This window comes from Pedobacter sp. (assembly GCF_039594775.1).
Taxonomy (GTDB): Bacteria; Bacteroidota; Bacteroidia; order Sphingobacteriales; family Sphingobacteriaceae; genus Pedobacter.
Genome location: NZ_JBCNMT010000003.1, coordinates 461,372 through 504,183 on the forward strand (window position 1 = coordinate 461,372; position 42,812 = coordinate 504,183).

A 42,812-nucleotide genomic window follows, 5' to 3' on the forward strand; every position below is an offset into this window, starting at 1 on the left:
TTTTTCTACGCTTAACAGTTCAGATTTTGAGGAGTTTTTTTGCGACCTATTAAACGCCAAGGAAAAAAATCAACAGAGTAAGTTCACCTATAGAACTTTTAAGGTAAGGATCAAGGAATAGATCTATTATATAGCATATTCCCTATTGGAAAACCAAGATGAAGGTAAAGACCAGACGATAAGGGGACTGGTCGCCCAAAGCTTTTTAATGGAACATAACCAGGCGACACTAAAGGAAGTCGTTATTGCTTTACTTTTCAGCCTAGAGGAGGATTTCAAGTAACAGCTTCTCCTACTATCCGACCGTCAATCTCAAAAGTAGGAAAGAACCCGATCACAGTATTTCGCGTTGATAAATTGAGAGGCTTACTTCTAATCAATCTAACCAATAAATCAATTGTGCCGTTTACCAAACATTCTCGATCTATTTCACACGGCTCTCAATTAATGGAATCTAAGAAGAAATTATCGGCAATCCTAAAATACCCAACAAATAGACCTGAAACTGATCCTCGGGATCGTCGATCATCGCAATTAGCGACTGATAAGTTTCATGCTCAAAGTTAAGAAAGATGTTATCTTTATTCCTGACTGATGCTTTGGGCAGTTTCCCAAATTTACCTACCTCAATTTTGACGTTATTACGAACAGAAATTTCTGGCAACAGCTTCTGTAATCTTTCAGGGAGGACTGACAAATCCATTTTCATATCTACTAAAATATCGGCTGGAACCTGATTAATATCTAACAGCCTGAAGTTGTGGTGGGAAGCAATTTGCATCATCACACCCTGTAGGCTGATTGTTGTTGGGGTATCACGAAAACTTACATTTATACCCCTATTTGCGAAAACCAAGTAGCCTTTGCTCTGTAAATATTGAATGGCAATTGTTTGATAATCTGTTGTGTTATTGTTATTGAAAAAAAACATATGGTTCAAACCTCGCACCTTCATTGAAGAAATAATATCCCTCAGAGGTAAAACCTGACCTTCATGATGAAAATTGGTATAGTCACAACACATATTGATGAGCTCTACCTTAGAATAAAAGTCCGTATAAGAAGCCTGCATCTGAGCATTATTAGCTTCATAAAACTGCAGATAATAATATAAGTAATTCAATACTGCGTTTATGAGTTTTTCTTTCCCCCCTTCAAGGGCCTCCCTTAAAAGTTTTCTCAATGACACAGACATTTCCTTACGAAACATCTGAGCTTTCTTGGTTGGCATTATCTTCGTTCTGGACATATCAAAATCGATTCCCTTCGGAAGAAAGTTGACCTCACCACCAATGATAAACGGGAATTTATGAGGTATGATCTCGGGTAAGTCCACACCTATCTTAAATCCACTATTAGAAGCAATTATTTGTATAGGTTCAGGGCCAATTCCAAGCTTAATTACATGAGAAGAACTTTCTGTTTCGTACCTGTACAGCGATTTTTCCAAATTCCAACTGTTTGGCACATCCATTACGGCATTATCGAGCTTAATTTCCAATCCTTCAATATGTCTGAGGTATGAGATTGCATGTGACAAGGCTTCTCTCGGAGCATATCCAGTTTTCATATAAATACGTATACTCGTTCCAGAATCAGATCGCACATTATCGTAATTTTTAAGGTAGTTAAACCCCTTAAACACATCATTAATTTCAAAAACAATCTGTTCGTCATCATCATTTTTGGTATCAACAACTACCTTTTCGGCAACAATGAAAGTGCTCATGAACCCGATGCCAAACTGAGATATGAGATCAAAATTCCCAGAACTATCGCTAAATTCCTGGCTTATGCTTTTACCAATAACAGAAAAATGGTTTTTGATAATATTTTTAGTCATTCCATCTCCGTTATCCACCACCTCCAGAAAGTTTTCGCGTTGATTAACATTGATGGTAATTCTTGGTACAATAGCAGTATTTTTATCCCTTACCCTATTACAGGCATCAACGGAATTTTGAACCAGTTCTCTAACAAACATATAAGGTTCTGGATAAAGTGATTTTCCGATCAGTAAACCTACAATCTTATGGACATCAGCCGAGTAGCTATTAGGAAGTTTTTTATCTTCGTTGTTAGACTGCTCAGGTTTAGCGAACTCAGTATAGTTGTTCGTATTTGGTAAAATCCCCGTTTCCTTTCCTCCGGTGACAGAATCAGTGTCCATATCAAATTTATAACCAGTTTTTTTAATGAACTTTCGAGCAGTCAAAGCATAATCCCTAGTTTCTATATTAAGATCTAGAATAACGTACCCTGGTTGGTATTGACTGTGTTTTTCATCAGCATTGTCGAATGCACTCCTTCCATTTATGGCATAATACCCACCAGATGTCGATGTCAGTGATTTTGACTCATATTTGTGACTATGACCGAAAAAGACCACGTCAAACGATTGCGACTGCAAAATACTATCTATCTCTTCCCGTTCGTTATCATTAAAAGCAGCAAGCGGATGATGGAAAACCGCAATATTGAATGCCGTGTCTGCACTTTTGAAAGATTTGTTAGCGTTCCAAAGCTGATTGTAGCCCATGAAATGATTCTCCGACTTTAAATCTGAAGAGCATCTCCAAGAATCATTTAAAAGTGCAAAGCCTATATTAGATACAACTGTAGTAGACTCATTGTTCGAATAATTGTAATTGGCACTACTTTCATGGAATTTCTGTTCAAAGCTTTTAAAGTTTTGTATTCTTTGGTTTACACCTCTAAACTCTTTTTGATTAGGTAATAGCTCATCGTTGACACCTTCCTTATCCAAACTAAGGAGAAAACTCTCAGAATATTTATCGATCTTTTCCCTTTCCACATCATGATTTCCAGGAATCAACAATATCTGTTCATTTTTTAACTGTAAAGCAATTCGAATTGGAGCAATAACTTCTTTCTCAAAGATATCATAGCGGTTCTCTGGATTTTTTACGTTTTTATCAATCAAGGATTCTCCCCCCTTATCGACCAGATCTCCAGTAAATAGGATAACATCAATAGGGACAATTTCATGGAATGACTTAAGGTCTTTTATTAGTGCATCCAGATAAAAGTTACGCAAGTCAGTTAGATTAGAAGAAGAAAGATGAATATCGGAAAGTTGTACAATTCTCATTTTAGATATTTGGTAGGTTGCTAGGATTTACGCTATTATAAGCTACTATTAATGCTAAATTAGTTTAATTTTTCCGTGATTATTTCCAGTACTTTTTCAAGTATATAAATGACAGTATTCGCTCTTATTGAATTTCTTTGATCAACCTCGTCTCCTTCAATTTTTTGCTCGAATCGATATAGTTTTCCAGCATAAAGAATACTCAAAAAAACTTGGCCAACAGGGTTAATTATTTTGTAATTATCGTCTACGGGCGTAGATGCTACTCCTGTTATAGCTACATGAATTGAAACTTCGGGGTAAAGTTTCTTCAGCCCCAAACACATCTCATCGGTTGTTTGTCGAGATTCAGCCGTATAACTTCCAAGTGTCAATGGATTAACATCTAAAAGATTCATTTTTAGATTCTCACTATAAGTTACGATACTTCCCTTAAGAACCGCAGAAGCTCCGGAAACGGACGCAATTGTACTAGCTAAAAGTCCAGCTGTAATACTTTCAGCAGCAATTATGGTCAACCCTTTTGATTTAAGTTCATTATTAAATATGGTCGCTTTAGCGATCAATACTTTATCCATATGATATCAGGTTTAAAATCTAGAACTAAAATTATTTCTCCACAAAACTTCCCTTCAACAGCGGTCCCGTCACCAGTTTGGTCGTGCCATCAAAGTACTGGATCTTAAGTGAAGTGATCCTCACCGTTTCTATGATCTTAGAATAGAAGGTAGAATCATAATTATAGGAACCCATCTCACCGTTGGGAATCGGTCCTATCCCCCTGACCGTTTTGGCACTGACCATGTCGCCAACCGCATTATCGGCCCTTACCGTGATGTAGATGTACTTGATCTTCTTGGGAGAGAAATTATAGAAGGAAGCGCGAAAGCCAGTGACGATATCGTCATCGTACTCGCTTAAATTGATCCCAAATTCGGCAATCCCGATCCCGCTCTTCTTGGCGCCGGCAATGTCATAGATTGTCAGCTTGTCTATCGTCGTATACTCGGGATAGGTACTCTTGATGCACTGGATAGAAAAGCCCTTATAGCTCAATATCGTATAGACTTCCTCTCTATCATATTCTTCGTCTGGCTCCCCCAACAGCTTGATGATGTCACTGCGCACAAAGCCCGAATCTACCAAAGCCTCAAAGTCGCTCCTGAAGCGGTAGGACTTCTGGTATTTGGCCTTATTGACCAGCTTCATCGCATTGCGTACCGTCACAGAATCCCTGGCAATGACCAGTACCGGCTCATAGGAGAGCGGCTTATAGAGAAAGATCGTCTTGTCTTTGTCGGGCACATCATCCGTACCCAGGTATTTGTTGCCCGTAGCCTCGCTATACTCCTTCAGCGTCCTGACCTTGGTCGTATCCACCCTAAACAGCGTACCATCCGGCAGATAGACCCTGTTCTGGGCGAAGGTCACGCCAAAAGAGAACAAACCTATCACTACACTAAAAAAGAAAGCTTTCGCAAGTTTGCCTTGCAGATCGGAAAGTTGGAGCATCATTGAATTTTAAATGGTAGGCCAAATATACAAAGAAAGCCTTACAGTCAAAACACAAGCCCATCTGATCTGGCCACCTTCAACGGCCACTGCCATACCGGTCTTCATTCTCAAAGCTCCGCAGGCACTCCTCCCTCATCTCCTCCAAAAAGAGTAGCTTGGAGAACTTCGTCTGCCGCTTGATCTCGCTCAGCCGCTTAGACGGCACCCCCAATGGACACATGCAGCTTGGAATTGCAATTGGAGTTATTACCTTTAGGAAGAGACAGATTTAAGAACAACAAGATTAAATTTGTCAAGACATAGAGAGTATCTGAAGAAACAAAAAACAAGTGCCATAAAGATGAAAAATTCATCAAATCTATAACTCAAATCATAGCAGAAATTGCAATAAGCAGAGACAAAACAGAAAAAAAGTTCTAAGCTAATCCGCTCATGGTATCAGAACTCGATTTATTTTGATAAAAAACAGGCCAAATCTTAATAAATTGACAGTCAAAATAATGCAAAAATCGATAGAAAAAACGTTTAAAATTAACGATTTTTAAATGTTTGAAAATCAAAACATTGAGAAATCAACAAGAAATTATTTTGACAAAAAAAGCTGTAAAACGGCAACCCACAAAACACAAATAGCTAACAATCAAATTGTTAGCTATTTAAAAGTGTACCCCCAATAGGATTCGAACCTATGACCTACGGTTTAGAAAACCGGTGCTCTATCCAGCTGAGCTATGGAGGCCCTTATAATGAAAACGAATTGTTATCCGTTTCCCTTATGGTGGTGCAAAGATATAATTTCTACACAATAATCTAAAAAAAGTTGAAAAATCTTTTTCTAATAATTGCCGGTAACACCTAACTCTAATCCTCGTAATTCTGCCAATCCGCGCAAACGGCCTATGGCTGAGTAACCTGGGTTAGTTACTTTATTCAAATCATCTAACATTTGGTGACCGTGATCAGGTCTAAAAGGAATGGGCTCCGTACGCTTCGCATTTTCGGCCGTTACTACTTTCATCACTTCGTACATGTTTACATCGCCTCCAAGATGGTCGGCTTCGTAAAAGTTACCCTCCTCATCCTTAGCCACATTGCGTAAATGCAGGAAGTAAACACGTTCTTTAACCGCTTCAAAAATCTCTACCAAGTTATTTTTGGTGCCTGCGCCTAAAGAACCCGTACAATAGCAAATGCCATTGAAAGGTTGGTCAACGCTACGCAAAATACTTACTAAATCTTCCTTAGTGCTCGCTACACGAGGTAGGCCTAAAATAGGATATGGAGGGTCATCGGGATGAATGGTCATTTTAATGCCCAACTCGGTACAGGTTTCGGCTATGCCCGATAAAAACCAAGCTAAATTAGCCCTTAACCCATCATGGCCAATAACTTTATATTCATCAATACTCGCACGTAAAGCTTCTAATTCAATTTCCTTCTCATTGGGAATACCCATTAACACATTAGTGCGTAGTTCAGCTAGTTCAGCGGGGCTCATTTGCGCAAATTTAGCTTTTGCCTTTGCTACAATTTGAGGGGTATAATCAGCCTCTGCTCCTTCCCTTTTAAAGATGAACAAATCGAAAATGGCTAGATCCGTCCAGTTAAAGTAAAGGGCTTTTGCGCCGTTTGGCATCTCCAAATCAAGTTGGGTACGCGTCCAATCCAGTACCGGCATAAAATTATAGCAAATGGTTTTCAATCCACATTGTGCCAAATTCCTTAACGATTGGTTGTAGTTCTGTAGATAATGTTCGGCATTTGGTCTACGGGTTTTAATCGCTTCGTGAACGGGTACACTCTCCACTACGCTCCAGGTAAGTCCAGCCGCTTCAATAATGGCTTTGCGTTCTAAAATATCTGCTACAGGCCAAACTTCGCCATGCGGAATGTGGTGTAAAGCACTTACGATGCCACTAGCACCAGCCTGTTTTACATCTTGTAATGAAACTGGATCATTTGGTCCATACCAACGCCAGGTCTGTAATAATTTATGTTTTTGATTGCTCATTCTATCTATATAAGGATAGCCAATATTACATATTTTAAGATACAAGCCCTATAAAATGATGGCAAAATAGTTACGGAAACGTTATCGTAAACGGCAACATCAAGTAAATGACCGTGGAAGGAGCAAAAAGAAAAAGCCTCCTATAGCTAAACAATGAACTACAGAAGGCTTAATTTGCAAAAGCCGCCGTTATTTTAAGGTTTCGGCCACAATTTCGTAAGACCTTAACCTTGCCTGGTGGTCGTAAATATGCGAAGTGACCATCAATTCATCCACTTGAGTATGTTTTAGGAATGATTGAAGCTGTTCTTTCAGTTTCTCGGGGCCAGCAATAAAAGTAAAATCTAACATTTGCTCTACCGCAGCTTCCTCAATATCACTCCAAATGCCATCCATACTATCTACCGGAGGTTGTAACAAACGACGCTTATTGGTCACAATGCCCATGAACAACATCTTTAAAGAGGTCGACAATCGCTCTGCTTCCTGATCAGTATCAGCGGCAACTACGTTTACACAAGAAAGGACGTAAGGCTTTTGTAGCACCTCAGAAGGTCTAAAATTTTGACGATAAATTTGGATGGCCTCAAAAAAATGGGTCGGCGCAAAATGGCTGGCAAAAGCGTAAGGCAAGCCATAAGAAGCTGCTAAATGTGCGCTCTCCGTGCTCGATCCTAAAATCCAAATGGGTACATTGGTGCCTTCACCTGGAATAGCCCTTACCCTGCTGTCGTAATTATCGTCGCCTAAATACTTTTGTAATTTCAATACATCCTGCGGAAAATTTTGTGGTGAGTGAAAACGCTCGCCTCTAATTTCAAAGGCAGTCAATTGATCGGTACCTGGCGCCCTGCCTAAGCCCAAATCTATACGATCGGGATAAAGCGTAGCCAATGTACCAAACTGTTCTGCAATAATTAAGGGCGTGTGGTTAGGTAACATAATTCCGCCAGAACCTACCCTAATGCTTTTGGTATGGCCCGCAATATGGCCAATTAATACCGAAGTTGCCGAACTGGCTACGCTGATCATGTTGTGATGTTCGGCTAACCAATAACGATTGTAACCTAGCTTTTCGGCATGCTGGGCCAAACTTACACTATTTTTAAAGGTGTCGGCAATGGTATGTCCTTCTATAACGCCCGCCAAATCCAGTACTGAATAAGGAAGTTCTGATAATTTTTTTTCGCTCATGTCTTCTTTCTATAAAGTGTCAATCAGGTTGCCTAAAGTAGCAATGGTTGCTTCATTACGTTTGTAATAGGTCCACTGCGCTACCCGAGTAGCGGAAACCAGTCCTACCCGATGCAATGTTGATAGGTACTCGGAAATAGTAGACTGCGTTAAGCCCGATTTCTTTTGGATGTAGCCCACGCAAACGCCAACATCTGTTGATCCGCAAGCAGGTTCGTAATCTGGGAAATGCTCCTCTGGTGACTTTAACCATATTAAAATCTGCAGTCTAGTTTTATTTGCTAATGCTTTAAATAGTTCTACCTGATCCATGGCACAAAGATATATCGACTTTTTCCGATATTCCAATGATGGATAGCAGAGATGACATAAGGGAGATAAATTTAGGTACTAGTGGCTAGGGGTTAGGAGCTAGTAGTTAGATACGTAGGCTCAAAATTCTCCTCTTTAGAGGGGTGTCCAACGAGCGGGGTGTTTTTTTGATTAGGCACTAGTAGTTAGAGGCTATCGTCCCGACACTTCGAGATTCATTAGTTCACTTGTTCATAGGCTCACTCGTTTATTAGTTTATTTCGTTAACACGTCATCATCTAGTATTGTCTATTCCCGTACCATCATTTCGACCGTAGTGAAGAAATCTTTGAAGGTCGGCTAATTGATTAGCTAATTGTTTACTACTTTTGGACCAAACCCTAATCTACAAGCACATGTACAAAATTGGATTAGCCGAGGATGACCCGAAGATTGCCTTGCTGATTAAAAGTGGCTTAGAAGAAAATGGCTACCAAGTAAATACGTATCCTGATGGACAAAGTGCACTAAATGCTTTCCAATCTGAAAGTTTTCAGTTACTCATTTTAGATGTCATGATGCCTAAAATTAGCGGCATAGCTATTTGTCAGCAGTTACGTGAGCAGCAAAACCATACGCCAATTTTAATGCTCACCGCATTGGGCACCATAGATGATAAGGTAAACGGGCTGGCAATGGGTGCCGATGACTATCTGGTGAAGCCTTTTCATTTTAGGGAACTATTGGCCAGAATTGAAGCGCTGTTGCGCCGACAAAATCTTTCTGGGAACATTAAGCAATCCAACAGCCAGCTACAGTTTGAAGACTTAGTTCTAGATATCCAAAGTAAAGAAGTTAAAAGAGCTGGAACACTCATTGAGCTCACTGCCAAAGAGTTCCACTTATTAGAATTGTTCCTGAGAAACCCCAACCGCTTGCTCTCCCGTCAATACATTGCCGAGCAAGTATGGGAAGTGAGTTTTGATACTGGAACCAATGTAGTGGACGTTTACATTAACTTTTTACGCAATAAAATAGAAAAGGGATTTGGACGAAAACTCATCCATACCAAAATTGGAATGGGTTATATCCTGAAATAGCTTCTATCCTGCTACAAGCCCCTTAAAACAGGAATACCTATCTTTGTTGCCACAACCGTAAAATGAAAATAAAAGACCGTTTAGCCCTTTACTTTACCTTGATTAGTACTACAGTATTATTGGCGGTGCTATTTACGGTCTATTTTATCTTCATCAAATTTCTGGAAAGCGACTTTTACGATAGGCTTAACGACAGGGCTTTTATCAATGCTAAATTATACCTCGAAGCGGATGAAATTTCCGCCGATTCCCTGAGACGCGTGAAAATTGCCTACTTGGAAACGTTACACGGTGAAGTGGTCCGTATTTATGATAGCAAAAATAGGCCTCGTTTTATTAAAGACCAGCAGCAGTTTTGGACCAGCGACGTGATTAATCAAGTGCGTAAAGTAGGCAAAGTAAGATTTAAGGAAGGCATGCGACAGACCGTCGGTGTTTTCTACAGGGACAACCAGGGCGACTTTGTAATTCTGGCCTCTGCCATTGACCAAAGCACCTATTCGCGGATCGGCAAGTTACGAATCAGCATGATTGCGACCTTTTTTGTAATTGCCATTGGGCTATTGTTATCGTCCAGATGGATAGCCAATCGCATTTTAAAACCATTGAACGTGTTCATCTCCGATGTTAAAAACATTAAATCCAACAATTTGGATTATCGTGTACAGGAAGGGAACAACAAAGATGAAATCAACCTGTTGGCGCAAAACTTCAACCAGTTAATGGACCATTTGGAGCAGGCCTTCATCCTTCAAAAAACCTTTGTGGCTAATGCCTCTCATGAACTAAGAACTCCCATCACCAGCTTACTGATGGAGGCAGAAATTGCCTTAAACCAACCTAGAAGCACAGAAGAATATCAAAAAGCTTTGCGATCGGTGATTGAAGACGTGGATAAAATGAATGCCACCATTAATAGTCTTTTAAGTTTGGCGCAAGCCGATTTGGAACTAGGTAATTTGCAAACAGACACCATCAGGATAGATGAGCTTTTATGGCGGCTGCAAATGGAATGGCAGCGAAGAAATGCGGGAAAAGCTACCTTACACATCCAAATGGAAAACCTACCAACGCAAAGCGAAAAACTGACGATTGTATTCAACCCACCGCTATTGGAAATAGCTTTCAATAACATCATTGCCAATGCTTTTAAGTTTTCTCACCAGCAAGATGTGTACTGCATTTTAAGTGCAAATGAGTTAGGCTTCGAAGTGGCCATTAAAGACCAAGGCGTGGGCATCCATCAAGACGATGCTCTGCAAATCTATCAACCGTTTTATACCTCCAGTAAGGAAAATACACCCAAAGGAAATGGCATGGGTTTGTACATGGCCCATAAAATTATCACACTGGCCAAAGGCGAACTCAGCTTCAAATCTACCGAGCAAGGCACTACCTTTTATATTCGGTTTGCTTATCTATAAAGCTATACACAACTGTTTTTAATCGCTTTTTAATTTCGATTTAATTCGCGTTTAATTCCTTCGGAATAGTTTTGGCGGCAATGAAAATAAAGGTATTTTTTCTATGTTGCTTTTTAGCATGCTCCCGTTTTGCGGCTGCACAGGATACGCTCAAGCTAAGTATCTCTGATGCCGAAAAGCGTTTTCTGGCCAACAACTATCAGCTTTTGCTGGCCAAATATGAAATAGAACAGGCCAAGGCCGATGTGATTACTGCAAAGCTTTTCGACAACCCCGAAATCAGTCACGAAAACCTTTTCTATAACCACGAAACAAAGCGCTTTCTCGAAACTTCCTTCGCTACCGGACAGTTCAACACACAGATTTCGCAGTTATTTAAGTTGGCTGGCAAACGTAACAAGCAAATCAAGCTGGCGCAAACAGCCGTCAAAATGGAAGAGTACGAGTATTATGACCTGATGCGCACGTTACGCTACCAGCTTCGCCATAACTTTTTCAAACTTCACGGCTTGCAGCAATCTGTCAAAACCTATAGCCGACAAATTAAGGCATTGGAGCAATTGCTGCAGGTTTCGAATAAACAATTGGCCTTGGGCAATATCGCCCAAAAAGATATTATCCGGATCAAATCGCTATTGTACAACTTGCAGGTAGAGCGTCAACAAATGCTGACCGAAATTGCTGATTTAGGCACTGAACTAAAGCTTATCACTCAGATCAGTCCAAACATGGTGATAGAAACTATTGTAGAAACCGATCGGCCAAAGCAATCCACGCTCCTTCCCTACGCTACCTTATTAGATTCGGCCATGAACAACAGGGTCGATCTTAAAAACTCACAAATGGCCATTACCTACGCGCAACAGAACTTAAAATTACAAAAAGCCAATGCCGTTCCCGATGTACAGCTTTCCCTAGCTTACGATTTAAAAGGCAATTATCCCGAGAAATACACAGGGATTGGAATCAGCATGCCTATTCCTTTGTTCAACAGAAATCAAGGAGAGATTAAAAAAGCTAAAATTGCCATTGAAGCACAGCAAGCAACACACCAGCAATTAGAAAACACTTTAGCTAACGAAGTTTTTAAAGCCTATCAAAATGCCAATCGCGTAGAGGAGCTTTACGCTAGTATGGATAATAATTTTGGTACCGACTACCAAAAACTCATCGACGAGGTGACCATAAACTTCGGCAAAAGAAATATCAGCTTATTAGAATTCCTAGATTTTTACGAAGCCTACAAGGACCACGTTTTACAATACAACCAACTACTTTTTGAGCGCAACAATGCCAAAGAGGAAATCAACTTTGTTACAGGAACCAGCATATACAAATAACAGCATGTCTAATTTTACATCATCAAAAAAATACTTTTTCATTCTTTCATTGGTAGGTCTAATGGTACAAAGCTGTACGACCAAAAATGCTCCCGCGGGAAAAGAACAGTTCGAAATCACCGACTCCCTGCTCAGTAAGCTTATGATTGATACTGTACAATCGCCCAACAACCGAACCGATTTGAACTTTTCCGCTAAAATTACGGCTAATGAAGACCTACAAGCCTCAGTATATCCCATGGTGAGCGGTATCGTAGGCAACGTGAATGTAAAAATTGGCGACAGGGTTAGCCGTGGACAACTATTGGCCAGTGTAAACAGCGCCGAAATGGTTGGTTTTGACAAAGAAGTAGTAAGTGCCAATGCTGAGTTAAAAAATGCGGAAAGGGTATTGAAACAAGCGGAAGAGCTTTATAAAGGCGGCTTAACTTCTGCTAGAGAAATGGAAGAAGCACAGAACGACTTTGTGATTAAAAAAGCGGAGTTACAAAGGGCCAAAAGCGTGCTAAAGCTAAATGGCGGCAACAGTAAAGGGGCTTATCAAATTACCTCGCCAATTAGCGGTTATGTAGTGGAAAAGAACTTAAATAGCCACATGCAGTTACGTCCCGACCATGAGGGGGTAGTTTTCAAAGTTGCCGATTTATCCAGCGTTTGGGCAGTCATCAATATTTACGAATCGGAACTTGGCATGCTCAAGGAAGGCGATGCCGTAGAAGTATCAGTATTGTCGTACCCAGAGAAAATGTACCATGGTAAAATTGAACGCATTTACCAAACGATAGACAATGAGAGTAAGGTGATTAATGCTCGTGTGAGCATCAGCAATAAGGATTTAAGTTTAAAACCTGGCATGATGGCTACGGTAAAAGTAATGGCAAAGTCAGACATCAACCTACCTTCCGTAAATCCGCAGGTGGTTATTTTCGACGAAAATAAAAACTACGTGCTAGTATTGGACGGCAAACAAAAAGTACGCATCCAAGAAATAGAGATTGGTCGTAAAACCAGTAGTCGCACTTATGTAAGCAAAGGTTTAAATCCGGGCGATAAGGTGATTGCTTCTAAGCAGGTATTCCTTTTTGAAAGTTTGAAGTAGCCTTGTATTGCCCTTGCTAACTGATGCTGACCTGTAGCGAAGTGAAAAGCTACGAAGTAAAACGAGTTCAGCATGTCGAAGCATCAATTTACCGTCACCCTGAACTCGTTTCAGGGTCTGTTTCACAAGTCTATTTTTTAAAAATAATCCAACATGAACAAGTTCATCAAAACCATTATCGGGTTTTCCCTAAAAAATAAATACTTCATTTTCTTTACCACGTTCATCCTCATTTTGGCGGGCTATTTCAGCTTCAAAAAAACCACCATTGAGGCCTTTCCCGACGTTACCAATACCAGTGTCACGATTATTACGCAATGGCCTGGTAGAAGTGCCGAAGAAGTAGAGAAATTCGTAAGCCGTCCGCTGGAAATTGCCATGAACCCAACGGAAAAAAGGACCAGTATCCGCTCCTCTTCCCTTTTTGGCTTATCCATTGTGAAGGTTACCTTTGATGATGAGGTAGATTACGCTTTTGCCCGTGTACAAATCAACAACCATATTGAGGAAGCAGATTTACCCGAAGGCGTACAACCAGAAGTTCAACCTCCTTATGGACCTACTGGCGAAATTTTCAGATACACGCTTACCAGCGATAAAAAAACCATCAGGGAGCTTAAAACCATTCAAGATTGGACTATTCAACGTGAATTGTTGTCCGTTTCAGGCATTGCCGATGTAGTGAGTTTTGGTGGTGAAGTAAAGACCTACCAGATTACCGTTGACCCGCAAAAAGCCATTCAATATAACATCAGTGCAACCGAACTTTTTGAAGCAGTTTCCAAAAGCAACATCAACGTGGGTGGCGATGTGATTGTACAAGGAGGACAAGCCTATGTGGTACGAGGGATTGGGGTACTCAACAATATCGAAGAGATTAAAAACGTAGTGGTAGACAACTACAATGGTACTCCTATTTACGTAAAAACCATTGCAGAAGTGACCGAATCGGCCCTGCCACGCTTAGGACAAGTGGGCAGAGATTACGACCCTGATGTGGTAGAGGGCATTGTGGTAATGCGCAAAGGCGAAAACCCAAGCGAGGTGATTAAAAAGCTGAAAGTAAAAATTGAAGACATTAACAACAACATCCTACCTGATGATGTTAAAATTAAAGCCTTTTATGACCGTGAAGATTTAGTGAATTTTGCTACCCATACCGTAATGGGCAACATGTTCGAAGGAATACTATTTGTAACCGTGATTGTTTTCCTTTTCATGGCCGATTGGCGCACAACATTGATTGTATCGGTAGTCATCCCTTTGGCCCTATTGTTTGCCTTCATCTGTTTAAAACTAAAGGGAATGTCAGCCAATTTACTTTCTATGGGTGCTATCGACTTTGGCATCATCATAGATGGTGCGGTCGTGATGGTGGAAGGCATTTTCGTAGTGCTCGACCATAAGGCCAAGGCTGTTGGCATGGAGAAGTTCAACAAAATCAGCAAGCTAGGCCTCATCAAAAAGGCTTGTTTGGAAAACGGAAAAGGAATTTTCTTTGCCAAACTAATCATCATTACAGGTTTGATGCCCATCTTCACCTTCGAAAAAGTAGAGGGTAAAATGTTCTCACCTTTAGCTTGGACCTTAAGCTTTGCCTTATTGGGAGCCTTGTTACTTACCTTTACTTTAGTACCAGCTATGGCCAGTATGCTCCTTAAAAAGAACGTAAGGGAAAAACATAATTTCTTTCTAGAATTTATCACCAAGCACACCTTAAAAATTTACGATAAATGCTTTAAATTCAAAAAAATAGCATTCATAACCTCAATTGTCATTTTAATTATTGGCGTGACGAGTTTCAAGTTTTTGGGAAGTGAATTTTTACCGAATTTAGATGAAGGTTCCATTTACGTTCGTGCTACCGGTCCACTCAGTATTTCATTAGATGAAACCAAAAAGCTATCCAACGAAATGCGTAAAATCTTCTTGAGTTTCGAAGAAGTAAAGCAGGTACTCTCCCAAACAGGGCGACCTAACGATGGTACTGACGCCACTGGTTTTTACAACATGGAATTCCATGTAGACATTTATCCTAAAAAGGAATGGAAGCGTAAACAAACCAAGGAACAGCTGATTGAACGCATGCAGGAAAAACTCAAAGGATTTCCAGGCATTAGCTTAAACTTCTCCCAACCTATTTCAGATAATGTGGAAGAAGCCGTTTCGGGGGTAAAAGGCTCCATTGTAGTGAAATTGTTCGGTGATAATTTTGAGTTTATTGAACAGGAAGAAGAAAAAATTTACAACATCCTTAAAACCGTTGATGGTATTGAAGACTTGGGAATCTTAAGAAACCTAGGTCAACCAGAGCTACAGATAGACCTTAGCCAACGTAAAATGGGTTTATATGGCGTAAGTACTGCCGATGCCAATGCTGTAGTAGAAATGGCTATTGGAGGTAAAGCTGCCACCCAAATATATGAGGGTGAGAAAAAATTTGATTTGGTTATCCGTTATCCGGAAGATTTTAGGAATGACGAAACAGCCATCGCCAACCTACGCGTGCCTACTATTTCGGGCTCAAAAGTACCATTGGGCGAAATTGCCCGAATCAAAAAAATTACCGGCCCAAGCATGATTTACCGTGACAAACATACCCGATACGGTGCTATTAAATTCTCTATCCGAGGAAGGGATATGGGAAGTGTAATTGCGGAAGCACAACAAAAAGTAAACGCGGCTATTAAGCTGCCAAAGCCATACCGTTTAGAATGGGCAGGAGACTTTGAAAATCAGCAAAGGGCAAGCAAGCAGCTTTCCCAAGCCGTTCCTATTAGTTTATTGCTAATTTTCTTTATCCTGTTCATTTTATTCGGCAATGCAAAAGACTCGCTACTAGTGCTCAACAACGTACCTTTTGCTATGATTGGCGGTATTTTAGCCCTACTGGCAACAGGCATCAACTTTAATATCTCCGCAGGGATAGGATTTATTGCATTGTTTGGGATTTGCGTACAAAATGGCGTAATCTTGATCACCAAGTTCAAAAGCAACATTGCCGAGCTTAAACACCATCCTACTTGGACTTTTGCCGATGCCGTGAAAGACGGTGTAGCTAACCGCATGCGACCAGTAATTATGACCGCCTTAATGGCCGCTATTGGGCTGCTGCCAGCTGCACTTTCTACAGGGATAGGTTCCGAAGCCTCCAAACCGTTAGCGGTAGTAGTCATAGGAGGTTTAATCACCAATACCTTGTTCAATTTATTTGTATATCCTATTGTTTTTTATTGGAGTTACCGAAAGAAAGTTAAACATTTACAGCAGGTGATTAATTAGTTTTTTGTCATGCTGAGTTGATTTTTGTCATGCTGAGCCTGTCAACTTTGTCAATCTTATCGATGCAATGCATTATAAAAGATTGACAAAGTTCAGTAATGCCAACCTTTGCGTTCTTATCGAATACTTCAAAACTCTTTGCGATTAAATCTTAACGCAAAGGAAAAGAAGAGTGACGCAAAGAACGCAAAGATGTTTCGTCGTTAAAAAGTAAGCATTTACCCGCATCCCTAGGTATTTGACGAAAATCATTTGTTACTATTTAATATTTATCATATTTGCATATATCATGAACTAACAACCAAAAAATGAAAAAATTAAGCTTACTGATATTATTTGCAAGTTTCACTTTCTTAGCAAACGCACAAACCACTCCTAGCAAAGCATCTGCTCAAAAAGTAGAGAAAAAAACCGTAGAAATTGCCTGTGGCGAATGCATGTTCAAAATGCCGGGTAAAGGCTGTGATTTAGCTGTAAAAATTGATGGCACCTCTTACTTTGTTGATGGCAGAAAAATCGATGATTTTGGAGATGCCCATGCTGATGACGGTTTTTGCAATGCAGTTAGAAAAGCAACAGTTACCGGAGAAGTGGTTGACGGTAGGTTTAAAGCCAAATCAATCCAATTGGTGGAAGAAAAGAAAACTTCAAAACCAAAATCTTAATCATTACAGCTACGGATACACAGATTTTAGTTTCAATTTTTTATCCGTGTATCTGTGGTTAAACCATATTTTCTGCAAAAAACCTGGTGTGAAGACATTCAACTTGACCACGACTTCCTGTCTATATCCTGTCTTTGATTGAATTTTGAACAGTTTCTTGGTAAGGTGTTCGTCAAATTGACCTACAATAAACTAATCAGTTTCAATTTTTATCTGTGTATCTGTGGCTAAACCATATCTTTGTAGCATGACAAAGTTATCGGTTAACATTAACAAAATAGCCACTTTGCGCAATAGCAGAGGTGGTAATAACCCTGATTTGGTAAAAGTAGCTCTAGATTGTGAACGTTTTGGTGCACAAGGAATTACGGTACATCCCCGACCCGATGAGCGACATATTCGTTACCAAGATACTTTTGATCTTAAAGCTGTTATTGCTACGGAATTTAATATAGAAGGCAACTGCAGAGAACAGAAATTTGTAGACCTTGTATTGGCCAACAAACCCGCACAAGTAACCTTAGTTCCCGATGCAGAAGGCCAAATTACTTCTAACCATGGTTGGGATACCATCAAACATCAAGATTACTTGAAGGAAATGGTTGCAGTTTTCAAAAATGCAGGCATTCGTGTTTCTATTTTTGTTGACCCTGTGGTAGAAATGGTGGAAGCGGCTGTAAGTACTGGGACTGATAGAATTGAACTTTATACCGAGGCTTACGCTCAACATTACCATGCCGATAGAGAAAAAGCCATTGCCCCTTACCTAGCAGCTGCCATCAAAGCAAACGAACTAGGTCTTGGACTTAACGCAGGCCACGATTTGGATTTGCACAACCTGAAATATTTTGCACAAACCATCCCTAACTTATTGGAAGTTTCCATTGGCCATGCGCTAGTAAGCGATGCGTTGTATTTAGGATTAGAAGAAACCATTAAACGTTATTTGGCACAACTTGATTAGTGGCTAGGAGTTAGGTACTAGTGGTTAGTAATTAAAACTAAGTCTAATCCCTAACCAATTTAATTTTTACTTTTAACTTTCAACTTAATGCTTAGAGGCATTTTATTAGTACTATTTGGCGCTTGTAGCTTTGGTATCCTATCCACCTTTGTAAAACTGGCCTACAAAGAAGGTTATACCCTTGGCGACGTGACAGGCACACAGGCGCTATTTGGGGTTATTCTTTTATGGAGTATTTACTTCATCCAGCGTAAAACCCAAAGTAAAGACCAGCCAAAACCTGTTATTAAAACCCATTGGCTTAAATTAATGCTGGCGGGTACTGTTACAGGTTTAGTGAGCTTAACTTACTACCAATGCGTAAAACTCATCCCAGCTTCTGTAGCCATTATTTTGCTCATGCAATTTGTATGGATAAGCTCGCTATTAGAATTTATTTTTTTCAAAAAGAAACCTAGCAAGCTTCAAATCCTAGCCATCATCTTCATTTTAGTGGGTACCGTGGCTGCCAGTGGCTATTATGAAAATACGGGCGGTAGCCTTAGCTTACTTGGTATTGGTTACGGACTTGTTGCCGCACTTTGCTATGCTACTTTCCTATTACTCAATGGCAATTTAGGCAACGAATATCCGCCTATCCAAAAAAGTGCCCTGATGATTACCGGCGCTTGCATTTTAATCTTTTTAGTTTTACCTCCCCATTTCTTAATCAACGGTGCTTTAGGGGGTAGTTTGTTTAAGTGGGGGTTAATTTTAGCCATTTTCGGAACAGTAATCCCTCCTTTGTGCTTTGCTTCTGGTATTCCTAAGATTGGATTAACTTTAAGTTCTATCCTCAGTTCTGCCGAGCTTCCTGTAGCGGTAAGCATGTCGGCATTGGTGTTGCACGAGCAGGTGAGCTTTATTCGTTGGATTGGTGTTTTGATTATTTTATCATCAATGATTCTTCCAAATTTGGAAAATTTAAAGAAGGCGAATAACTTTAAAAGAAAATTGAATAAAGAGGCGTAAAAAACCTCCCTCTTTAATTCTCCCTCCAAAGGGAGATACTAAGCGCATAAGCAACATGCATATCCCCCTCTGGAGGGGGCAGGGGGAGGTAGCCATAAAATAAACACTATGAAAAAGACCATACTTGCAGCACTACTAACTACCGCCCTATTCGCTTGTAAAAACACTTCTACCATTAATGCAGATGAAGCTGGAAAAGTAATCACCACTTACCTGAAAGGAAATCCTGAGTACAAAACCACTAAGTTTGATTTTGGAGAACTTAAATTTAATAGCGAAAAGGAATATACCGAACTAGAAAATTATCGCCATTTAGCTGATGAGGGCTATATTACCCTGACCTTGCTTAGCTCTAAAAAGAAATTTTTATCAAAAGACAGCAGCTACGTGTATAGTGCCAAGCTCACTCAAAAAGCTAGTGAATTTGTACTAAAACAAGATGCAAACCAAGCTACGGTTAAAGCGGTAACTTATGAGCTCACCGACGAAAAACCTGTTGACTTTTCCAAAGTGAATGATGCTACGGCCAAAGTAACCGTATCCTTAAAAAAAACCAATACCCCCTTCGCTCCTTTCCAAAGAAAACCCGAAGAAAACAGCGAATTTCTAACCAAAACCTATCGCTTGAAATTTGATAAGGAAGAAGGTTGGAGAGTAAGGAAATAGTTTTTTAGGGGTTAGGAGCAAGTGATTAGTAATAAGGATTAAAAGCATTGTCCGTCATTTCGACTGTAGTATAGCGAAATGGAGAAATCTATTATTCGAATATTCAAAAACAAAGTATCTTTCGTTAAATAATTCGAGAGCATGTGAAAAAATTCTTATCAATTTTAGTTTTATCATTTTCCTTAGCATGTGCATTTGGTTCAGATCACCAACAAACCAAGCCTAATAATACTTTATTGAAGGTTAAGAATGTACTCGAAAAACACTTAGCTGGCACAAATATTCGTGATTTAGGCACTGGTTTCACTATCGATAAAATTCAATCTTCAAACAGTTACGAAATTAAAGGTGATATTATAAGTATGTTGCCCTCATCGCAAGTAAAACTTATTCATCATATACTAAACAAGGCTTTGAAAAATTATCCCAATTTAAAATTAGATGGGTCTATTTATTTTGACAGGTACATAGATAGTGTATTAGTAAACGTTAGCCATCGAAGAACTGATACTATTTTTGATTTTCACCCAACTCCAATTCCTTTAGAACCAAGAGAAGGTTACGCTAATTTTTCCAAAGAGCTGCACGATGTTATTAAATTGAAATTCAAAGAAGGAAAAATATCTAAAAACGGCGTTTTATCTATAAATAATATCAGCTTTACCGTAGACCTTTCAGGCAAAATTACCAGGAACAATAAAGATGATTTGAAAAATGAACTAGATAGTTTCCTTAACGCAAAAAGATGGAAGAGGTCTGCATTTAGCAGCTATTTTGTGATGGCGCAAGTTACATTCGCACTTAATCAAGATTATTTAATAAAAGATGGTAATTGGTATAAGCCATACATCACAAACAATGGCAATAACTATGGAGATGGTTGGGCAAATCTTAACCTGATAACTCCTTCCAGTATAGGTTCGCAAACAACATTCTTTAGTTACCAAAAGCCCACTAGCACATGGAATCATAAGTCTTTATTATCAATAGTTTATGACCAAGCATTAAACAAATTCCGGATGCCAGTGATACATTTTGGAAGCCAAGAAGAAACTCAACAATTGATAGACGATTTAAACAATATTTCTAGTTCAAACCGAGACTTCTTTAATTTTTACAATAGAGTTTATTTGTATAGATTGAAATGATCAAAAGATATGAAAAGAACTACATTTTTTCTATTTGTATTAGTGGCGTAAATTGATAGAACTGATTATAAACAACAAAAGAATATACGGAGAAGATGTGTACGGCTTTAGTAGAAAATACTACTACATATATCAGATAATTAACGGAAAGTTACTCAAACGTTTGATATTAACCACCAATCTATACCCGCCCTCTTCTCTATAAAAACCATAGATTTTATCAGCTCTAATATGACTTTTATTAAGGATTTGTTACGATAATATCTGCCGCAAAATACTTACCTTTGCGGGCATTAAAAATGCTAGCATTCAATGAGCTTAAACATCCATTACCAAGAGAACTTTAAAGACCGCCATATTGCGCCAAATGAGGCCGATACTAAGGCAATGTTAGAAACCGTAGGCGTTAATTCTATCGACGAGTTAATTGAGCAAACGGTTCCTGCAACCATCAGGTTAAAGCAAGGTTTAAACCTTCCAGAAGCAAAATCTGAAGTTGATTATTTAAGTAGCCTTAAACAAACGGCTTCTTTAAACAAAGTTTTCAAATCATTTATTGGACAGGGTTATTATGACAACATCACCCCTGGTGTAATTTTACGTAACGTATTTGAAAACCCGGGATGGTATACCCAATACACGCCATATCAAGCTGAAATTGCACAAGGTCGTTTACAGGCTTTGTTGAATTTCCAAACGATGGTGATTGACCTTACTGGAATGGAGATTGCCAACGCATCTTTATTAGACGAAGGTACTGCCGCTGCTGAAGCCATGTTTATGCAATACAGCTTGCGCAAAAAAGAGCAAGGCAACAAGTACTTTGTGTCTGAAGCTATTTTTGCTCAAACCATTGATATTTTAAAAACCAGAGCTAATCCTTTCGGGATTGAGTTGGTAATTGGCAACCACGAAACTTTTGAACCTACTGCTGAGTTCTTTGGTGCAATTGTTCAATATCCAGCAAGCAATGGTGAAGTTTACGACTACAGCAATTTTGCAACTGTCCTACACGAGCAAAGCGTTAAATTAACCGTTATTGCCGATTTATTAAGCTTAACCTTATTAACTCCTCCAGGAGAATGGGGCGCTGATGTGGTAGTGGGTACTACGCAACGTTTTGGTATCCCAATGGGATTTGGTGGTCCTCACGCGGCATTTTTTGCAACTAAGGATGAGTACAAACGTTCTATCCCAGGTCGTATTATTGGTGTAACTATTGATAGTAACGACAATTATGCTTTGCGTATGGCGCTACAAACTCGTGAGCAGCACATCCGTAGAGACAAAGCCACTTCTAACATTTGTACCGCACAGGCTTTATTGGCGATTATGGCTGGTTTTTATGCCGCTTACCATGGTCCAAAAGGCTTAAAATTAATTGCTGAACGTACGCATGGCTTGACAATTTCATTAGCAGAATCGTTAAAAGCAATTGGCTACAAAGTAAACAACCAAGCTTATTTTGATACGATTGAAGTTGAACTTGGCGATTTAAAAGGTGCTATTCATAAAGATTGTTTAGATAACAACATCAACCTTAACTATAAAGGTGACAAAACAACCATCTCCTTAGACGAAACAACAAATTTTGAGGATGTTAGTCTATTGGTTCGCATTTTCTCTAAAGTAAAAGCTATTGCTACGGATAGCGTAGTGGTGGTTGACAATGTAAGCACCACTATTCCTGCTGCTTTACAACGTACCAGCGAATACTTAACTCACCCAGTGTTTAACTCGCACCATTCGGAACATGAGATGTTGCGCTACATTAAATCATTAGAAACTAAAGATTTATCACTTTGTCACTCGATGATTGCTTTAGGTTCATGTACCATGAAACTTAATGCCACTACAGAGATGATCCCTGTAACTTGGCCAGAGTTTAGCAAAATTCACCCATTTGCGCCTAGCGACCAAGTTTTAGGTTACTACACTGTATTTGATGAATTGGATAAATGGTTGAGCGAAATTACTGGCTTTGCTTCAATGAGTTTCCAACCTAATGCTGGTGCTCAAGGTGAATACGCAGGTTTAATGGTGATTAGAGCTTACCACCAAGACCGTGGTGACCACCACCGTAACATTGCCTTAATTCCTGCTTCGGCACACGGTACCAACCCTGCTTCGGCAGCGATGGCTGGAATGAAAATTGTAGTGGTAAAATCTACCGAAAAAGGTGAAATTGATGTAGAAGACTTGAAAGCTAAAGCTAAAGAGCATGCCGAAAATCTTTCTTGCTTAATGGTAACCTACCCTTCTACCCACGGTGTATTCGAAGAAAGCATTATCGAAATCTGTAAGGTAATTCACGAAAACGGTGGACAGGTTTACATGGATGGTGCCAACATGAACGCACAAGTAGGCTTAACAAGCCCTGCTAACATTGGTGCTGATGTTTGCCACCTGAACTTACATAAAACTTTCTGTATTCCTCACGGTGGTGGTGGTCCAGGTATGGGTCCTATTGGTGTGGCTGAGCACTTGGTAAAATATTTACCAGGTCACGCAGTAGTAGATATTCAAAAAGAAAAATCTATCCACGCAGTATCTTCAGCACCTTGGGGTTCGGCTAGCATTTTGCTAATTTCTCACGCTTACATCGCTATGATGGGTGCTGATGGCTTAACCAATGCGACTAAATATGCCATTTTGAATGCCAACTATATGAAAGCTCGTTTAGAGCAACATTATCCAGTATTGTACGCTGGTGCAAATGGTCGTTGTGCACACGAGATGATTTTAGATTGCCGTGGCTTCAAAAACTTCGGCATTGAAGTGGTTGACATTGCAAAACGTTTAATGGACTATGGTTTCCATGCTCCTACGGTATCATTCCCAGTAGCTGGAACCTTAATGGTTGAGCCTACTGAAAGTGAGCCTAAACATGAATTAGACCGTTTTTGTGATGCTTTAATTGCCATTAGAAGCGAGATTAGCCAAGTAGAAAATGGTGGTTTAGATAAAGTAGATAATCCATTGAAAAATGCTCCTCACACTGCCGCAGTAGTGACTGGAAACGAATGGAATCACGATTATAGCCGTCAAACTGCTGCTTTCCCACTACCTTACGTAGCCGCTTATAAATTCTGGCCTTCGGTAGGTAGAGTGAATGATAGTCATGGCGACCGCTCATTAATTTGTGCTTGTCCTCCGTTAGAAAGCTATATGGAAGAAGAAGCAACTGCTTAGACCCAACGCGTCATTGCGAGGCCCGAAGCAATCTGTTTCGTAAACCTCTTAAAATAAATTAAAACACTAATAGCTCGGACAATTGTTCGGGCTATTTTTTTTGAAAAGCAATTACAGTATTTCATTTTAACATTCGTTCTGCTGTCCGCTGCTATCTTTTTGTTGCTACTGCCTTTCAATCTTTGTCATGCTGAGCTTGTCGAAGCATCTATCAAAAACCAATCTTTCGACAAGCTCAAGATGACACCAACAAAAGGATATCCCTGCCTACCGAAGGCAGGCGCTACCATCAGGTTTATCTTACTCAAGAGAGTACAAAAAACTAAATTCCCTCCTGCATCAATCTTAGTGTAACCGCATATCACTTCATTGCGTCTTAACAACACAATACAACAAGATGAAGAAATTATTACTAGGATTTTTGTTCCTATTTATTCAAACCGCAACCTTTGCTCAGCAACTCGAAACCAAAATAGACAATTTACTTTCAACAGTCTTCAAAGATAAAGATGGTCCTGGCGGCGCCTTTCTAATTGCCAAGGGAGGACAACCTATCTATCAAAAAGCTTTCGGTAAGGCCAATATCGAATTGGGAGTAGATATGAATATCCAAAACGTTTTCCAACTGGGCTCTATCACCAAACAGTTTACGGCCATCGCCATTTTAATGTTAGAGGAAGCCGTTAAACTTTCCACTCAAGACCCCATTTCCAAATACATTCCCGATTATCCCAACGGAGATAAAATTACCATCCATCATCTCCTCACCCATACATCGGGCATTAAGGATTTCACCAAGATGAAATCCATTTCACAAATTGACCAAAAAGACCTAAGCCCCAAGGAACTGGTAGATTTCTTTAAAAACGAACCTGTAGATTTTTTACCGGGAGAGAAATTTGAATACAACAATTCGGGTTATGCAGTATTGGGCTATATCATTGAGTTAACGGCACAAGACACCTATGAGCATTACATTCAGAAAAATATCTTTACCAAAGCAGGCATGACCAATTCTAGATATGCAAGTGATGTGGCCATCATTAAAAATAGAGCTTATGGCTATCAGCAAAACAACAATCAATACGTTAACAAAACTAGAATCAGCTTTACCATTCCTTATGCTTCTGGTTCATTAATGTCTACCATAGGCGATATGTTAAAATGGCAAAATGCCTTAAACCAAAATACTTTACTCAAAGCTAGCAGTAGCAAAAAGGCTTTCACCGCTTATCAATTGAACAATGGTTCTTCCATTAATTATGGTTATGGATGGCACATCAGTCAAATTAATGGCTTCCCATCTCGTGAACATGGCGGAAGTGTATTTGGCTTTAAAACCATGGGCGTTTATTTGCCCCAACAAGATATTTATGTGATTGGTTTGAGCAATTGCGACTGCAACTCTCCTACGCAGGTAACTAGGGATATTGCTAAAATCTTAATCGAAACATTTAAATACTGAGAGATAACTGAGCAAAAGGTTTACTAAAATTTAAGAGAGGCTTACGAAGTTTATAAAACTTCGTAAGCCTTAAATCTGAAACAGATTGGCACTAAGGATAAAGCAAATACTTCAACCTCATTTTTTTGTAGGCTTTTAAACCTGGCTCCCAACCTGCTCGTATAGTTTCAATAGGTACATCATCAATGATCTGTTGCCTAAAATCGCCACGACCAATTTGAATTTCTATGTTGTTCATTTGGTTGCTGAATTTAGATTCGAAAAACTTTTCTTTTTGAGGGTGTGCTTTGTAAAGTTCCTTAATCCAACCGAAATTAATCTTCTTGCTCTTTCTCAAAAGTTCAGTATCGTAATTGCGCAAATCGATACCATAGCAAACTTCATCCATAAAAATTGGTGATTCTGCCATTCCTTTGATACTTTTCGGTGTAAAGCTAAAGCTGTAAATTCCCTTGTAAGCCGGACTACCCAATACGGTGAAAGGATTATAAGTTCCTCTACCATGATTTACATAAACACCCTCAAACATACATACACTTGGGTATAATAAAATAGCTTGTTGCGTATTCAAATTTGGTGATGGTGGCACTGGCAATGTGTAAGGCGTATCATGTGTATAATTGGCCACTGGAATAATTTTGATATCAGCTTTAACCTTATTGGTTAGCCAACCTTCTCCATTTACCATTTGCGCGAACTCGCCTACGGTTAAGCCATGCGACATTGGAATTGGAAACATACCGATACCAGATTTATATTTCATGTCTAATACAGGTCCGTCAATTAAATAGCCATTTGGGTTTGGTCGATCTAAAATTAGTAAGGGCTTTTTATTGGCTTCACAAGCTTCCATTAAGCGAGCCAACGCATTAATGTTGGTGTAAAAACGAACACCAACATCCTGTAGATCATAAATTAAAATATCTACATCCTGTAAATCTTCATTACTTGGCTTGTTCTTTTTTCCGTATAAGGATATGATAGGAATTCCTGTACGTTCGTCTATGGCATCCGCAATTTTAGCACCGGCACTTGCATTTCCTCTAAAACCATGCTCAGGGCCAAATACTTTAACTATTTTAATACCCAATTTCTGCAAGCTATCTACCAAATGAGTTTTACCAATAATTGACGTTTGATTGGCCAATATGGCGATCCTTTTTCCTTTTAACAAAGGCAAGTATAGTTCGGTTTGTTCTGCACCTGTCTTGATACTTGAATTAGCTGTATCAGTTTTGGTTGCCTTAATTTTTGGCGAGCATGAGAATAATAACGTAGCAACAGCTAGCAAGGAAAACAATTTCATGGTTATTTATTTGATTGAATGATAAAGATAAATAAGAAATGTAAGAAACATAATCGATATTACAAGTTTTTGCAGGTTTTTGCAACATTTAATTAAAAATTCATTTTTTGACTGTTCCTATTTCAAAGGTATCCATCCTACCTTTCCATCTGTAGTGCTAACCAGTTGAAAGTCCTCAAAATTCCCAATCACATTTACAGTTTTTCCAATTGCCAAGCTGGTTTTAACGCCTGCGCTTATATCAGGATAATCTAACAAAGATTGATTGCTTGCTGTGATTTTAAGTGCTTTTAAAGGTTTTGTATCCACGAGAGATTTATTGGTGACATAACCAGATTTCCCGTCAGGCAATTCTATTTTATAATAATTGCTGGTTACGGCCAGCACACGAGCTATCGTATTTTGTTTTAACGTTTCTGTTTGCTGCAAGGGCAATCGATCTGAGATTTCGGCTGACTTGCCTGTACGCATGGTAGTGTTTAATTTAGCAATATCGCCATTAATAGCAGGAATTGGCGTAATTAATGGATCTATGAAAGGAAGTGGATCAACTGCACCACCGCTGGTATAAACGCCAAAATGGAGGTGTGGCGGTGTAGTCTTAGCATTGCCTGTATTTCCCATCAACCCTAGCGTATCTCCTATCATCACTTCCTGGCCCGGAGTTACCAATTGTTCATCTAAATGGGCATAATAAACCGTATAGTCTTTGCCTTTTGGTCTGAACCAAACCACCTTACCGCCTAAATTATTTTCGTTCACGCCTATAACGGTACCATCGGAAACAGCAATTACTGGTGTTCTAAAAGATGAAAAAATATCTATCCCTTCGTGCTGCCGGGTATTATTATCCCGTCCCACCCCAAAAAAGCTTTGAATTTGTCTTCGGTTCACTGCTTTTAAAGGATAAGCTAAAGATGGACCAACAATCAGCTCAAGGGTATAAGATCCGCTACCTAGAAGCTCAGGTTGTAACCGTAAAAAAAAGTCGCCACTTCTCTTTGCCTCCAATTGCAAATCTGCACCTACACTATCTGCAAAAGTTAACATGTTAAAATCACCATTATCTTTTTGCTCCCATACATCCATGTAAACAGCAAAATTATTTATTGACTGTTTGCTCAGTTTAGCTGTTAGCTTCTGGCCCTGCTCCAGCCTAAACTTGAAACTAGCACCATCCAGTTTATCAGTAGCGAAATAACCCACCTCCTTGTATGGCAATTTTACGATCGTTGCATTTTGCAATAGTGTATTGGCCTTGTTGATCCAACCACTTCCCATTGCACTTTGATCAAGACCTGCATTTAATAACTTTCGTTTATACTGCTCATGTGGCGAAGACGGCTTTAACAAATTAAATGGGCCACTTTTACATGCAGTCAATAACGCACATGCGATTAGCAAAACATATCTCAATTTAAAGTACATCAATAACTTAAACTTATTTCGTTAACAAAATATCAATCATATGAGGCAAAATCCCAATGTCCCAAGTATGCTGTGAGGTTTCTATTAATTCGTCGTCCACGTGGATGTCCTTCGTATCCAATTTGATTTTAAATTGATTTACAGGGATGGATTTAATTGGAAATGGTGGCTTTTTACCTTCCACTATCTCCTCTAAATATTTAATCATCAACGGGCGCTGCTTAGCCTTAATCATAACAAGCTCGAGCATGCCATCGCCTGGGTTAGCATTTTTAGCCAACATTAACTTAGGTCCCAACCTAGCAATATTCAGCAATTCAATCATCAGAAATTCATCGCTAAGCTCCTTGCCATCAAGCAGTATTGTAGCCGGAATCGGCTGGTAGTGCTTCGCCAAATGTAATAGCGCATTGTGGGCTTCCAATACTTCTTCATTGGGATCTTCAAATGGTGTTTTGGGCTGTTCATCCATCCATTTGATTAAGGCTGGAAAAAGACCAAAGCCAAAGGATTCGATAAAATGCATTTCTTCTTTACGTGTTTTCGCTACGCCGACATCTAGCTTCTGTAATTTTTTCTGCTTCCACGATTCGGCATTCAATCTCAGGTTTTCTTCAATTCCTAGCGAACTGGCGATGTTATTTGCCGTACCCAAAGGCAAAATGGCCAGAGGTCTTTTATATTTCAGTTTTTTATCCAGCAGCGCCAACACCACCTTTCGCACTGTGCCATCGCCACCCGCAACTACCATATACTTTATATCCGTAGCAATCTTTTTCATAAATTTCTTTTTAGAAGAAACGTATTTGCAACGGTAACCAGCCGCATGAAGCATTTCCGTTAAATGCTCAGCCTCGTGCTCTTCGGCTCCTGCTGTTGGGTTGTGAATTAACTGTATTTTGGTCTGCTCAATCTTCATATTCGACAATCTATTTTTATTTCTTGTCAACAATAAGAGGCTTATAATAGTTTTTAATACATCACCAAAAAAATATTGGCAATGAATATATTAATCACCAACGACGATGGGATTTACAGCCCAGGGATAGCCGCTTTAGCACAAATTACACTTAGTTTTGGAACGGTTAGAATTGTAGCACCAGATGTGGAACAGTCTTCCATGGGGCATGCCATTACCCATTCCAGACCACTTACTTATAAAAAATCACCCATCACTTTCGAGGGCATTGAGGCCTTTCGTGTGAATGGAACACCCGCTGATTGTGTGGCTTTAGGCCTGCATATGTATCCAGATACTCAAGTGGTACTTTCAGGAATAAACATGGGACCAAACTTGGGAAACTCGATGTGGCATTCGGGAACTTTGGCGGCGGCCAAACAAGCAGTACTATTGGGAGTTAAGGGAATTGCCTTAAGTACGCCAGTAGGAAAAACGGAACCAGATTTTTCAATATTGAAACCATTTGTAGAACAATGTCTCGAAATCTTATTTGAAACCAGCGAAATAGCACTATATAACGTAAACTTTCCGCAACATCCTACTCAAATCAAATGGACAAGGCAATCGGTAACTTTATATGATGGAACGGTAATTCCGGGGGAAGACCCAATGGGAAGAAAAAATTTCTGGATTTCAGTAAAGGCATTAGAGCAAGCGGAAGAATATAGCGACAGATGGGCCATGGAACATAATTACGTTTCTATCACACCTTTAAGATTAGATTTAACGGACGAGGTGAGGTTGAAGGAGAAAATTGGAAATTAGGAACTAGTGGCTAGGAGTTAGGGATTAGCTGTTAGTAGTTAGATGCTAAAGGTTAGTGGTTAGTCCCGAACCTTCGGAAGTGGTTAATAATAGACTATTTGACTGGCTACTAACCCCTAGCCCCTAACTACTAGTATATTTTACATACAGGAAACATTGAATACCTATTGATTTTGCAATTTTGATTTCAATTTTATTAGAAAATTATGAGTTTAGAAAATAAAGTAGCCTACATTACTGGCGGCACAAAAGGAATTGGTTTCGGCATTGCCGAAGCTTTAGTTAAAGCAGGTTTAAAAGTTGCCATCTCTGGCAGAAAGCAAGCAGACGTAGAAAAAGCGAAGCAGGATTTAGGTGGTGATAATGTATTGGCCATAGCCTCTGATGTTAGAAATTTTGAAGACGAGCAAAAAGCTGTTGAACAAATTGTTGCCAATTTTGGCAAATTGGATATTGTGATTGCTAACGCTGGTTTAGGTAAATTTGCACCTATTGACCAATTGAGCTTAGAAGATTGGAATGCTATGATAGATACCAATTTGACTGGGGTTTTTCATACATTAAAAGCGAGCGTTGAACAGCTTAAAGCCAATAAGGGTTATTATATTTCCATTGCGAGCTTAGCCGGCACTAACTTTTTTGCAAACGGCGCTGGATACAATGCTTCTAAATTTGGTGTAGTTGGTTTTACGCAGGCTGCCATGTTAGATTTAAGAGAACATGATATTAAAACCACCACCATTATGCCTGGTTCGGTGACTTCACATTTCAACGATCACCAACCTAATGAAGCAGACGGTTGGAAAATACAGCCAGAAGATCTAGGACAAATGGTAGTTGATTTATTGAACCTGAATCCTAACGTGCTTCCTTCTAAAATTGAAGTAAGACCTACCAAAACAAAATAAGGTTAGAAAGCCACAGCTACACAGATTTATTGAACCTCTAAATTGATGTATCTGTGGCTAAAATCAAAACTACTAACTCAATTGCTCTACCGCACTAAACTGCTCCATTAAGTGTTGCTCGTACTTTTCCTTATAGTTCGAAATTCTTTCAAGAGTAGCATTTTTCTCCAAATCATGGAAGTGAAATCCAGGGATACGGGCCATTCCCGTAAATTGGTTCATTTTGTGGAAACCAAACAGCACCCCTTTGTCTACCGAAGTTTGGTCGAAAAACTCTCCTTCCAGAGTAAAAGCAGTTTCGGGCGCATTCCAGGTTGTGGTTACCATGTATTTTTTACCGTGCATTAAGCCACCAGTTCCATAGTTAATCTCCGGTGTCTGCCTTGAGCGTCCATCACTGGCATAGATACCATTTTGATGTCCCGCAGTGAATACCTCATCGATATATTGCTTCAATTTATTGGGTACCTGAAACCACCAAATAGGTGTATGATAAATAATTATATCTGCCCATTTAAAATTTTCCACTTCGTCAACAGGTTCATAAGTATCGTTGATATTGGTAGTTCTAACTTCATATCCATTTGATTTTAGAAAGTCTAAGGTCCAAGAAGTTAGAGTAGTATTGAATTTCCCTCCAGAATGAGCAAAATACTGCCCTCCGTTGATAATGAATATTTTTTGCATGTCAATTTTATTTAAACTGATGCAAATGTCTCAAGTATTTTTATATAATTAAAATAACTTAAATTGTATATTTGTATCATAATAATTATAGTTATGCAATTAAATCTGGAATGGTTGAGAACTTTCAAGGCCATATATGAAACAGGCACCTTATCTGCAGCTGCTCAGGCGCTCTATATTTCTCAACCTGGGGTAAGTTTGCACCTCAATTCATTAGAAGCTTATACAGGACATAAATTATTTGACAGAGCTGCCCGTAAAATGGTCCCTACCGAAAGGGGGAAAATCCTGTACAATTTCATTATTGATCCAATTAAGAAACTGGAGACGGCGGAGCAACATTTCCATAAACGCTCGCAAGCCGACCGAGCAACCATTAGTGTGGGCATGTGCTTTGAGACCTTTCAATACACCTTGGAGGAGCATATCCCTGAACTTCCTTTTAATGTGATCATTAAATTTGGTGAATATCCGCAAATGCAGCAGGATCTGGATAGCGGAGTATTAGACCTTATTATTACCCCGCAAAAAGGCAACCAGAAAAATTTGTTGTACGATGCATTTTCTAAAGAAAGAATTGTGTTGGTAGCAGGAAAAAACACCGAGATAGGTTTATTGCAACAATGGCTAAAAGAAGGTAAATTTCAAGAAGCCACACAGTTTTTAAAGCAACAACTATGGTACAGCACCGCCGGCGATATGGAGCACCTCAAAAATTTCTGGCTTAAGAATTTTGGCGAGCATCCGGATTTTCGTCCCAACTATATTGTGCCTAATATCAGCTCAATATTGCGTTGTTTAAGCAATGCAAACGGCTTGTCTATTGTTCCTGACTTTCTCTGCAAAGAAGCTATTGAAAACAAAAAAGTAAAAATGGTTTGGCAGGGCACACAACCACTGGAAAACACGCTTTACTTTGGCAAAAGGAAAAACACCATTTACCACAATGAGATTGAACAGCTAGAAAACATCTTTAAAGAAAAATGGGAAACGGAATAAAGCCTACTTCTCTTTTAACAATAGCTCCTTGTAACCCGCCAAGGCTTCTACTTCTGTTTTCGGCAATTTAGGGAACTCTAAGTTTAAACTCTCTAATTTCTCTGCTATGATTTGGCTCACAGCTAATCGAGTGTACCATTTCTTATCTGCAGGAATAACATACCAAGGTGCTTCATCGGTAGAGGTTTCATTCAAAGCTTCTTCATAAGCTTGCATATATTTGTCCCATAAAGCTCTTTCTTTGATATCTCCAGAAGAAAATTTCCAGTTCTTCGCAGGGTCTTCTATCCTATCCAAAAAGCGTTTTTTCTGTTCATCTTTAGATACATGCAAAAAGAATTTCAAGATCACGACACCGTTATCCGTTAAATGCTTCTCAAAATTTCGGATGCTCTCATATCTATTCTTCCAAAAATCTTTGTCTATTTTTTCTACCGAATCATATTTAGGCAACCGTTCAGATAAAACATATTCTGGATGCACCTTACAAACCAGTACATTTTCGTAATGCGAGCGGTTGTGGATACCTATTCTCCCCCTTTCAGGAAGCGCTTTATAATGTCGCCATAAAAAATCATGGTCATACTCTTCCGCATTTGGTGTTTTAAAACTATAAACCTGACACCCTTGTGGATTCAAACCAGACATCACATGTGCAATCGCACCGTCTTTGCCTGCCGCATCCATCGCCTGAAAAATAATTAATACCGCACGTGAATCAGCGGCATACAAAACTTCCTGATACTTGGCCAGCGCTTCCTTAACCCTGTCTAATTCGCTTTTGCCAGCCTCTTTATCCAAATGGCCATTATAATCCGTATCAAAATCAGCAATCTTTATTTTTTTGTCTGGTTTAACCAGATATTTCTCGGTATTTGTTTTTATAGTCATATTAATTAGTTAATAGTTAAATAGATGCATTTATAAGGATATTTTTAAAGATAGAACTAAAATTAAGAAAATTAAATACGTTAATTTGTATTGTTTGTTTTAACACTATTTAACAAATATTTTTTTACGGTTTTATCATCTTTATAGCATGTTTAAAGAAATCAAAAATAGATATCTTAGGTATTTCATCATCTTTATATACTTTATCATCCTTTTCTTTTGTGCACTGCAAATCAACTTTTTATGGTTGTTCGGGTATTCCCCTTCCTATTCAGACATTAAAAAGCCGTCGCAGCGTGTGGGTTCGGAACTATACACTTCCGACGGGAAATTGATTGGGCGATACTTCAAAGAAAACCGTACACCAGTAGCGTTTAATGAAATTTCCAAAAACGTCGTAAATGCTTTAGTAGCTACCGAAGATGTTCGTTTTTATAAACACAGTGGTATTGACATCCAAGCGTTAGGTCGCGCAGTAGTAGGCATGGGCAAAGAAGGTGGCGCCAGTACCATTACCCAACAGTTAGCCAAAAACCTTTACCGAACACGCTACAATAAATCGTCGGGCCTAGCTAAACGCATTCCTTTGATAAGAACCATTATTCCAAAATTGAAGGAATGGATGACTGCAATCAAGCTCGAATCCAATTATAGCAAAGATGAAATATTGACCATGTACCTTAACACCGTATCATTTGGCAACAATACCTATGGCATCAAAACTGCTTCACGTATCTATTTCAACAAAGAAGCTAGCCAGCTTAGTGTACCTCAAGCGGCCTTATTGGTAGGTATGTTAAAAGCCACCACTTCATACAATCCTATTAAAAATCCAGAAAGATCATTGGAAAGAAGAAATGTGGTGCTTTCCCAAATGAACAAGTACAATTATTTGCCTAAACCCGAACTAGAAAAATATAAAGCTTCGCCAATAGGCATAGAAGCTGGAAATGATGATGAGGGTAGCGAAAACGATTCATATTTAAGAACAGCCGTAGACAAATATCTAGAGAAATGGTGTGATGAGAATAATTACAACCTTTATGAAGATGGATTGAAAATCTACACTACCATTGACTCTAAACTTCAAGGCTATGCAGAAGAAGCTGTTAAAGACCAAATGCGTATCCTACAACGCAGATTTTATAGTGTATGGGGAAATGAAGACCCTTGGGAAGACAGCGAGCGTAAGAAGGTAGATTATCCCGATAGGGCTAAAAAATCACTGCCTATCTACGCACTATTGCAAAAGAAATTCCCTAACCAACCTGATTCGGTAGAAGCCTATTTCAACAAAAAGAAAAAGATGAAAATCTTTTCTTACAAGGGCGATAGAGATACTTTATTTTCGACCATGGATTCCATTAGATACTATGGCAAAATTCTGAACACAGGAATGATGACCATGGAACCTAGAAGTGGAAAAATAAAGGTTTGGGTGGGTGGTATTGACCATAAATTTTTCAAATATGACCATGTTAACCAAGCTAAACGCCAAGCAGGTTCAACTTTTAAACCTTTTGCTTATTTAGCGGCATTGGAAAGCGGCATGAGCCCATGCGATAAATTCACCGATAAACCTGTACGTATTGCTTATCAGGATAAAGGCGAAACCAAATACTGGGAACCAAAAAATGCAGATTGGAGTTACAGCTATCAAGAAATGTCTTTACGTTGGGCCATGGGTCGCTCGGTTAATACCATTACGGCACAGGTAACCGAAAAAGTTGGCTGGGATAACGTGGTAAAGTGGGCGCATGAATGTGGTATCGATAGCCATTTAGAATCCGTTCCATCTGTAAGTTTGGGCTCTAACGACGTTACGGTATATGAAATGGTAAAAGCTTATGGAACTTTCTTAAATGAAGGTAACAAGGTTGAACCTATCCTAGTGGAGAAGATTACCGACCAAAACGACAATGTGATTGAAGAATTTGTGGCCAAAACCAAACGTGCCTTAAGCGAAGAAATTGCCTGGTTAATGCTTTATATGTTTAGAGGCGGTATCGAAGAGCCTAGAGGTACTTCGCAAGCATTATGGGAATGGGATTTATTCAAGAAAAACAACCAAATTGGTGGTAAAACAGGCACTTCGTCTGACTATGTTGATGCTTGGTACATGGGTATCACCAAAGATCTGGTTACTGGTGTTTGGGTAGGTTGCGATGAGCGTACGGCGCACTTTAAAAATGGCGAGCAAGGCGAAGGTTCAAGAACTGCCCTTCCTATTTTCGCTAAATTTATGGAGAAAGTTTATCAAGACCCCAATAGCGGATACACCTATGGACCTTTCCCTAAGGCGAAAGTAGAAATTACACGCACTTACAACTGCCCTAGCCCACGAATTCAGATAGACACTACACAAACCGATTCTGTTTCTGTTGACTCTATGGAAGTGGATGTGCCGATTATTGACCAGCCAGAACCGATTAAAATTGAACAACAGCAACAACCTAAAGTTGAAGAGAAAAAACCTACAGAAAATCAACCTAAACAAGAACCTGTAGCCACTGTTCCATTAACCAAAAAAGAAGAAAGAGAATTAAGAAGAAAGCAAAGGAAAGAGCAAAAGGAGAAAGAAAAAGAGAAGAAGAACAACAATCAGTAAGCTTTTCCTTAAATTTAAATATGCTCACGAAAATGCCAAAAGCCTTAAATTATTCATTTATGAACAATTTTCTAAAACAATCTATCTTTATCGCATTCCTCATGCTGACCTTTGTGGTCACTGCAAATGCCCAATACTTCGGACAAAATAAAGTTCGATACAAGAACGAGAAATTTAAGGTGATGGAGACACCACATTTCGAAATTTATTACTATCTAAAAAATGAAAAGATTGTAAAAAAATTTGCGCAGGATGCGGAAACTTGGTATAAAATGCACCAAGAAATCTTCAGAGATACTTTCTTTAAGAAAAATCCAATTATCCTTTACAACAACCATCCCGATTTCCAACAAACTACGGCCTTACAAGGTGAAATTGGCATAGGAACTGGCGGTGTTACCGAAGCTTTCAAAAATAGGGTAATTATGCCCATTATGGAGCTTGGCAGCCAAACTAGGCACGTTTTAGGCCACGAGTTGGTGCACGCATTCCAATATCACATTCTATTGGAAAAAGATTCTATCCCGTTGGAAAATATTGGTCAAACGCCGCTATGGATGGTCGAAGGTATGGCAGAATACTTATCAGTAGGTAAGAAAGATGCCTTCACCTCAATGTGGATGCGTGATGCGCTTTTGAATAGAGATATCCCCTCTTTAAAAGACCTTACCAACTCCAATAAATATTTCCCTTATCGTTATGGACAGGCTTTTTGGACATTTGTAGGCTCCCTTTATGGCGATACGACAATTGTACCGTTATTTAAAGCAACTGCCAGATTTGGCTATGAAAATGGCATCAGATATACTTTTGGTTATGATGACAGAACCCTATCAGGCTTATGGAAAAATGCCATTGAACAACATTATCGCCCAATGCTTAAAGCAGATAGTTCTCAAATAAGGATTTCGGGCACTAAAATTATCGATAACAAAAATGCTGGTAATATGAACGTTGCTCCAGCCATTAGTCCAGACGGGAAATATTTGGCCTTTCTTTCAGAAAAGGATTTATTTGGCATTGATTTATTCCTCGCCGATGCAAAAACCGGAAAGATTATTAGGAAATTGAGCAGTCAGATATCCAATTCTCATATTGACGATTTCAACTTTTTGGAATCTGCTGGAGCTTGGTCGCCAGACAGTAAGAAATTTGCCTTTAGTATATTTAGCAAGGGGCGAAACCAGTTAATGATTATTGACATCGAAAATGGCAAGACATTGATGCGGGAAAAAATGGGCGATGTAGAACAATTCGGCAACCTCACTTGGTCTCCAAACGGAAAAGACATTGCATTTTCTGGGATGGTAGAAGGTCAAAGTGATATCTTCTCTTACAATTTAGACACTAAACAAGTTACCCAAATCACTAACGACGAATATTCAGATTATGCCCCAAGCTATTCGCCAGATGGCAAAAAAATTGTTTTTTCTTCGGATCGTGCAGCGCTACAAGCTAGAAACCAAAATGCCGTAAACCCAATTAACCTAACTATTTACGACATTGCCACCAAAGCATTAAGCAACGTTCCAGTTTTCCCAGGAGCAAATAACCTTAATGCTCAATTTTCTGGTGATAGTAAACGTATCTTTTTCCTGTCTAACAGAGATGGGTTCAGAAACCTTTACGAGTATAACCTAGAAAACAGCAACTTAAAACAGTTAACCGATTATTTCACAGGAATTAGTGGTATTACGGAGTTCTCCCCAGCTATTACTGTTTCTAGAAATGATGACATTATTTATAGCTACTATCGTTACCAACGTTATACCTTATACAACTCTGCCTATAGCAATTTTAAAGCTAAGGATGTAAATGCTAATGACGTTAATTTCGATGCTGCAATATTACCACCAAAAGAGAATGTTGGGGTAAATATCGTCAACTCAAATCTTGGTAATTTCAATAGGTTTGAACGCACTCATCTTGATTCGCTAAGGAACATCCCCTATCGTCCAAAATTCAAGTTGGATTACTTAGCTAATAGCGGTGGTGTTGGCTTAACAACAAGCCGTTTCGGCACAGGGATGCAAGGCGGTGTAATGGGGATGTTTAGTGACATCGTAGGGCAAAACCAAATTGTAGCCAATTTAGCCATTAATGGCGAAATCTATGATTTTGGTGGCATGGTAGGCTACGTAAACCAAGCCAATCGTATCAACTGGGGCTCAAGCATTTCGCACATCCCATACATTACAGGTTTTATGACCCAAGGCACCAAACAAGACAGCAATGGGCAAGATATGGGGGTTATCAGCACCAATATTTTAAGGACCTTTGAAGATAGGGTTGATTTATTTGCTGGATATCCTTTCAATAAGGTGCATCGTTTTGAGGTAGGTGGTGGTTTTTCAAGATACAGCTATCGCCTAGACCGTTTTAACAATTACTATGCATTAAGTCCTGATGGACAATACCTCACCTATTATCTAGGCTCAGATAGAGAACGTGTAAATAAAAGTGATGCGGAAAATGCGTTAGGGGTACCATTGAAAAGCTTCAATATTTTACAAACCAACGCTTATTTTGTGGGTGATAATTCAATTTTTGGCGTTACTGCTCCACTAGATGGATTTAGATACAGAATTGGTGCTGAAAAATATTTTGGAGATTATAACTTTATGGCTGTAACCGCCGATTTAAGAAAGTACTTCAGATTTAAACCGATTACTCTTGCCTTACGCGGTTACAGTTATATGCGTTTGGGCAGAGACGGAGAAAACCTTTATCCACTTTATGCTGGCTATAATTACCTAATTAGAGGTTATGAACCTAACTCATTCTACAACAATCAAAACCTAAATACTGGCAATTTCGACATCAACCAACTTTCTGGAAGTAAACTAGCCGTATTTAATTTCGAATTAAGGTTACCTTTTACTGGTCCAAAAAAACTAGCACAAATACCTTCTAAATTCTTGTTTACCGATCTTAACCTATTCTTTGATGCCGGTGTAGCTTGGACAGAAGATTCTAAAGTAGTATTTAAAAGCCAACCTAGTAATGTAGTATTGCCTGATGGACAACCTTACGAACGCGTTCCTGCTTTAAGTGCGGGCATATCGCTAAGGGTTAACGTGCTTGGAGCAATGATATTAGAACCTTATTATGCCTTCCCCTTCACTCGTAAGGATATAAAAGGTGGTGTATTTGGTTTAACCTTTGCACCTGGCTGGTAGGCTTAGATTAAACAAGTATATCAAAAGAGCGCTAATCATATTTAGCGCTCTTTTGTTTTATACAGTAAATGGCAACAAAGATTGGTTATTAATTTTCTGATGCATGTACATGTTTTCAAAATCTAAACCAGCAGTTAAATCAATCCAATCTGGATTACATGAGCGTACCAATCTTTCCTTTTGAGCTCTTGTAAATCTACTCACCATCTTAAACCTGTTTAAGGCCTGCTCTTCGGTTCTAAATTCTTCGAAATATACCAAACGGGTAAGTTGCTGTGCACTATCGAAAAAGAGATTTGGCATTTTCTTATAGAAATCAAGTGTCTTCATTAAATCAGCACTCATGCCTACATGTAAAGTGGTTCTGTTTCTGTCGGTAACGATGTAAACGATCTTTTTCATAATTGCTACAGCTAATGGTTAAAAACTAATTATATTAGATAATATTTGGCGATACAAATTATAATTACTAATTTTATTGGCACAATAATACTAACAATTTTAGTAAAAACAAATTTATTTTAAATTATTTTCATATGTCTAACATTTCAGCTAACCTCAAATACTTAAGAAAGAAAAACGGCTTAACACAGCAACAATTTGCTGATAACATGGAAATTAAGCGATCTTTGATAGGTGCCTATGAGGAAGATAGAGCAGAACCGAAATATGATTTACTAAAAAAAATAGCAGAATATTTCGAATTGACAATTGATGAATTCATCAACGAAAAAATAAACGACAATTGGAAACCTAAGCCAAAGAGCCAAGGTTCTAACTTGAGGGTACTAAGCATTTCAGTAGATAAGGACGATAACGAAAATATCGAACTAGTTCCCGTTAAAGCTAGCGCCGGCTACCTAAATGGCTTTTCTGATCCTCAGTACATTCAAGAATTACCTAGATTTCAGCTTCCCATCCCCTCTCTTAAACAAGGTACCTACAGAGCTTTTGAAATTAATGGCGATTCGATGCTTCCCATACAGTCCGGCAGCATCATCATAGGAGAATACCTGGAAAACTGGAATGATATCAAAATTGGCGACACCTATGTTATCATTAGCAAAAATGAAGGCGTAGTATACAAACGTGCTGGAAATAAATTCAAAGAGGACAGAGAACTCAAACTAATTTCAGATAATAAGGTTTACGACCCTTACGCCATTCCTGCTGAAGATATTCTAGAAATATGGAAGGCAAAAGCGTATTTCTCTACCTCTCTGCCTGACCCAACACCAGAACCAACCATTGAAACATTATCTACCATGATGGCCCAAATGCAAAAATCAATTTCCCAGTTAAATAAGAATTAACATTTTTTAACAACAGGCTATTTAAACCAATAGCCTACCATCCTATCTCAATAGTAAAATGAAACTTAATTAAAATTGAGATGAGAAAATTACTGTATACTGTAGCTTTTGTTGCACTAGGTTTTGCAACAAGCTACGCACAAAGACCTGCAAAAAGTAAAATTAGTGCTGAAGAAAGAGCAGAAAAAGCTGCCAGTACCATGCAACAGAAACTAAACTTAAATGATGAGCAGAAATCTAAAATCAAACAGATAGAACTGGACAGAATTAAGGAACATGACGCCTTGCGCCAAAAAGACGAGGCAACAATGAAGACCAAATTTGAAGAAAGAAAAGCCGCTATGAAAGCTCATCAAGATAAAATTGATGCCGTGCTAACCCCAGAACAAAAAACAAAACTGGCAGCTTCAAGAGAAGAAATGAGAGGCAAAATGAAAGAACGCTTTAAAGAAAGAAAAGGCAGACCTCAAAAAGCTCCAAAAGCAGAGGAAGGAAAAATATAAACATAAAATCCTTACCACATTGAACTTATCGGAATGTCACTACAAGATTAAAACTTCGACAAGCTCAGTTTGACACAATTCAAAGCAGAACATCCCGCAAATATTTGCGGGATGTTCTGTTTATAAGCTACTTCAAATAACCACCTTTGTTCAAAACCTCGGCCCATACTTGGTAGCCCGCTGGAATTAAATGTAAACCATCTTTAGTCAATTCAGCTTTTAACCTATTTTGTTCATCTAAAAAGTGAGGATAAAGATCAATAATCGTAACATTTTTCGCCGCCAGTTTTCTAATTTCCTCATTCAAGTACAGAATATGTTCATCTTTACCATAGTGGTTTTTAAATTTCTCGAAAGAGGCATTTACGGGCAGCATCGTATAGAAATAAATCTGCGTTTTCTTTGAACCTTCTCTAATACGCGAAATCATCTTCTTATAATTTTTCAAAATTAAACTGTCAGGGATATTTCTAGAAATATCATTAATACCTATCAGAATAAAAACTTTGGCAGGCTTTCTATCGATTACCTCCTGCAAACGCTCCAATACACCAAAAGTAATATCACCAGATATCCCTCTATTTTTTGCTTGGGGCAAATTCAACAACTTGCTCCAGTCAGTTCCGGCAGTGATACTATTTCCTAAAAAAACATATTCTTTCTTGGCAATTGGATCAGCATTAAATTTCTGCACCAATTCTTTGTATTTATTAGGGCGGTAAGCGGTATCGTAAGGCTTAGTTTGCGCATTCGCATTATTAAACCATAATAGCGTACTTAAAGCAGCAATAACAAAAAATTTATTATTAATGATCATAGTCTTCTTAATTAATGAGATAAAGGTGTGAGATTCGCCAAATTTTTCTTTTCTCTATTCCAAGTAAAGGTGGTAAAGAAAATGGCTAAAACACTAGAAATAGCAATTGTTATAAAACAGGCATCCCAGCCATAGCTGTCTACCAAACCACCCAAAGCAGCATTTGCCAACAAATCTCCTATAAAATACCCAAATAAGCCTGTTAAACCAGCAGCAGTACCTGCCGCCTTTTTAGGCACTAAATCTATAGCTTGCACACCAATTAGCATCACCGGACCATAAATAAAGAAACCAATTGCCCAAAGGGAAATATTTTGCAATAAATGATGATTTGAAGTTTTCCAGTATATAATAACCGCTAATAAAGTAAAAAACATATAAATGATCGTTACGGGCGCTCTTCTTCCTTTAAACAACTTATCACTCATAATGCCGCAAAGCAAAGTACCCGGAATAGCTGCTAACTCATAGCCTCCAGATGCCCAGGCTGCTTCAGCCTGAGTATAATTTTTAGCTTCCTGTAAAAACGTAGGGGCCCAATTGATAATCCCATTTCTCACTAAGTAAACAAAAGCATTTGCTATGGCAATAAACCACAGCAACCTATTATTAAACACATATTTGAAGAAAATTTCCTTAGCCGAAAATTCCTTTTCCTGTGTTTTGGCATCATAACTTTTGGGATAATCGTTATTATATTCTTCTATAGCTGGTAAACCAACAGATTGTGGTGTATCCCTAACAAACAAAAAAGCTACAAGCGCAAATATGATTGCCACTAACCCTGGAAAATAAAGCTTTGCATGCCAATCAGCAAATAACTCAAAAGCCAATACGGTTAAAGGCCCCACCAAAAAGCCACCTACATTATGTGCCAAATTCCAAATAGACATCGCAGTACCTCTTTCTCTTACCGAATACCAATGCGCCACTACCCTACCACATGGAGGCCACCCCATCCCCTGTAC

General features: G+C 39.0%; 34 protein-coding genes and 1 tRNA gene (1 of these 35 cut by a window edge). 20 read left to right on the top strand and 15 right to left on the bottom strand.

Annotated elements, in window-relative coordinates:
- Positions 1 to 121, top strand: the 3' portion of a protein-coding gene (locus tag ABDV71_RS11445) for a hypothetical protein (protein WP_343532630.1). Its footprint begins 14 nt before the window's first position; only the last 121 of its 135 coding nucleotides appear in the window; the start codon falls outside the window, past its left edge; the stop codon is at positions 119 to 121.
- A gap of 333 nt (positions 122 to 454) precedes the next feature.
- On the opposite strand, the gene ABDV71_RS11450 is transcribed toward ABDV71_RS11445, so the two are convergent.
- From ABDV71_RS11450 to ABDV71_RS11480, 7 genes are all read right to left on the bottom strand, one after another.
- Positions 455 to 3,112, bottom strand: a complete 2,658-nt coding sequence (locus ABDV71_RS11450; protein WP_343532632.1) for a metallophosphoesterase — start codon at positions 3,110 to 3,112, stop codon at positions 455 to 457.
- Positions 3,113 to 3,171: 59 nt separating this feature from the next.
- Positions 3,172 to 3,690, bottom strand: coding sequence for a nicotinamide-nucleotide amidohydrolase family protein (locus ABDV71_RS11455; protein ID WP_343532634.1), 519 nt, complete (start codon positions 3,688 to 3,690; stop codon positions 3,172 to 3,174).
- Between the two features lie 31 nt (positions 3,691 to 3,721).
- A complete protein-coding gene (locus tag ABDV71_RS11460; RefSeq protein WP_343532636.1) occupies positions 3,722 to 4,627 on the bottom strand; it encodes a hypothetical protein in 906 nt (301 codons plus the stop codon).
- A 665-nt stretch (positions 4,628 to 5,292) separates the two neighbouring features.
- Positions 5,293 to 5,366, bottom strand: a tRNA-Arg gene (locus ABDV71_RS11465).
- A 96-nt stretch (positions 5,367 to 5,462) separates the two neighbouring features.
- Entirely contained in the window at positions 5,463 to 6,638 is a 1,176-nt protein-coding gene (gene uxuA, locus ABDV71_RS11470; protein ID WP_343532638.1) for a mannonate dehydratase, read from the bottom strand.
- 189 nt (positions 6,639 to 6,827) lie between these two features.
- The gene (locus ABDV71_RS11475; RefSeq protein WP_343532640.1) at positions 6,828 to 7,832 is read right to left on the bottom strand and encodes an LLM class flavin-dependent oxidoreductase; all 1,005 of its coding nucleotides are present in this window, start codon (positions 7,830 to 7,832) and stop codon (positions 6,828 to 6,830) included.
- A gap of 9 nt (positions 7,833 to 7,841) precedes the next feature.
- On the bottom strand, positions 7,842 to 8,144 hold the full coding sequence (locus ABDV71_RS11480) for a metalloregulator ArsR/SmtB family transcription factor (RefSeq protein ID WP_343532642.1): 303 nt from the start codon (positions 8,142 to 8,144) through the stop codon (positions 7,842 to 7,844).
- A 395-nt stretch (positions 8,145 to 8,539) separates the two neighbouring features.
- Between ABDV71_RS11480 and ABDV71_RS11485 the strand changes: the two genes are divergently transcribed.
- The 12 genes from ABDV71_RS11485 to ABDV71_RS11540 all read left to right on the top strand — a co-directional run bounded on the left by ABDV71_RS11485 (position 8,540) and on the right by ABDV71_RS11540 (position 25,479).
- Positions 8,540 to 9,223, top strand: coding sequence for a response regulator transcription factor (locus ABDV71_RS11485; RefSeq protein WP_343532644.1), 684 nt, complete (start codon positions 8,540 to 8,542; stop codon positions 9,221 to 9,223).
- Between the two features lie 62 nt (positions 9,224 to 9,285).
- Positions 9,286 to 10,647 carry an ATP-binding protein gene (locus tag ABDV71_RS11490; protein WP_343532646.1) on the top strand — a complete coding sequence of 454 codons (1,362 nt, stop codon included), beginning with the start codon at positions 9,286 to 9,288 and terminating at the stop codon, positions 10,645 to 10,647.
- Positions 10,648 to 10,727: 80 nt separating this feature from the next.
- Positions 10,728 to 11,987, top strand: coding sequence for a TolC family protein (locus ABDV71_RS11495; protein WP_343532648.1), 1,260 nt, complete (start codon positions 10,728 to 10,730; stop codon positions 11,985 to 11,987).
- Between the two features lie 4 nt (positions 11,988 to 11,991).
- Positions 11,992 to 13,086, top strand: a complete 1,095-nt coding sequence (locus tag ABDV71_RS11500; protein WP_343532650.1) for an efflux RND transporter periplasmic adaptor subunit — start codon at positions 11,992 to 11,994, stop codon at positions 13,084 to 13,086.
- A gap of 153 nt (positions 13,087 to 13,239) precedes the next feature.
- Complete coding sequence (locus ABDV71_RS11505) at positions 13,240 to 16,368, top strand: CusA/CzcA family heavy metal efflux RND transporter (protein WP_343532652.1); 3,129 nt, start codon at positions 13,240 to 13,242, stop codon at positions 16,366 to 16,368.
- Positions 16,369 to 16,676: 308 nt separating this feature from the next.
- On the top strand, positions 16,677 to 17,033 hold the full coding sequence (locus tag ABDV71_RS11510; protein WP_343532654.1) for a DUF6370 family protein: 357 nt from the start codon (positions 16,677 to 16,679) through the stop codon (positions 17,031 to 17,033).
- Between the two features lie 247 nt (positions 17,034 to 17,280).
- The gene (locus ABDV71_RS11515) at positions 17,281 to 17,997 is read left to right on the top strand and encodes a pyridoxine 5'-phosphate synthase (RefSeq protein ID WP_343532656.1); all 717 of its coding nucleotides are present in this window, start codon (positions 17,281 to 17,283) and stop codon (positions 17,995 to 17,997) included.
- A gap of 87 nt (positions 17,998 to 18,084) precedes the next feature.
- Positions 18,085 to 19,008 (top strand): DMT family transporter, encoded by a 924-nt coding sequence (locus tag ABDV71_RS11520; protein ID WP_343532658.1) that lies wholly within the window; start codon positions 18,085 to 18,087, stop codon positions 19,006 to 19,008.
- A gap of 108 nt (positions 19,009 to 19,116) precedes the next feature.
- Entirely contained in the window at positions 19,117 to 19,674 is a 558-nt protein-coding gene (locus ABDV71_RS11525) for a hypothetical protein (protein WP_343532660.1), read from the top strand.
- A gap of 143 nt (positions 19,675 to 19,817) precedes the next feature.
- Complete coding sequence (locus ABDV71_RS11530) at positions 19,818 to 20,822, top strand: hypothetical protein (RefSeq protein ID WP_343532662.1); 1,005 nt, start codon at positions 19,818 to 19,820, stop codon at positions 20,820 to 20,822.
- Between the two features lie 312 nt (positions 20,823 to 21,134).
- Positions 21,135 to 24,014: an aminomethyl-transferring glycine dehydrogenase gene (gcvP, locus tag ABDV71_RS11535; protein WP_343532664.1), complete on the top strand. Its 2,880-nt coding sequence runs from the start codon at positions 21,135 to 21,137 to the stop codon at positions 24,012 to 24,014.
- Positions 24,015 to 24,411: 397 nt separating this feature from the next.
- A complete protein-coding gene (locus tag ABDV71_RS11540) occupies positions 24,412 to 25,479 on the top strand; it encodes a serine hydrolase domain-containing protein (protein WP_343532666.1) in 1,068 nt (355 codons plus the stop codon).
- 91 nt (positions 25,480 to 25,570) lie between these two features.
- On the opposite strand, the gene ABDV71_RS11545 is transcribed toward ABDV71_RS11540, so the two are convergent.
- The 3 genes from ABDV71_RS11545 to ABDV71_RS11555 form a co-directional block, all read right to left on the bottom strand.
- Positions 25,571 to 26,785 (bottom strand): DUF1343 domain-containing protein, encoded by a 1,215-nt coding sequence (locus ABDV71_RS11545; protein ID WP_343532668.1) that lies wholly within the window; start codon positions 26,783 to 26,785, stop codon positions 25,571 to 25,573.
- 117 nt (positions 26,786 to 26,902) lie between these two features.
- Entirely contained in the window at positions 26,903 to 28,168 is a 1,266-nt protein-coding gene (locus tag ABDV71_RS11550; protein ID WP_343532670.1) for a peptidoglycan DD-metalloendopeptidase family protein, read from the bottom strand.
- A 58-nt stretch (positions 28,169 to 28,226) separates the two neighbouring features.
- On the bottom strand, positions 28,227 to 29,132 hold the full coding sequence (locus ABDV71_RS11555; RefSeq protein WP_343532672.1) for a diacylglycerol kinase family protein: 906 nt from the start codon (positions 29,130 to 29,132) through the stop codon (positions 28,227 to 28,229).
- An 81-nt stretch (positions 29,133 to 29,213) separates the two neighbouring features.
- Between ABDV71_RS11555 and surE the strand changes: the two genes are divergently transcribed.
- Both surE and ABDV71_RS11565 read left to right on the top strand, forming a co-directional pair.
- On the top strand, positions 29,214 to 29,939 hold the full coding sequence (gene surE, locus ABDV71_RS11560) for a 5'/3'-nucleotidase SurE (RefSeq protein WP_343532674.1): 726 nt from the start codon (positions 29,214 to 29,216) through the stop codon (positions 29,937 to 29,939).
- A gap of 206 nt (positions 29,940 to 30,145) precedes the next feature.
- Positions 30,146 to 30,847, top strand: coding sequence for an SDR family oxidoreductase (locus ABDV71_RS11565; RefSeq protein ID WP_343532676.1), 702 nt, complete (start codon positions 30,146 to 30,148; stop codon positions 30,845 to 30,847).
- A gap of 72 nt (positions 30,848 to 30,919) precedes the next feature.
- On the opposite strand, the gene ABDV71_RS11570 is transcribed toward ABDV71_RS11565, so the two are convergent.
- On the bottom strand, positions 30,920 to 31,534 hold the full coding sequence (locus ABDV71_RS11570; protein ID WP_343532678.1) for an NAD(P)H-dependent oxidoreductase: 615 nt from the start codon (positions 31,532 to 31,534) through the stop codon (positions 30,920 to 30,922).
- A 93-nt stretch (positions 31,535 to 31,627) separates the two neighbouring features.
- Here ABDV71_RS11570 and ABDV71_RS11575 point away from each other — a divergent pair, with 93 nt between their 5' ends.
- On the top strand, positions 31,628 to 32,533 hold the full coding sequence (locus ABDV71_RS11575) for a LysR family transcriptional regulator (protein ID WP_343532680.1): 906 nt from the start codon (positions 31,628 to 31,630) through the stop codon (positions 32,531 to 32,533).
- A gap of 3 nt (positions 32,534 to 32,536) precedes the next feature.
- On the opposite strand, the gene ABDV71_RS11580 is transcribed toward ABDV71_RS11575, so the two are convergent.
- Positions 32,537 to 33,424, bottom strand: a complete 888-nt coding sequence (locus tag ABDV71_RS11580; protein WP_343532682.1) for a polyphosphate kinase 2 family protein — start codon at positions 33,422 to 33,424, stop codon at positions 32,537 to 32,539.
- 148 nt (positions 33,425 to 33,572) lie between these two features.
- Between ABDV71_RS11580 and ABDV71_RS11585 the strand changes: the two genes are divergently transcribed.
- Both ABDV71_RS11585 and ABDV71_RS11590 read left to right on the top strand, forming a co-directional pair.
- Positions 33,573 to 36,032 carry a transglycosylase domain-containing protein gene (locus ABDV71_RS11585; RefSeq protein ID WP_343532684.1) on the top strand — a complete coding sequence of 820 codons (2,460 nt, stop codon included), beginning with the start codon at positions 33,573 to 33,575 and terminating at the stop codon, positions 36,030 to 36,032.
- Positions 36,033 to 36,091: 59 nt separating this feature from the next.
- A complete protein-coding gene (locus tag ABDV71_RS11590; protein WP_343532686.1) occupies positions 36,092 to 39,211 on the top strand; it encodes a tolB protein precursor in 3,120 nt (1,039 codons plus the stop codon).
- Positions 39,212 to 39,268: 57 nt separating this feature from the next.
- On the opposite strand, the gene ABDV71_RS11595 is transcribed toward ABDV71_RS11590, so the two are convergent.
- Positions 39,269 to 39,613 (bottom strand): GIY-YIG nuclease family protein, encoded by a 345-nt coding sequence (locus tag ABDV71_RS11595; RefSeq protein WP_343532688.1) that lies wholly within the window; start codon positions 39,611 to 39,613, stop codon positions 39,269 to 39,271.
- A 134-nt stretch (positions 39,614 to 39,747) separates the two neighbouring features.
- Here ABDV71_RS11595 and ABDV71_RS11600 point away from each other — a divergent pair, with 134 nt between their 5' ends.
- Together ABDV71_RS11600 and ABDV71_RS11605 are read left to right on the top strand one after the other, a co-directional pair.
- Complete coding sequence (locus ABDV71_RS11600; protein ID WP_343532690.1) at positions 39,748 to 40,524, top strand: LexA family transcriptional regulator; 777 nt, start codon at positions 39,748 to 39,750, stop codon at positions 40,522 to 40,524.
- An 80-nt stretch (positions 40,525 to 40,604) separates the two neighbouring features.
- Entirely contained in the window at positions 40,605 to 41,027 is a 423-nt protein-coding gene (locus ABDV71_RS11605) for a hypothetical protein (RefSeq protein ID WP_343532692.1), read from the top strand.
- Between the two features lie 127 nt (positions 41,028 to 41,154).
- Here the strand turns inward: ABDV71_RS11605 and ABDV71_RS11610 are convergent, their stop codons facing one another.
- A complete protein-coding gene (locus ABDV71_RS11610; RefSeq protein ID WP_343532694.1) occupies positions 41,155 to 41,844 on the bottom strand; it encodes a GDSL-type esterase/lipase family protein in 690 nt (229 codons plus the stop codon).
- Positions 41,845 to 41,855: 11 nt separating this feature from the next.
- A partial coding sequence (locus tag ABDV71_RS11615; RefSeq protein ID WP_343532696.1) for an MFS transporter occupies positions 41,856 to 42,812 on the bottom strand: 957 nt, incomplete at its 5' end.

Coding starts and splice junctions, on each gene's coding strand:
- ABDV71_RS11500 (WP_343532650.1), top strand. CDS start 11,992: ATGTCTAATTTTACATCATCAAAAAAATACTTTTTCATTCTTTCATTG.
- uxuA (WP_343532638.1), bottom strand. CDS start 6,638: ATGAGCAATCAAAAACATAAATTATTACAGACCTGGCGTTGGTATGGA.
- ABDV71_RS11580 (WP_343532682.1), bottom strand. CDS start 33,424: ATGACTATAAAAACAAATACCGAGAAATATCTGGTTAAACCAGACAAA.
- ABDV71_RS11595 (WP_343532688.1), bottom strand. CDS start 39,613: ATGAAAAAGATCGTTTACATCGTTACCGACAGAAACAGAACCACTTTA.
- ABDV71_RS11450 (WP_343532632.1), bottom strand. CDS start 3,112: ATGAGAATTGTACAACTTTCCGATATTCATCTTTCTTCTTCTAATCTA.
- ABDV71_RS11610 (WP_343532694.1), bottom strand. CDS start 41,844: ATGATCATTAATAATAAATTTTTTGTTATTGCTGCTTTAAGTACGCTA.
- ABDV71_RS11490 (WP_343532646.1), top strand. CDS start 9,286: ATGAAAATAAAAGACCGTTTAGCCCTTTACTTTACCTTGATTAGTACT.
- ABDV71_RS11475 (WP_343532640.1), bottom strand. CDS start 7,832: ATGAGCGAAAAAAAATTATCAGAACTTCCTTATTCAGTACTGGATTTG.
- ABDV71_RS11505 (WP_343532652.1), top strand. CDS start 13,240: ATGAACAAGTTCATCAAAACCATTATCGGGTTTTCCCTAAAAAATAAA.
- surE (WP_343532674.1), top strand. CDS start 29,214: ATGAATATATTAATCACCAACGACGATGGGATTTACAGCCCAGGGATA.
- ABDV71_RS11565 (WP_343532676.1), top strand. CDS start 30,146: ATGAGTTTAGAAAATAAAGTAGCCTACATTACTGGCGGCACAAAAGGA.
- ABDV71_RS11525 (WP_343532660.1), top strand. CDS start 19,117: ATGAAAAAGACCATACTTGCAGCACTACTAACTACCGCCCTATTCGCT.
- gcvP (WP_343532664.1), top strand. CDS start 21,135: ATGAGCTTAAACATCCATTACCAAGAGAACTTTAAAGACCGCCATATT.
- ABDV71_RS11495 (WP_343532648.1), top strand. CDS start 10,728: ATGAAAATAAAGGTATTTTTTCTATGTTGCTTTTTAGCATGCTCCCGT.
- ABDV71_RS11545 (WP_343532668.1), bottom strand. CDS start 26,785: ATGAAATTGTTTTCCTTGCTAGCTGTTGCTACGTTATTATTCTCATGC.
- ABDV71_RS11455 (WP_343532634.1), bottom strand. CDS start 3,690: ATGGATAAAGTATTGATCGCTAAAGCGACCATATTTAATAATGAACTT.
- ABDV71_RS11460 (WP_343532636.1), bottom strand. CDS start 4,627: ATGATGCTCCAACTTTCCGATCTGCAAGGCAAACTTGCGAAAGCTTTC.
- ABDV71_RS11540 (WP_343532666.1), top strand. CDS start 24,412: ATGAAGAAATTATTACTAGGATTTTTGTTCCTATTTATTCAAACCGCA.
- ABDV71_RS11590 (WP_343532686.1), top strand. CDS start 36,092: ATGAACAATTTTCTAAAACAATCTATCTTTATCGCATTCCTCATGCTG.
- ABDV71_RS11510 (WP_343532654.1), top strand. CDS start 16,677: ATGAAAAAATTAAGCTTACTGATATTATTTGCAAGTTTCACTTTCTTA.
- ABDV71_RS11600 (WP_343532690.1), top strand. CDS start 39,748: ATGTCTAACATTTCAGCTAACCTCAAATACTTAAGAAAGAAAAACGGC.
- ABDV71_RS11555 (WP_343532672.1), bottom strand. CDS start 29,132: ATGAAGATTGAGCAGACCAAAATACAGTTAATTCACAACCCAACAGCA.
- ABDV71_RS11485 (WP_343532644.1), top strand. CDS start 8,540: ATGTACAAAATTGGATTAGCCGAGGATGACCCGAAGATTGCCTTGCTG.
- ABDV71_RS11570 (WP_343532678.1), bottom strand. CDS start 31,534: ATGCAAAAAATATTCATTATCAACGGAGGGCAGTATTTTGCTCATTCT.
- ABDV71_RS11515 (WP_343532656.1), top strand. CDS start 17,281: ATGACAAAGTTATCGGTTAACATTAACAAAATAGCCACTTTGCGCAAT.
- ABDV71_RS11605 (WP_343532692.1), top strand. CDS start 40,605: ATGAGAAAATTACTGTATACTGTAGCTTTTGTTGCACTAGGTTTTGCA.
- ABDV71_RS11480 (WP_343532642.1), bottom strand. CDS start 8,144: ATGGATCAGGTAGAACTATTTAAAGCATTAGCAAATAAAACTAGACTG.
- ABDV71_RS11575 (WP_343532680.1), top strand. CDS start 31,628: ATGCAATTAAATCTGGAATGGTTGAGAACTTTCAAGGCCATATATGAA.
- ABDV71_RS11520 (WP_343532658.1), top strand. CDS start 18,085: ATGCTTAGAGGCATTTTATTAGTACTATTTGGCGCTTGTAGCTTTGGT.
- ABDV71_RS11585 (WP_343532684.1), top strand. CDS start 33,573: ATGTTTAAAGAAATCAAAAATAGATATCTTAGGTATTTCATCATCTTT.